This is a genomic window from Geomonas oryzae, from assembly GCF_004117875.1.
Lineage (GTDB): Bacteria > Desulfobacterota > Desulfuromonadia > Geobacterales > Geobacteraceae > Geomonas > Geomonas oryzae.
Window position 1 is genome coordinate 741,870 of record NZ_RAHW01000001.1, and the last position, 55,294, is coordinate 797,163.

At 60.6% G+C, this 55,294-nt stretch carries 57 protein-coding genes, 5 tRNA genes and 1 pseudogene (2 of these 63 only partly in view); 39 read left to right on the forward strand and 24 right to left on the reverse strand.

Going from position 1 to position 55,294, the window contains the following annotated elements; translation table 11 throughout:
• Positions 1–172: the 5' portion of a hypothetical protein gene (locus D6Z24_RS03295; protein WP_129125106.1), read on the reverse strand. It extends 8 nt beyond the left edge of the window; 172 of the gene's 180 nt are visible here — the first part of the coding sequence; its start codon is at positions 170–172; the stop codon falls past the left edge of the window.
• A 267-nt stretch (positions 173–439) separates the two neighbouring features.
• On the opposite strand from D6Z24_RS03295, the gene D6Z24_RS03300 reads away from it, so the two are divergent.
• Genes D6Z24_RS03300 through D6Z24_RS03330 form a run of 7 tightly spaced genes read left to right on the forward strand, consistent with a single transcriptional unit; the run spans position 440 to position 5,846 of the window.
• Positions 440–1,288, forward strand: coding sequence for an SCO family protein (locus tag D6Z24_RS03300; protein ID WP_246014551.1), 849 nt, complete (start codon positions 440–442; stop codon positions 1,286–1,288).
• Between the two features lie 31 nt (positions 1,289–1,319).
• The gene (gene ctaD / locus D6Z24_RS03305; RefSeq protein WP_129125107.1) at positions 1,320–2,939 is read left to right on the forward strand and encodes a cytochrome c oxidase subunit I; all 1,620 of its coding nucleotides are present in this window, start codon (positions 1,320–1,322) and stop codon (positions 2,937–2,939) included.
• Positions 2,936–3,535: a cytochrome c oxidase subunit 3 family protein gene (locus tag D6Z24_RS03310; RefSeq protein ID WP_129125108.1), complete on the forward strand. Its 600-nt coding sequence runs from the start codon at positions 2,936–2,938 to the stop codon at positions 3,533–3,535. Before ctaD ends, D6Z24_RS03310 begins: the two co-directional genes overlap by 4 nt.
• Positions 3,536–3,578: 43 nt before the next feature.
• Positions 3,579–3,866, forward strand: coding sequence for a cytochrome C oxidase subunit IV family protein (locus D6Z24_RS03315; RefSeq protein WP_129125109.1), 288 nt, complete (start codon positions 3,579–3,581; stop codon positions 3,864–3,866).
• Between the two features lie 10 nt (positions 3,867–3,876).
• On the forward strand, positions 3,877–4,782 hold the full coding sequence (gene coxB / locus D6Z24_RS03320) for a cytochrome c oxidase subunit II (RefSeq protein WP_129125110.1): 906 nt from the start codon (positions 3,877–3,879) through the stop codon (positions 4,780–4,782).
• A 29-nt stretch (positions 4,783–4,811) separates the two neighbouring features.
• Positions 4,812–5,618 carry a UbiA family prenyltransferase gene (locus D6Z24_RS03325; RefSeq protein ID WP_129125420.1) on the forward strand — a complete coding sequence of 269 codons (807 nt, stop codon included), beginning with the start codon at positions 4,812–4,814 and terminating at the stop codon, positions 5,616–5,618.
• A gap of 36 nt (positions 5,619–5,654) precedes the next feature.
• A complete protein-coding gene (locus D6Z24_RS03330; protein WP_129125111.1) occupies positions 5,655–5,846 on the forward strand; it encodes a hypothetical protein in 192 nt (63 codons plus the stop codon).
• 185 nt (positions 5,847–6,031) lie between these two features.
• Here the strand turns inward: D6Z24_RS03330 and D6Z24_RS03335 are convergent, their stop codons facing one another.
• The 3 genes from D6Z24_RS03335 to D6Z24_RS21590 all read right to left on the reverse strand — a co-directional run bounded on the left by D6Z24_RS03335 (position 6,032) and on the right by D6Z24_RS21590 (position 8,685).
• Entirely contained in the window at positions 6,032–7,231 is a 1,200-nt protein-coding gene (locus D6Z24_RS03335) for a glycine C-acetyltransferase (RefSeq protein WP_129125112.1), read from the reverse strand.
• Between the two features lie 119 nt (positions 7,232–7,350).
• Complete coding sequence (gene tdh / locus D6Z24_RS03340; RefSeq protein ID WP_129125113.1) at positions 7,351–8,394, reverse strand: L-threonine 3-dehydrogenase; 1,044 nt, start codon at positions 8,392–8,394, stop codon at positions 7,351–7,353.
• A 117-nt stretch (positions 8,395–8,511) separates the two neighbouring features.
• Positions 8,512–8,685 (reverse strand): hypothetical protein, encoded by a 174-nt coding sequence (locus tag D6Z24_RS21590; RefSeq protein ID WP_198419499.1) that lies wholly within the window; start codon positions 8,683–8,685, stop codon positions 8,512–8,514.
• Between the two features lie 156 nt (positions 8,686–8,841).
• On the opposite strand from D6Z24_RS21590, the gene D6Z24_RS03345 reads away from it, so the two are divergent.
• The 7 genes from D6Z24_RS03345 to D6Z24_RS03375 all read left to right on the forward strand — a co-directional run bounded on the left by D6Z24_RS03345 (position 8,842) and on the right by D6Z24_RS03375 (position 17,100).
• Positions 8,842–9,021 (forward strand): hypothetical protein, encoded by a 180-nt coding sequence (locus tag D6Z24_RS03345; protein WP_129125114.1) that lies wholly within the window; start codon positions 8,842–8,844, stop codon positions 9,019–9,021.
• A gap of 207 nt (positions 9,022–9,228) precedes the next feature.
• Positions 9,229–12,414: a PAS domain S-box protein gene (locus D6Z24_RS03350; RefSeq protein ID WP_162605063.1), complete on the forward strand. Its 3,186-nt coding sequence runs from the start codon at positions 9,229–9,231 to the stop codon at positions 12,412–12,414.
• 138 nt (positions 12,415–12,552) lie between these two features.
• A complete protein-coding gene (locus D6Z24_RS03355; protein WP_129125116.1) occupies positions 12,553–12,738 on the forward strand; it encodes a type II toxin-antitoxin system HicA family toxin in 186 nt (61 codons plus the stop codon).
• A 3-nt stretch (positions 12,739–12,741) separates the two neighbouring features.
• Positions 12,742–13,158, forward strand: coding sequence for a type II toxin-antitoxin system HicB family antitoxin (locus tag D6Z24_RS03360; RefSeq protein WP_129125117.1), 417 nt, complete (start codon positions 12,742–12,744; stop codon positions 13,156–13,158).
• Positions 13,159–13,378: 220 nt separating this feature from the next.
• Entirely contained in the window at positions 13,379–15,484 is a 2,106-nt protein-coding gene (gene ovoA, locus D6Z24_RS03365; protein WP_129125118.1) for a 5-histidylcysteine sulfoxide synthase, read from the forward strand.
• Positions 15,481–16,635, forward strand: a complete 1,155-nt coding sequence (locus D6Z24_RS03370) for a MalY/PatB family protein (RefSeq protein WP_129125119.1) — start codon at positions 15,481–15,483, stop codon at positions 16,633–16,635. The genes ovoA and D6Z24_RS03370 overlap by 4 nt, the downstream gene beginning before the upstream one ends.
• 3 nt (positions 16,636–16,638) lie before the next feature.
• Complete coding sequence (locus D6Z24_RS03375) at positions 16,639–17,100, forward strand: DsrE family protein (protein WP_129125120.1); 462 nt, start codon at positions 16,639–16,641, stop codon at positions 17,098–17,100.
• A 214-nt stretch (positions 17,101–17,314) separates the two neighbouring features.
• Here the strand turns inward: D6Z24_RS03375 and D6Z24_RS03380 are convergent, their stop codons facing one another.
• Complete coding sequence (locus tag D6Z24_RS03380; RefSeq protein WP_129125121.1) at positions 17,315–18,358, reverse strand: GMP reductase; 1,044 nt, start codon at positions 18,356–18,358, stop codon at positions 17,315–17,317.
• A 157-nt stretch (positions 18,359–18,515) separates the two neighbouring features.
• On the opposite strand from D6Z24_RS03380, the gene D6Z24_RS03385 reads away from it, so the two are divergent.
• Positions 18,516–19,766 carry an MFS transporter gene (locus D6Z24_RS03385; RefSeq protein WP_129125122.1) on the forward strand — a complete coding sequence of 417 codons (1,251 nt, stop codon included), beginning with the start codon at positions 18,516–18,518 and terminating at the stop codon, positions 19,764–19,766.
• A gap of 19 nt (positions 19,767–19,785) precedes the next feature.
• On the opposite strand, the gene D6Z24_RS03390 is transcribed toward D6Z24_RS03385, so the two are convergent.
• Both D6Z24_RS03390 and D6Z24_RS03395 read right to left on the reverse strand, forming a co-directional pair.
• Positions 19,786–20,742: a tRNA-dihydrouridine synthase family protein gene (locus tag D6Z24_RS03390; protein WP_281275008.1), complete on the reverse strand. Its 957-nt coding sequence runs from the start codon at positions 20,740–20,742 to the stop codon at positions 19,786–19,788.
• Between the two features lie 148 nt (positions 20,743–20,890).
• Complete coding sequence (locus tag D6Z24_RS03395; RefSeq protein ID WP_129125124.1) at positions 20,891–21,400, reverse strand: FKBP-type peptidyl-prolyl cis-trans isomerase; 510 nt, start codon at positions 21,398–21,400, stop codon at positions 20,891–20,893.
• Positions 21,401–21,616: 216 nt separating this feature from the next.
• Between D6Z24_RS03395 and D6Z24_RS03400 the strand changes: the two genes are divergently transcribed.
• Positions 21,617–21,823, forward strand: coding sequence for a MerR family transcriptional regulator (locus tag D6Z24_RS03400; RefSeq protein WP_129125125.1), 207 nt, complete (start codon positions 21,617–21,619; stop codon positions 21,821–21,823).
• A 97-nt stretch (positions 21,824–21,920) separates the two neighbouring features.
• Here the strand turns inward: D6Z24_RS03400 and D6Z24_RS03405 are convergent, their stop codons facing one another.
• Positions 21,921–22,379 (reverse strand): hypothetical protein, encoded by a 459-nt coding sequence (locus tag D6Z24_RS03405; protein WP_129125126.1) that lies wholly within the window; start codon positions 22,377–22,379, stop codon positions 21,921–21,923.
• 251 nt (positions 22,380–22,630) lie between these two features.
• Here D6Z24_RS03405 and D6Z24_RS03410 point away from each other — a divergent pair, with 251 nt between their 5' ends.
• The 4 genes from D6Z24_RS03410 (at position 22,631) to D6Z24_RS03425 (ending at position 25,579) form a co-directional block, all read left to right on the forward strand.
• Entirely contained in the window at positions 22,631–23,275 is a 645-nt protein-coding gene (locus D6Z24_RS03410) for a YceH family protein (RefSeq protein ID WP_129125127.1), read from the forward strand.
• Positions 23,276–23,285: 10 nt separating this feature from the next.
• A complete protein-coding gene (locus D6Z24_RS03415; protein ID WP_129125128.1) occupies positions 23,286–23,588 on the forward strand; it encodes a DUF2288 domain-containing protein in 303 nt (100 codons plus the stop codon).
• 11 nt (positions 23,589–23,599) lie between these two features.
• Positions 23,600–24,325 (forward strand): DUF1847 domain-containing protein, encoded by a 726-nt coding sequence (locus tag D6Z24_RS03420; protein ID WP_129125129.1) that lies wholly within the window; start codon positions 23,600–23,602, stop codon positions 24,323–24,325.
• A gap of 435 nt (positions 24,326–24,760) precedes the next feature.
• On the forward strand, positions 24,761–25,579 hold the full coding sequence (locus D6Z24_RS03425; RefSeq protein ID WP_129125130.1) for a flagellin N-terminal helical domain-containing protein: 819 nt from the start codon (positions 24,761–24,763) through the stop codon (positions 25,577–25,579).
• Positions 25,580–25,832: 253 nt separating this feature from the next.
• Here the strand turns inward: D6Z24_RS03425 and thpR are convergent, their stop codons facing one another.
• Positions 25,833–26,372, reverse strand: a complete 540-nt coding sequence (gene thpR, locus D6Z24_RS03430; RefSeq protein ID WP_129125131.1) for an RNA 2',3'-cyclic phosphodiesterase — start codon at positions 26,370–26,372, stop codon at positions 25,833–25,835.
• A 118-nt stretch (positions 26,373–26,490) separates the two neighbouring features.
• On the opposite strand from thpR, the gene serS reads away from it, so the two are divergent.
• From serS to D6Z24_RS03465, 7 genes are all read left to right on the forward strand, one after another.
• Positions 26,491–27,759, forward strand: coding sequence for a serine--tRNA ligase (serS, locus tag D6Z24_RS03435; protein WP_129125132.1), 1,269 nt, complete (start codon positions 26,491–26,493; stop codon positions 27,757–27,759).
• Positions 27,760–27,764: 5 nt separating this feature from the next.
• Positions 27,765–27,850 (forward strand) — tRNA-Ser (locus tag D6Z24_RS03440).
• 40 nt (positions 27,851–27,890) lie between these two features.
• Positions 27,891–27,983, forward strand: a tRNA-Ser gene (locus D6Z24_RS03445).
• 55 nt (positions 27,984–28,038) lie between these two features.
• Positions 28,039–28,515, forward strand: coding sequence for a DUF2155 domain-containing protein (locus D6Z24_RS03450; protein WP_129125133.1), 477 nt, complete (start codon positions 28,039–28,041; stop codon positions 28,513–28,515).
• 8 nt (positions 28,516–28,523) lie between these two features.
• Positions 28,524–28,600 (forward strand) — tRNA-Arg (locus D6Z24_RS03455).
• A 21-nt stretch (positions 28,601–28,621) separates the two neighbouring features.
• Positions 28,622–28,698: transfer RNA gene (locus D6Z24_RS03460), tRNA-Arg, on the forward strand.
• A gap of 796 nt (positions 28,699–29,494) precedes the next feature.
• Positions 29,495–30,007: a hypothetical protein gene (locus tag D6Z24_RS03465; protein ID WP_129125134.1), complete on the forward strand. Its 513-nt coding sequence runs from the start codon at positions 29,495–29,497 to the stop codon at positions 30,005–30,007.
• Positions 30,008–30,227: 220 nt separating this feature from the next.
• On the opposite strand, the gene D6Z24_RS03470 is transcribed toward D6Z24_RS03465, so the two are convergent.
• The 3 genes from D6Z24_RS03470 to D6Z24_RS03480 all read right to left on the reverse strand — a co-directional run bounded on the left by D6Z24_RS03470 (position 30,228) and on the right by D6Z24_RS03480 (position 31,995).
• Positions 30,228–30,848 (reverse strand): biosynthetic peptidoglycan transglycosylase, encoded by a 621-nt coding sequence (locus D6Z24_RS03470; protein ID WP_129125135.1) that lies wholly within the window; start codon positions 30,846–30,848, stop codon positions 30,228–30,230.
• On the reverse strand, positions 30,827–31,321 hold the full coding sequence (locus D6Z24_RS03475; RefSeq protein ID WP_129125136.1) for a hypothetical protein: 495 nt from the start codon (positions 31,319–31,321) through the stop codon (positions 30,827–30,829). Before D6Z24_RS03475 ends, D6Z24_RS03470 begins: the two co-directional genes overlap by 22 nt.
• Positions 31,322–31,413: 92 nt before the next feature.
• Positions 31,414–31,995: a hypothetical protein gene (locus D6Z24_RS03480; RefSeq protein ID WP_129125137.1), complete on the reverse strand. Its 582-nt coding sequence runs from the start codon at positions 31,993–31,995 to the stop codon at positions 31,414–31,416.
• Positions 31,996–32,486: 491 nt separating this feature from the next.
• On the opposite strand from D6Z24_RS03480, the gene D6Z24_RS03485 reads away from it, so the two are divergent.
• Positions 32,487–33,038: a recombinase family protein gene (locus D6Z24_RS03485; protein WP_129125138.1), complete on the forward strand. Its 552-nt coding sequence runs from the start codon at positions 32,487–32,489 to the stop codon at positions 33,036–33,038.
• A gap of 116 nt (positions 33,039–33,154) precedes the next feature.
• On the opposite strand, the gene D6Z24_RS03490 is transcribed toward D6Z24_RS03485, so the two are convergent.
• From D6Z24_RS03490 to D6Z24_RS03515, 7 genes and pseudogenes are all read right to left on the reverse strand, one after another.
• Complete coding sequence (locus D6Z24_RS03490) at positions 33,155–34,774, reverse strand: site-specific integrase (protein ID WP_129125139.1); 1,620 nt, start codon at positions 34,772–34,774, stop codon at positions 33,155–33,157.
• Positions 34,775–34,792: 18 nt separating this feature from the next.
• Positions 34,793–35,023: pseudogene (locus D6Z24_RS22045) on the reverse strand (DUF6538 domain-containing protein); the annotation flags it as partial.
• A gap of 34 nt (positions 35,024–35,057) precedes the next feature.
• A tRNA-Ala gene (locus D6Z24_RS03495) sits at positions 35,058–35,133 on the reverse strand.
• A gap of 19 nt (positions 35,134–35,152) precedes the next feature.
• Positions 35,153–37,459 carry an ATP-binding protein gene (locus D6Z24_RS03500; RefSeq protein ID WP_129125140.1) on the reverse strand — a complete coding sequence of 769 codons (2,307 nt, stop codon included), beginning with the start codon at positions 37,457–37,459 and terminating at the stop codon, positions 35,153–35,155.
• 34 nt (positions 37,460–37,493) lie between these two features.
• Positions 37,494–37,850, reverse strand: coding sequence for an RNA polymerase-binding protein DksA (gene dksA / locus D6Z24_RS03505; RefSeq protein ID WP_129125141.1), 357 nt, complete (start codon positions 37,848–37,850; stop codon positions 37,494–37,496).
• Between the two features lie 114 nt (positions 37,851–37,964).
• Positions 37,965–39,326 carry a DNA repair protein RadA gene (gene radA, locus D6Z24_RS03510; protein WP_129125142.1) on the reverse strand — a complete coding sequence of 454 codons (1,362 nt, stop codon included), beginning with the start codon at positions 39,324–39,326 and terminating at the stop codon, positions 37,965–37,967.
• A 206-nt stretch (positions 39,327–39,532) separates the two neighbouring features.
• Positions 39,533–40,069, reverse strand: coding sequence for a HEAT repeat domain-containing protein (locus D6Z24_RS03515; protein ID WP_246014552.1), 537 nt, complete (start codon positions 40,067–40,069; stop codon positions 39,533–39,535).
• A gap of 141 nt (positions 40,070–40,210) precedes the next feature.
• Here D6Z24_RS03515 and D6Z24_RS03520 point away from each other — a divergent pair, with 141 nt between their 5' ends.
• Entirely contained in the window at positions 40,211–40,525 is a 315-nt protein-coding gene (locus tag D6Z24_RS03520) for a hypothetical protein (RefSeq protein ID WP_129125144.1), read from the forward strand.
• Between the two features lie 77 nt (positions 40,526–40,602).
• Positions 40,603–41,583 (forward strand): beta-ketoacyl-ACP synthase III, encoded by a 981-nt coding sequence (locus D6Z24_RS03525; RefSeq protein ID WP_129125145.1) that lies wholly within the window; start codon positions 40,603–40,605, stop codon positions 41,581–41,583.
• Positions 41,584–41,758: 175 nt separating this feature from the next.
• Here D6Z24_RS03525 and D6Z24_RS03530 read toward each other — a convergent pair whose 3' ends face one another.
• The 4 genes from D6Z24_RS03530 to D6Z24_RS03545 form a co-directional block, all read right to left on the reverse strand.
• Entirely contained in the window at positions 41,759–42,838 is a 1,080-nt protein-coding gene (locus D6Z24_RS03530; RefSeq protein WP_129125146.1) for a methyltransferase domain-containing protein, read from the reverse strand.
• 3 nt (positions 42,839–42,841) lie between these two features.
• Entirely contained in the window at positions 42,842–44,185 is a 1,344-nt protein-coding gene (locus tag D6Z24_RS03535; RefSeq protein ID WP_129125147.1) for an MATE family efflux transporter, read from the reverse strand.
• 64 nt (positions 44,186–44,249) lie between these two features.
• Complete coding sequence (locus D6Z24_RS21920; RefSeq protein ID WP_281275009.1) at positions 44,250–44,504, reverse strand: GSU3128 family (seleno)protein; 255 nt, start codon at positions 44,502–44,504, stop codon at positions 44,250–44,252.
• Positions 44,505–45,029: 525 nt separating this feature from the next.
• Positions 45,030–45,395 (reverse strand): hypothetical protein, encoded by a 366-nt coding sequence (locus tag D6Z24_RS03545; RefSeq protein WP_129125149.1) that lies wholly within the window; start codon positions 45,393–45,395, stop codon positions 45,030–45,032.
• A 278-nt stretch (positions 45,396–45,673) separates the two neighbouring features.
• On the opposite strand from D6Z24_RS03545, the gene D6Z24_RS03550 reads away from it, so the two are divergent.
• Genes D6Z24_RS03550 through chrA form a run of 3 tightly spaced genes read left to right on the forward strand, consistent with a single transcriptional unit; the run spans position 45,674 to position 48,430 of the window.
• Positions 45,674–47,005 (forward strand): ATP-binding protein, encoded by a 1,332-nt coding sequence (locus D6Z24_RS03550; protein ID WP_129125150.1) that lies wholly within the window; start codon positions 45,674–45,676, stop codon positions 47,003–47,005.
• 1 nt (position 47,006) lies between these two features.
• Entirely contained in the window at positions 47,007–47,273 is a 267-nt protein-coding gene (locus tag D6Z24_RS03555; protein ID WP_198419500.1) for a DUF1259 domain-containing protein, read from the forward strand.
• Positions 47,270–48,430: a chromate efflux transporter gene (chrA, locus tag D6Z24_RS03560; RefSeq protein ID WP_129125151.1), complete on the forward strand. Its 1,161-nt coding sequence runs from the start codon at positions 47,270–47,272 to the stop codon at positions 48,428–48,430. The genes D6Z24_RS03555 and chrA overlap by 4 nt, the downstream gene beginning before the upstream one ends.
• A gap of 129 nt (positions 48,431–48,559) precedes the next feature.
• On the opposite strand, the gene D6Z24_RS03565 is transcribed toward chrA, so the two are convergent.
• The gene (locus D6Z24_RS03565; protein ID WP_129125152.1) at positions 48,560–49,000 is read right to left on the reverse strand and encodes a single-stranded DNA-binding protein; all 441 of its coding nucleotides are present in this window, start codon (positions 48,998–49,000) and stop codon (positions 48,560–48,562) included.
• Positions 49,001–49,110: 110 nt separating this feature from the next.
• On the opposite strand from D6Z24_RS03565, the gene D6Z24_RS03570 reads away from it, so the two are divergent.
• The 6 genes from D6Z24_RS03570 to D6Z24_RS03595 all read left to right on the forward strand — a co-directional run.
• A complete protein-coding gene (locus D6Z24_RS03570; RefSeq protein ID WP_129125153.1) occupies positions 49,111–49,806 on the forward strand; it encodes a lysophospholipid acyltransferase family protein in 696 nt (231 codons plus the stop codon).
• Positions 49,807–49,989, forward strand: a complete 183-nt coding sequence (locus D6Z24_RS03575; RefSeq protein WP_129125154.1) for a hypothetical protein — start codon at positions 49,807–49,809, stop codon at positions 49,987–49,989.
• 26 nt (positions 49,990–50,015) lie between these two features.
• Positions 50,016–50,423 carry a hypothetical protein gene (locus D6Z24_RS03580; RefSeq protein ID WP_129125155.1) on the forward strand — a complete coding sequence of 136 codons (408 nt, stop codon included), beginning with the start codon at positions 50,016–50,018 and terminating at the stop codon, positions 50,421–50,423.
• 317 nt (positions 50,424–50,740) lie between these two features.
• A complete protein-coding gene (locus tag D6Z24_RS03585; RefSeq protein ID WP_129125156.1) occupies positions 50,741–52,417 on the forward strand; it encodes a ribonuclease J in 1,677 nt (558 codons plus the stop codon).
• Positions 52,418–52,475: 58 nt separating this feature from the next.
• Complete coding sequence (locus D6Z24_RS03590; protein ID WP_129125157.1) at positions 52,476–54,800, forward strand: DNA translocase FtsK; 2,325 nt, start codon at positions 52,476–52,478, stop codon at positions 54,798–54,800.
• A gap of 46 nt (positions 54,801–54,846) precedes the next feature.
• On the forward strand, positions 54,847–55,294 hold the 5' portion of the coding sequence (locus tag D6Z24_RS03595) for a glycine cleavage system protein R (RefSeq protein ID WP_129125158.1). Its footprint extends 119 nt past the window's final position; only the first 448 of its 567 coding nucleotides appear in the window; its start codon is at positions 54,847–54,849; its stop codon lies off the right edge, out of view.

Here is a 55,294-nt window from a genome sequence, read left to right on the forward strand (position 1 = left end):
AGGAGGTGCGCGTGTCGTCAGTGCCCGGGGAGCGGTCGATTGCACCGGCGACGAACCTGTGGGCGGCGCCGTCCTGCTTCTGACGCGCCTTTTCCGACTGCTCGGCCTGCATCACGAAGCCGCAGGACAGGATGATCACCGCCATGATAAGTTTCGCGGGAAAAGCTTTCATAATCGGCCTCCTTTGGATTTGGGGATATCGGGTGTTGCTCCTCTGGACTGCCTCGACGGGAAAAATATTGGCACAGTCTAATGTAATGGAAAATTAAGTCAAGGTTAATCTTTGTTCCGGCCTGCTCTTCGGGGGGAAGACCTATAGTCGGACACGCGTCAAAAGCCCGTCTGCGGAGAAATTGTTGCGAGTGCGGTGGACAGCAAGAGATCCTCATTTATAATGAGCACTTGTTTTTTTCACATGAGAGATCGGACGGAGTCATAGGTGATCATTACGGCCATAAGGCGCATGGTACTTGTCGGAGCGATGGTGGCGTTGCTGTTCCCCGCCTCTGCCAGGTGCCATGTTGAAGAAGAGACAACTCCGCACGCTGCGCATCAGGGCGCGTCGAAGCAAGAAGAGGGGAACGTGGGGCTTGAGGAGCACCTGGGCAAAAAGCTCCCGCTCGACCTGGTGTTCACCGACGAGAACGGGCGGCAGCGGCGCCTCGCCGAGCTCATCAACGGTCCGACCGTCATCCTCCCCGTCTATTATTCCTGCACCAACGTATGCAACTACCTCCAGGAGGGGCTGGCGCGGGTTCTCCCCGACATCAAGCTCACCCCTGGAAAGGACTACCGGGTCCTTTCACTCAGCTTCGACGAGCGCGAGACGCCGCAGCGGGCGGCGCGCTCCAAGCGCATGTACGAGACGGTGATGAAGGGGAAGTTCCCGGAGGGGAATTGGACCTTTCTGACCGGGGACCCCACGAACATCCGGAAGCTGACCGACGCGGCAGGCTTTCATTTCCAGCGCAAGGGAAACGATTTCGTCCATCCGGTGGTCAGCTTCGTGGTGGCTAAGGACGGCATGATCGTGCGCTACCTCTACGGCACGCAGTTCCTCCCCAAGGACCTGACCCTGGCGCTCATGGAGGCGAAACAGGGGAGGATCGGGACCACCATCAGCAAGATGGTGAGCTACTGCTTCAGCTTCGATCCGGAGAGCAAGAGTTACGCGTTCAACCTGCTTAGGGTGAGCGCGACGGTCATCATCGTCTGCGTGGTCGGCTTCCTGATCTTCCTGATCCTCGGCGGCAAGAAGGCGGACAAAAATAAAGGCAAGGAAACCTAAACTGCGAATCTGCAGGGTTTCGGGGGAATAAATGAGTCAAGAAACGGCAACTGCGGAAGGCGGGTTCTGGAGCGATTCCGGCAAGACCGGGATCGGGTCCTGGATCTTCTCCACTGACCACAAGCGCATAGGGCTTATGTACCTTTACTGCGTGCTGAGCTTCTTCATGGTCGGCGTCCTGTTGGGGGTACTGATCAGGCTCGAGTTGATCGCGCCGGGGCCGACCATCGTCACCGCCCAGACCTACAACGCACTTTTCACGGTACACGGCGTGGTGATGATCTTCCTCTTCATCATCCCGGGGATACCGGCGTCGTTCGGGAACCTCGTCCTGCCGATCCAGTTGGGCGCGCGCGACGTGGCCTTCCCGAGGGTGAACCTCTTTTCGTGGTGGCTCTACGTCATCGGCGCGGTGATCGTCCTGGTCTCGCTTTTCACCGGCGGCGGCGCCCCCGACACGGGATGGACCTTCTACGTCCCCTTTTCGGCCCGGACCACGACGAACGTCTCCCTCGCCGTTTTCGGCGTCTTCATCCTAGGCTTCTCCTCGATCCTCACCGGGATCAACTTCGTGACCACCATTCACAGGATGAGGGCCCCGGGGATGAACTGGACGCGCATCCCGCTATTCACCTGGAGTCTCTACGCGACCGCCTGGGTGCAGATCCTCGCCACCCCCATCATCGCCATCACGCTCCTATTGGTGGTGACCGAGAGGATCCTGGGACTCGGCCTTTTCGATCCCAGCCGCGGCGGCGATCCCATCATGTTCCAGCACATGTTCTGGATCTACTCGCACCCGGCGGTCTACATCATGATCCTTCCCGGCATGGGGGTGATCTCCGACATCATCCCGGTCTTCTCGCGGAAGCCGATCTTCGGGTACAAGATGATCGCCTTTTCGAGTCTCGCCATCGCGGCGGCCGGTTCCGCGGTCTGGGGGCACCACATGTACACCTCGGGGATGAGCGACTTGGGTGTCATGGTCTTCTCCTTCCTCACCTTCCTGGTGGCGATCCCGTCGGCCATCAAGGTCTTCAACTGGGTGTCGACCATGTACAAGGGGTCGATATCGCTGGAGGCGCCCATGCTCTTCGCGCTCTCCTTCATCCTGCTCTTCTCCATCGGCGGGCTCTCCGGCCTGATCCTCGGCGCGGCTTCCACCGATATCCATGTCCACGACACCCACTTCGTGGTCGGGCACTTCCATTACGTCATGTTCGGCGGCACCGGCTTCGCCTTCTTCGCCGCCGCGCATTACTGGCTTCCCAAATACTTCGGCAGGCGGTACGAGGAGAAGCCCGCCATCATCGGCTGGGTGCTCATGTTCATCGGCTTCAACGTCCTGTACTTCACCATGCAGGTGCTCGGGATGGAAGGGATGCCGAGGCGCTACTACGATTACCTCCCCGAGTTCGCCCGCCTGAACCTCGTTGCCACGGTGGGGAGCTGGATCATGGTTGCCGGGATTCTCATCGTGCTCTGGAACCTGTGGCGCGGGCTTTTGAAGGGTGAGCCGTTCACCGGGAACCCGTGGGGGGGCGCAACGCTCGAGTGGAGTATCCCGACCCCGCCGCCGACGGAGAATTTCGAGGAAGATCCCGTGGTGACCCACGGGCCGTACGACTTCAAAGGGGCGGGGGTCCCATGAGCCATCTGGAAAAGGACACTTTCGGAGCCAAACTCGGCATGTGGCTGTTCCTGTTCACGGAGATACTTCTCTTCGGCGGGGTATTCATCCTTTATTCGGTCTACCTGACCAGGTACCCCAGGGAGTTCGGGCTGGGTGGAAAACAGCTCGACCTGGTCTACGGCGCCACCAACACGGTGGTTCTTCTGACCAGCTCGCTTTTCGCGGCGATGTCGGTCACCGCGATCAAGCGCGGCGCGAAAAAGGTGACGCTCGGTCTGCTTGGGGGGACCATCGGCTGCGCCCTCATCTTCCTCTTCATCAAGTACCTCGAGTGGAGCGCCAAGTTCCATCACGGCATCTACCCGAACTCCCCGAAGCTGATTGCGGGGCCTCCGGGGGAATCGGTCTTCTTCGGGCTGTACTACTTAACCACCGGCCTGCACGGTATCCACGTGATCATCGGTTCGGTGCTTATGGCGTGGACCGCGGTGATGGTGCAGAGGGAGGTGCTGCATGCAGGGGATAACGTGACGCTCGAGAACGTGACGCTCTACTGGCACCTGGTCGACCTGGTCTGGATCTTCATCTTCCCGCTCTATTACCTGATCCTTTAACGGCGGGTCGCGGCGTGGGTCGAGATATACCGGAGAAATGAACATGACAAACGAAAGCGCGGAACACATCCTGAGTTACGGGAAACTGGTTACCGTCTGGGTCACCCTGTTGGTGCTGACGGCGGCGACCATCATGGTCACGCGCGTGGAGCTGGGCGTCTGGAAGGTCTGGGCGGCGCTTGCCATCGCGAGCATAAAATCGGGCCTCGTGATCGCCTTCTTCATGCACATGAAATACGAGCCGCGGCTGTTCCGCATCATCCTGTTCGTGGCTCTTTTCACCCTGGCCGGTTTCATCGGGGGAACCTTCTTCGACGTACTCTACCGATAAAGGGGCGAACGTGGAAAATCAACTACTCTCAACGACGCAAGCTGTCGATCCCGTGTTCATGTTCCTCTTCGGCGCCTGCCTGGTGCTGCTCGTCGGGATCACCGCAACCATGATCTTCTTCGTGGTACGTTACCGCCGCTCGAAGAACCCGGAGCCGACCTCGCAGGTATCGGGAAGCCCGCTTCTCGAGGTTGTCTGGACCTTGTTGCCGACTATCCTCGTGATGGGGATGTTCTACTACGGCTGGACCAGCTACCTCTCCTTGAGGACCGTGCCGAAGAACGCCATGCAGGTGAAGGCCGAGGCGCGCATGTGGTCCTGGGACTTCATCTATCAAAACGGCAAGCACAGCCCGAAGCTGGTCGTCCCGGTGGGAAGGGCGGTGCAGGTGAACCTGGAGTCCGAGGACGTGATCCACGGCTTCTACGTCCCGGCCTTCCGCATCAAGCGCGACGTGGTGCCGGGGATGAAGAACCACGTATGGTTCGTCGCGAATTCGCCCGGCTCCTACGACCTCTTCTGTTCGCAGTACTGCGGCACCGGCCATTCCGCCATGATAACGACCGTGGAAGCGGTACCGGCGGACAAGTTCGAGGCGTGGCTGAACGAGAAGGCGGCAGAAGGCGGGGCGGCCAAGGGTAAGGCCCTGCTGGAGAGCCACGGCTGTCTCGGCTGCCACTCACTGGACGGCTCGACGAAGGTGGGGCCGACCTTCAAGGGGCTCTACGGGAGCCAGGTGAAGGTGACGCGCGGCGGTAAGGCGGAGACGGTGAAGGCGGACGAGGCGTACCTGCGCGAGTCGATCCTGAACCCGGGGGCGGCCATAGTTGAAGGCTTCCCCCCGATCATGCCGAAGAGCGACATTCCGGAAGGCGATCTGAAGGTGATGGTCGAGTTCCTGGAAGGAGAGAAGTGACCTTTTCCGCACGAAACACGATAGCCGGGATGAGCCGGTTGTTCAGGCTGCCGTTGGCGCTCATGAACGGGACGGCCGCGCTTGGGGGGTACCTGCTCTGCCGCGAGGCGCGTCCCGGCGTGTCCGGGCTCATGCTCTTTGCCGGCGTGACCCTCATGGCGTGCGCGGCCTCGGCCTTCAATCAGGTCATGGAGCGCGACGTGGACGCCCTCATGCGCCGCACCATGGCGCGCCCGCTTCCGGCGGGAGAGCTCGCACCGCACTGGGGGGCGATGATCGCCGTACTGACCCTTCTGTCGGGTGCCGCCGTCCTTGCCGCCCTTGGCGCAGCACCCCTTCTCCTCGCCCTGGCGACCCTTGCCTGGTACTTGGCCGTCTACACGCCGCTCAAGCGGCGCACCCCCTTCGCACTCTTAGCCGGGGCCTTCTGCGGGGCCCTTCCGCCGCTCATCGGCTGGAGCGCAGCCGGGGGGGCGCTCGGCGATTTCAGGATCGTCCTTTTGTGCGGCATCCTGTACCTCTGGCAGGTCCCCCACTTCTGGATGCTGCAGAAAAGGCACGCCGACGATTACCGGCTGGCCGGGTTTCCGCTGTTCGCGCCGCAGAGTTTCCGCGGTCCCGGGCCGTTTCTCGTGCTCTGGCTTGCCGCCGTCGTCGCGGCGACCCTGATGCTTCCCGCCTTCGGCCTCATCGCCGGCAGCAACGCATCCCTTTGGTGCCTCGCCTTCTGTGTCCCGCTGCTGCTCACGCCGTTTCGGCGTCTCGAGGCGGCAGCTTACGTCGGCATCAACGTTTTCCCGGCGCTGGTCACCCTGGCGCTTTACAGCACGCCCTAGCTTCCCTTGGCGGGGGCTTTCCGAGAAGGAGTTTTCATGGCAGACAAGGAAAAGTGCGAACAGCCTGCGCGTCACAAAGCACACATGTGCAAGCTGAAGAAGGATGGACGGATGGACGAGTATCAGCGGCACGGGGAGCACCCGATCGTCTACTGCAACAAGTGCAAGGTGCAGGCGAACGACCCGCTCGTGGTCTGCAACCCGAGAAGCATCAAGCCCGCGCGCTGACCGACCACACCCCCTGAACGCAAAGGCGCCAAGTCGCAGAGACGCAAAGATTCAACCATCCTTTGCCACTCAACGCCTTGGCGCCGTTAAAACATCAAGTTTTTTGAGCCTTTTCCCTTTTGGTCTTAAGTTTTTATCCCTTTTATCCCCTTCATCCCTGTTAAACGGTTTTCGCCTGTCTTTGTTTATCCCTTGCGTCCGATGACCCCGAGCTCCCGGCCGATTTGGGTGAAAGTCGCGAGGCCGGTTTCCAGGTCCCCCTGGGTATGCGCCGCGCTGATCATCACGCGGATGCGCGCCTTCCCTTGCGGAACGGTCGGAAAACCGATCGGCATAGCGAAGATGCCGGGCTCGGCGGCGAAAAGCCTGCGTGAGAACTCCTGGGCCACGGTCGCCTCGCCGAGCATGACCGGCGTGATGGGGGTGACGCTCGCCCCGATGTCGAAGCCCGCGTTTTGCATCCCCTCCTTGAAGTAGCGCGTGTTGTCCCAGAGCTTTTCAACGAGCGCGCTGCTCTCCTCCAGAAGATCGACGGCGGCAAGGCAGGCGGCGGTGTCCGCCGCGGTCATCGCACTCGAGAAGAGGAAGGGGCGGGCCTTCTGCCTGATCCAGTCGATGACGACCTTCTTCCCCGCGATCACCCCCCCCATGACACCGAACGCCTTGGAGAGTGTGCCGATCTCCAGGTCGAACTTGCCGTTCAGCCCGAAGTGATCCACGATGCCGCGCCCGCCGCGCCCGAGCACCCCCTCGCCGTGCGCATCGTCCACCATGGTGATGATGCCGTGGCGCTCGCAAAGCTCGAAGAGCCGGTCCAGGGGTGCCATGTCGCCGTCCATGGAGAAGACGCCGTCGGTGATGAGGAGCGCGCGCCGGTACTGCCCGATGTTTTCCCGGATCACCCGCTCGCAGTCCTCGAGATCGCAGTGCTCGTAGACCAGGATCTTCGCCGAGGAGAGGCGGCAGCCGTCGATGATGCTCGCGTGGTTCAGCCGGTCCGTGAAGATGACGTCACCCTTGCCGACCATGGGAGGGATGGCGGCCTGGTTGGCGCAGAAGCCGGACTGCACGTAGAGCGCGTCCTCCACCCCCTTGAAAGCTGCCAGACGCGACTCGAGCCTGCGGTGCAGTTCGAGCGTTCCGGCGATGCTCCGTACCGCCGCCGGGCCGACCCCCCACTCTCCCACTGCGTCCTGCGCCGCCTTCTTGAGGCGCGGGTGGTTGGCGAGTCCAAGGTAGTTGTTGGTGCAGAAATTCAGCACCTTCTTGCCGTCCACCACCATCCACGGGCCGCAGGCCGAGCCGATGGTGCGTATGTTGGTCTTTAGCCCCTGCGCTTCCAGGGCGCCCATCTCTTCGTTGATCCAGGCGAATTTGTCGCTCATGTATAGCTCCAGTAAAACCTATAAAGGTGTGAAGCCTCCCCCCGGAGGGGGGAGGTTGGAGGGGGGAAGCGCCTGAGGCTCCCCCTCCCCGACCCTCCCCCTCCGGGGGAGGGAGCTCCCTACTCCTCCACCCAATTGAGGATGACCTTGCCTGCGTTGCCGCTCCCCATCGCCTCGAAGGCGGTCTCGAATTCCGTGTAGGGCATCCGGTGCGTGATCACCGGCGTGATGTCCAGCCCGGTCTTGATCATCGACTCCATCAGGTACCAGGTCTCGTACATCTCGCGGCCGTAGATCCCCTTGATGGTGAGCATGTTGAAGATCACCTGGTTCCAGTCGATGGCGAGGTCGCCGGACGGGATGCCGAGCATGGCGATCTTCCCGCCGTGGCACATGTTGTCGAGCATCTCCTTGAAGGCGGACCCGTTGCCGGACATCTCGAGCCCTACGTCGAACCCCTCCTTCATCCCGAGTTCGCGGCGCACGTCGGCGAGGGTCCTCTCTTTCACGTTCAGCGCGACGGTCGCCCCCATCTTCTTCGCCAGGTCGAGCCGGTAGGGATTCATGTCCGTGGTGACGATGTGGCGCGCCCCGGCGTGGCGGGCGATGGCGGTGGCCATGATGCCGATGGGACCGGCGCCGGTGATGAGGACGTCCTCTCCCAGGACCGGGAAGGCAAGTGTGGTGTGGGTCGCGTTGCCGAAGGGGTCGAAGATGCTCAAGACCTCCATCGGGATGCTCTGGTCGGCGTGCCAGACGTTGGTCACCGGGATGCAGATGTATTCGGCGAAGGCGCCGGTGCGGTTCACCCCGATCCCCTTGGTGTCCTTGCAAAGGTGGCGTCGACCGGCGAGGCAGTTGCGGCACCTGCCGCAGACCAGGTGCCCCTCGCCGGAGACCATGTCACCGATCTTCAGGTCGGCGACGTTGCTGCCGATCGCCGCGACCCTCCCGACGAACTCGTGCCCGATCACCATCGGCACCGGGATGGTCTTTTGCGCCCACGCGTTCCAGTCCCAGATGTGCAGGTCGGTGCCGCAGATCGCCGTCTTGTGCACCTTGATCAGCACGTCGTTGATTCCCACCTCCGGGACCGGGACCTCGTCCATCCACAACCCCGGCTTCGGGTATTTCTTCACGAGCGCGCGCATCGTCTTTTGCATGGTGGGACTCCTTTAATGTGGTGGCCGTTTTCGGCTCATTAATGTTACCAACATCGAAGGCCATGTAAATAGCGCGCGCTGCAAAAGAAGAACGAGGGGGAGCGGGGCTCCGTTCAATCAATACCTGCGTCCGTAATACCCACCGCGGTCATAACGGCCGTCGTAGTCGTAGTACCCTCCGCCATGGTGCCGCCCGTGATAATAGCCGTCGTCCACCGGGACGAGGATGCAACCGGCCAGGAGCGCCGGGAGGACGACCAGTGCCAACAGTATCCTAGTAAGCTTTTTCATCTCAGTTCTCCTCTTTACTGGGACCATTCACCAGTAAAGTCAGGTTAGGAGAAAATTGAGGATGAAATATGGAGCAAATGAGAAAAGATGTGCCTGTTCTGGTTGTGGAGCTGATCTGCTATGATAGGAGGGCCACCAAGCAAAAAGGAGAACGCCATGAGCGAAAACGAAAGCTGCCCCAAACCGAAAGAGCACAAGGCGCACATGTGCCAGTTGAAACACGAGGGAAGGATCGAGGAGATGGACAAACACTCGGCGAAACCGAAGTTCGTCTGCAACAGGTGCAGCGCCAAGGCTGACGGGGAAGATTACCTCTGCAACCCGCGGCCGCTGTAATCCCGTCGTCCCGGCCGCGGCGTCGTCGGTTGCACGGCGGCCGCGGTCTTCCCTCACCGCTCTCCCCTGTTTTTCGTGAGTGCCTCCACACCATTAATGCTTCAAGCCGGCGCCGTAAGCTGCCGATAAATGAGCGTACTATCCCCGGGAAGGGGGACAGGCACCTGCGGAGCCAGTCCCCTTGGGAACGAACACCCAGAGGTCGCGATGCGTAGCAAACTTGCACATCTTATCGGCGTCCGGTGGTGGCTGGGCTGGTGCCTTTTGGCGCTGCTGCTCACCGCGTCGCCGCTTTGCGCCCAGTCCACGGTGCCCCACCTGCTGGTCATCAACTCCTACAACTACGGGTACGACTGGTCCGACGACGAAATGCGCGGGCTGCGGGCGACGCTGCTCAAGAAGCTGCCCCGCATGGAGATGCTGGTCGAGCACCTCGATACCAAGAAGTTCCCTGACAAGCGGCACTTCCCGGAACTCGCCAACCTTTTTTCCATAAAGCATCGCGGCATCAGGTTCGACGTGGTGGTTGCTCTCGACAACGCCGCCCTCGAGTTTGCCCTGCGCTACCGGGAGCGCCTCTTCCCCGACGTCCCCCTGGTGTTCTGCGGCATCAACGACTACGAGCCGGAGATGGTCGCCGGACAGTCGAAAGTCACCGGAGTGGCGGAGTACCACGACATGATCGGGACGGTTGCCCTGGCGCTGCGCCTGCATCCCGGGACAAAAGAGGTGGTCGTAGTAAGCGACTACTCCGATACCGGCCGCGCCATGCGCCACGAACTGGTCTCGTCGTCTGCGAAGTTTCCCAACACCACCTTCCGCTTCCTGGGCGACCTGCCGTTGGAACAGGCGGCCCAGCAGTTGAAGGGGCTTTCCCCCGACGCGCTCGTTTTGATGCTCTCCTACACCATGGACAAGAGCACCGGGCGTTCCTTCACCCAGGCCGAGGCCGCGCGCATAGTAACCGCGGTGAGCCCGGTGCCGGTCTACGCCGTGCATGCCGCGCAGCTGGGATACGGCGTGGTCGGCGGCATGATGATGGAGGGGAGGAGCCAGGGGGAGAAGGCGGCTGAGCTTGCGGTGAGGGTCCTTTCGGGTGAAAACCCGTCGACCATCCCGGTCATCACCGGCTCACTTTCCCGTCCCATGTTCGACGACACCGTGCTGCGCCGCTGGGACATCGACCGGCGCAAGCTCCCTCCGGGGTCGCTTCTCATCAACGAGCCGGTCTCCTTCTACGCGGTCAACAAGACGGCCTTCTGGACCGGTGCGATCTTCGCTCTCTTCGTGGTTTCCGCGCTCGCGGCCCTCTATTTCAACAACGAGCGGAGAAGGCGGCTCGAGCGCGAGCTGCAGTTCACCGAGGAGCGGTTCCGGCTCCTGTTCAACAGCGCAGGCGACGCCATCTACATCCACGACTTCGATTTTCGTATCCTGGAGGTGAACCAGTCGGCCTGCGACCGGATGGGTTACAGCCACGACGAGTTCATGGAACTCACCCTGAACGAGATCAACGCACCGCATCAGGGCGAGAAGCTCCCGGAGCGCCTGGCCGCGCTAAAGCAGGAAGGACGCGCCCTGTACGAGTCGGAGCACCGGACCAAGGACGGCGCGGCGGTCCCCATCGAGGTGAGCAGCCGGCTCATCGATTACCTGGGACGCCCCGCGATCTTAAGCGTCGTGCGCGACATCTCCAAGCGAAAACTCGTGGAGCGCCGCGAGAGCACCAGGCTCAAGATCCTGGAGCTGATGGCGACCGGGGCGAGTCTGGAAGAACTTCTGGTCTGCATCGTCGGCTTCGTGGAACAGGAGAGCCCGGGCGCCCTCTGCTCGGTGCTTCTCGCCAACGAAGAGGGGACGCAGCTCATGCACGGCGCGGCACCGAGTCTCCCGGCCGAGTACAACCGGGCGGTGAACGGGATCAGGATCAGGGAGGGGATGGGATCGTGCGGGACCGCGGCATTTCTGAAGCGGCGGGTGATCGTCGATGACCTGGAGACCCATCCCTATTGGAAGGGATTCCAGCCTGCGTTTGACGCGGGGCTCAAGGCCTGCTGGTCGGAGCCGGTGCTGTCGGTGGACGGGGAGCTCCTCGGCACCTTCGCTGTCTACTACCGGAGCTGCCGCAGCCCCGGCGATGCCGAGCTTGCGCTCATCGAGTCGGCGGCGCACATGGCGAGCATCGCCATCGGCCGGGTGCGCAGCGATGAGAGCCGCTTCCGGCTCGAAGAACAGATGAGGCAGATGCAGAAAATCGAGGCGATCGGGCAGTTGGCGGGGGGGCTCGCCCACGACTTCAACAACCTGCTCACCCCGATCTTCGTCTACGCCGACATCGCCAGGAAGAGCATGGCGGCCGACGATCCCAACTGCAAGAAGCTGGAAGGGATCCTCTCCTCGGCGCACAAGGCGGCCGACCTGACGAAGAAGCTTTTATCGTTCGGGCGCAAGCAGCGGCTCAACATGGAGGTCATCGAACTGAACGAGGTGATCCGGGCGCTGCTCGATCTGATGCAGCGCACCATCAGGGCGAACATCGAGATCAGAACCAACCTGACCGACTTCGGCGCCTGGATCTTCGCGGACCGGGGGCAGGTGGAGCAGGTCCTGATCAACTTTGCCGTGAACGCCCAGGACGCCATAAAAGGGAACGGGACCATCGTGATCGAGACCGGGAACGTGCTCCTGGACGACGAGTTCGTGAGGGTGAACCCGGGGACCAAGCCGGGTCCCCACGTTCTCCTTTCCTTCACCGACAACGGCTGCGGGATGAGGGAGGAAGTGCTGCAGCACATCTTCGAACCTTTCTACACCACGAAGCCGGTGGGCGAGGGGACGGGGCTCGGGCTCGCCACGGTCTACGGCATCGTAAAGCAGCACAACGGTTGCATCAAAGTGAAGAGCAGGGCGGGGCAGGGCTCCTCGTTCCTGGTCTACTTCCCCGCCTGCGCCGCCGAGGCGGCTGCTGGGGTGCCGGCCGTGGAGGCTGCCCGGAAGGTCGAAAGTAAGGACAACCGCGCCACCATCCTCGTCGTCGACGACAACGAGGCGATCCGCGAGATGGCCGTGGAGCTCCTGCAAGCGTCGGGGTACCGGGTTTTGGTTGCCGAGACGCCTTCTAGGGCGCAACAGATAGCCGGCCAGCCGGGAACTGCCATCGACCTGCTGGTAACCGACGTGGTCATGCCGGAGATGAGCGGTCCCGAGCTTTACGAGCGTCTTACGGCGGGCATCCCTGACCTGCCGGTACTGTACATCTCCGGCTACACCTTCGACGTCGAGGTGCACAACCCGCAACAGCACGATCGCGTCAGTTTCATCCCGAAGCCCTTCACCTCGGAGCAGTTCCTTGCCGGCATCGAGAATGCCGTCACGGATGCCGCCCGCCGCTAATCCCGTCGCATCGCGGACACCTCCAGAGCGATTACGTGTCGAAGCTGTAACAGAAAAGGCGTCACCGCGGACCGGTGACGCCTTTTACAATTTAAAAGCCGCCGTTGACATGCACCTTATAAGTTGTATATCATCCGGATGACCGGAAAACAGCTTAAAAAGCTGCTGCTTGAATCGGGATGGCAACTGGACCGCATTTCGGGCAGCCACCACATCATGATAAAGGAAGACCGACGCTCGATCCCCGTTCCGGTCCACGGCAACGCGGATTTGCCCAAGGGACTGGTGCACGCGATTCTGAGGCAGGCGGGGATAAAGGGGTAGACGATGCTTTCATACGCGGCCCGCATAAAGAAGGATACCGACGGCTATCTGGTGACGTTCCCAGACTTCGAGAACGTGATCACGTACGGCCTGACGACAGAAGAAGCATTGCTGAACGCCGAAGAGGCGCTTAACGGTTGCCTTGAATCCGACTTCGAACGCAATTTCAAGATCCCCGAGCCGTCACGCATCGTCGGCAAGAACGTGTATCAGGTTCCCGTGGCGCCGCACATCGCCGTTGCCATCATGCTGAGGACACTGCGGGCGGGCCGCTCCCAGATGGAGATCGCCAGGCAGTTGAACATCGCCTACCAGGTGTACCAGCGTCTGGAAAATCCCCGCAAGGCGAACCCCACCATAAAGACGCTGGAGAAAATCGCGAAGGTCTTCGGCAGGCGCGTGGAGCTCGGTTTCGTCTGATCGCGCCTTGCCGGTTCACTCTCCTCTTTTTTCAGAAGCTGTTCGTGCCTGACTCCGCCAACGTTCGGCATCCCGCCTCGATCTTACCCCGACCTGTCGGCCACTCTTTGCGCCCCTTCACCTGCCTGTGTCATGCCTGAGGGGAAAGTTCTGGTACTATTCTAACGGTAACTTTCTTCTCAAAGAAATACGGCTATGACCATAAACTGCGAGGGCTGAGATGGATCTGAAGAAAACACACTCGGTTGTACTGAACGACGGGGACCCGGAACAAAAGCGGGCGGAGATCCTTGAGTATTTCCACGCGACCTTTTCCATTGACGAACTCCTCTATGACACGCTCAACGACGACGGCGCCTTCTATCTGAGGCCGGACCGGCTGCGTCACCCGCTCATTTTCTATTTCGGACACACCGCGACCTTCTTCATCAACAAACTCGTCATCGCGCGCGTCATCGAGAAGCGCATCAACCCGCGCTTCGAGGCGCTCTTCGCCGTCGGCGTCGACGAGATGTCCTGGGACGACCTGAACGAGGCGCACTACGACTGGCCGACCCGCGACGAGGTGAAGGCGTACCGCGACCAGGTGCGCGAACTCGTGGCGGGGCTCATCGCCACCTTGCCGCTCACCCTCCCCGTCACCTGGGAAAGCCCCTTCTGGGCCATCATGATGGGAATCGAGCACGAACGCATCCACCTGGAGACCTCCTCGGTGCTTATCCGCCAGCTCCCCTTCGACCGGGTGCGCCGGCTCGACTTCTGGGATATCTGCCGCGACGCCGGCGAGGCGCCGGTGAACGAGCTTATCCCGGTGCCGGGCGGAAAGGTGGTGCTGGGGAAAGAGGAGGGGCACCCGCTCTACGGCTGGGACAACGAGTACGGGCGCCACGAGGCGGAGGTCGGCGGCTTCGCCGCCTCGAAATACCTGGTCTCCAACCGGGAGTTCCTCGCCTTCGTCGAGGGGGGAGGGTACGGCGAGGAGCGCTGGTGGACCGAGGAGGGGTGGCGCTGGCGCACCTTCCGTAACGCCGGGCATCCGCTTTTCTGGGTGAAGCGCGGGGAGGGGTGGGGACTGCGCACCATGGCAGAGGAGATCGACCTCCCCTGGAACTGGCCCGTCGAGGTGAACTACCTGGAGGCGAAGGCGTTTTGCAACTGGCTCGCGGCAAAGACCGGCAAGGCGATCCGCCTGCCGAGCGAGGACGAGTGGTATCGCATGTACGATCTGGCGGGGATCGAAGACCCGCAGGGGTGGGGCGAGGCGCCGGGCAACATCAGTCTCGCATACTGGGCCTCTTCCTGCCCGGTGGACCGCTTCCGTTTCGACGCGTTCTACGATATCATCGGCAACGTCTGGCAGTGGACCGAGACCCCCATCTACGCCTTCCACGGCTTCAGGATCCATCCCTGGTACGACGATTTCTCGACGCCGACTTTCGACACGCGCCACAACCTGATCAAGGGAGGTTCCTGGATCTCCACCGGCAACGAGGCGACCCGCGAGTCGCGCTACGCCTTCCGGCGCCACTTCTTCCAGCATGCGGGCTTCCGCTACGTGGAGAGCGCGCACGCAATCGAGCTGCACGAAGCCCCCTACGAGACGGACACGCTGGCGGCCCAGTACTGCGACGCCCACTACGGGGCGGAGCACTTCGGGGTGCCCAACTTCCCTAAAGCCTGCGCCGAGATCTGCCTGGAGTTTGCCTCGGGGCGCACGACGGGCCACGCCCTTGATCTCGGCTGCGCCGTGGGGCGCGCGAGTTTCGAGCTCGCGCGCGGCTTCGGCCACGTGACAGGGATCGACTTCTCCAGCCGTTTCTTCAGGCTCGCGGCCCGGATGCAGGAGGAGGGGTACCTGCGTTACGCGCTGCCGGAGGAGGGGGACATCGTCTCCTACCATGAGCTTGGCCTGGAGGAACTGGGGCTTGCCGGGGTGCGGGACCGGGTGATCTTCTTCCAGGGGGATGCCTGCAACCTCCCCGATAAGTTCACCGGCTACGACCTCGTGCTGGCGGCCAACGTTTTGGACCGTCTCTACTCGCCGCGCCGCTTCCTCGCGGGAATCCGCAGCAGGCTTAACCCGGGCGGCCTCCTGGTCCTCGCCTCCCCTTACACTTGGCTCGAGGAGTACACGAAGAAGGAGGAGTGGCTCGGGGGGTACCGCGAGGCCGGTGAGCCGGTTTGGACCCTGGACGGGCTCAAGGCCGAGCTCGAGCCGCATTTCCGGATGCTGGGCGAGCCGCGCGACGTCCCCTTCGTGATACGGGAGACACGCAGGAAGTTCCAGCACAGCATCGCACAACTAACCGTATGGGAGCTTAAATGACGGGTAACTTCGATTTCGACGAGATCATCGACCGGCGCGGCACCGCGAGCGAGAAGTGGGACAAGTACGAGGGGCGGGACATCATCCCGCTCTGGGTGGCGGACGTGGATTTCCGCTCGCCTCCGCCGGTCATCGAGGCGCTGCACGAGCGGGTGAGCCACGGCGTCTTCGGCTATACCGCTCCCCCGGCGGGGCTCGCGGCTGCGGTGATCGACTCGCTTGAGGCGGAGTACAACTGGCAGGTCCAAAAGGAGTGGATCACCTGGCTGCCGGGTCTCGTCACCGGCCTTAACGTCTCCTGCCGCGCCGTGGGGGAGCCGGGTGACGACGTGGTCACCTTCACCCCGGTCTATCCCCCCTTCATGTCGGCCCCGCCCCTCTCGGGAAGAAACGTGATCAAAGTGCCGCTTGTCTGCGAGGACGGGCGCTGGGGCCTCGACCTGGCCGCCCTCGAGGCGGCGGTCACCCCGAGGACGCGCCAGCTCCTTCTGTGCAGCCCGCACAACCCGGTGGGACGGGTCTGGAGCCGTGACGAGCTGGCGGCGCTGGATGCCTTCGCCGCGCGCCACGGTATGGTGATCTGCAGCGACGAGATCCACGCCGGGCTGGTCCTCGAGCCCGGGGTCGCCCACATCCCCATCGCCACCCTTTCCCCGGAGACGAGCCGGCGCACCATCACGCTCATGGCGCCGAGCAAGACCTACAACGTCCCGGGGCTTGGCTGCTCCTTCGCCGTGATCTCGGACGACACCCTCCGTCGCGCCTTCAGGAAGGCGATGGGGCGCATCGTCCCGCACGTGAACCTCCTGGGTTACACCGCGGCCGAGGCGGCCTACCGGCACGGCGAGCCGTGGCGCCGGGAACTGGTCGATTACCTGCGCGAGAACCGCGATCTCGTGGAACGGGAGATGACCGCACTGGGCCTACCGGTGGCGCGAGTGGAGGCCACCTACCTTTCCTGGATCGACGTGAGGTCCACCGGCATCGAGGATCCCGTGGTCTTCTTCGAGGATGCTGGCGTCGGGCTCTCCGGGGGGAGCGACTTCGGGCTTCCCGGATACGTGAGGCTGAACTTCGGTTGCCGTCGGGAACTCTTGCGGGAGGCGCTCAGGCGCATGAGGGTGGCCCTTCAGGGGGTGCCCGGGAGGTGACGTATGCTGAAACGGTTGCTGCCGCTTTTGTTTTTGCTGCTGTTCGCGGGAGTGTCGCAGGCGGCGCCCAAGCCTGACGACCACGAGGCGCTTTCCGGGCTTACGAGCGCGCGGGTCATCTTCGATGTCCGGGTTCCGGACCTGGAGAGGCTCGTTTTCAACCTGGAGCTCCTTGCCGAGACGCTGGAAGGGATGACGGCCCAGGGGGTGCGTCCGGAGATGGTGGTTTCCTTCCGCGGACCGGGTGTGAAACTGCTGATGTCCTCCGTGATCGACAAGGAGGCGCTGGAGCTGATCAGGGGGCTGAAGAAAAAGGGGGTGCGTTTCGAGGTCTGCGCGGTGGCTGTGCGGGTCTTCAAGGCCGACCCATCGCAGTTGATCCCGGAGGTGAAGCTGGTGGGGAACGGGCTCACTTCGCTGATCGGCTACCAGAACAAGGGGTACGCGGTGATCACCCTCAATTGATGCGGGTTCGGTCCCCCAGGTCCCCTCTCCCCCCGGGAGAGGGTGCCCGGAGGGCGGGTGAGGGCGTTGCCTCGAAGTGAGTAATAGCAGCTGCCGACGCCTTCACCCTGGCCCTCTCCCGAAGGGAGAGGGGAGGTGGTTGCATCGTTCCCACGGAGGACCGTAGGAACGATCTCTAAAGGCGCCGCCGAATTCCCGCATGAACCTATCCGAGTTACCCGAAGATCCTGTTTTCCTGTTCCTGCACCCGGATGAAGGTCGTCCGCTTGGTAAGCTCCTTGAGCGCCCCAGCACCGACGTAGGTGCAGGCGGAACGCACCCCGCCCAGTATGTCGCGCACCGTCTCGTCGATCGGTCCCCGGTAGGGGACTTCCACCGTCTTCCCCTCGGATGCCCGGTAATGGGCGACGCCGCCGGAATGCTTGTCCATCGCAGTCGCCGAACTCATGCCGTAGAAAAGCTTGAACTGCCGCCCTCCGCGCTCCACCACCTGGCCGCCGCTCTCGTCGTGGCCTGCGAACATCCCGCCGAGCATCACGAAATCGGCCCCTCCCCCGAACGCCTTGGCGACGTCGCCGGGGCAGGTGCAGCCGCCGTCCGAGATGATCCTCCCCCCCAGACCGTGCGCCGCGTCGGCGCACTCGATCACCGCGGAGAGCTGCGGATATCCGACGCCCGCCTTGACCCGCGTGGTGCAGACCGAGCCGGGGCCGATGCCGACCTTCACGATGTCGGCCCCCGAGAGGAGGAACTCCTCGACCATCTCGCCGGTGACCACGTTGCCCGCCACGATGGTCTTGTCCTGGAAGGCGTCGCGCACCCGCTGCACGAACTCAACGAAGCTCTCGGCATAGCCGTTGGCGACGTCGATGCAGATGAACTGCAGCTTCGGATGGTTTGCGATGATGGTGGAGAACTTGTCGAAATCGGCATCCGAGGTGCCGGTGCTCACCATGATGCGGTTGTAGATGTCGTCGCCGTGGTTGTGGTTCTCGAGCCAGGCGTCCCACTGGGCGATGGTGTAGTGCTTGTGCAGCGCGGTCAGCATCCCGTGTTCCGCCAGCCGGTCCGCCACCTCGAAGGTGCCGGTGGTGTCCATGTTGGCGGCGATGACCGGGACCCCGGTCCAGTCGTATTTGCTGTGCAGGAACCTGAAGTGCCGCTGCAGATCGACCTGCGACCTGCTTTTCAGGTTCGAGCGCTTCGGTCTGATCAGCACGTCGCTGAATCCAAGTTTTACGTCGCTCTCGAGAAACATCTGGACGCCTCCGGTACTGTGTTAGATTCACCCCGTCCTGTGTCGGAGCAGTTAAGAGAGTACAGTAAAAAGGGTCGAGCACAAGGAACGTGTGATTTCGCCGGGTTGGTTGAGTTTGGCGGGGGCGTGTGATAGAGTGCCGCCGGGGGGACTACGCATGCTCGATCACCGTCAGCGCCGTCAGCGCTGGATCATCTTTGGCATTCTTGCACTGATCTACATCCTCGTTTACTTCTACCGCGTCTCGCTCGCGGTGGTTGCCAAGGACGTCGCGCGTGACCTCAGGCTGACACCCGCCGAGCTAGGTTCCCTCTCAAGCATCCTCTTCTATGTCTATGCCGCGGCCCAGATTCCGCTGGGACCTATGATCGACCGGCTGGGGAGCCGCGTTGTGATCAGCGGCTGCGGCGTGCTGACCGCCGTCGGCGGGATCCTCTTCTCGCAGGCGTCCGGCATGGGACAGGCGCTCGTCGCGCGCATACTCATCGGGCTCGGGACCGCGTCGGTGCTCATGGCGACTTTCAGCCTCTTCAGCCACTGGTTCACCAAGCAGGAGTTCGGCAAGGCGTCGGGCCTCATGGTCGCGGTGGGGAACATGGGGAACCTGGCTGGAACGGCGCCGCTTGCCCTGGCGGTTTCCTGGATCGGCTGGCGCAACTCGTTTCTGACCGTCGGCGTGATGCAGGCGGTAGCGACGCTGCTCGTTTTCCTGGTGGTAAAGGACCGCCCGACGACTGTTGGAGAGGGGGCGGCGAGCGAGCCTGCGCCCGCCGCGATGGGGATGCTGGAGGCGTGGAAGCGGATCACGAGCAACTGGGACTTCTGGCTCCTGGCCGGGCTCGCCTTCGCCTGGTACGGCTGCTATCTCGCGGTGCAGGGGCTTTGGGGCGGTCCCTACCTGATGGAGGTGTTGAAGCTTACACGGGAAGAGACGGGGCGGATGCTCATGTGCACCTCGATCGGCTTCATCTGCGGCAGCCTCGTCATCGACAGCATCGCCCGGAAGCTGGTCCGTTCCTACAAGAAGACCTTTCTCGGCGGACAGATCATCCTGCTCATCCTGATGACGGCCTTCCAGGGGCCGCTCGACCATCTCTCCATGCCGCTTCTGGCCGTATTCTTCCTCTGCCTCGGGCTTGCCGTTTCGAGCGGCGTCATGATCTACCCCATCAACCGTTCCATGTTCCCGGTCTCCATCGTCGGCACCGCCCTCACCTCGATCAACCTGTTCGTGCTGCTAGGTGCGGCGTCCGTGCAGCAGATCATGGGGGGGATCATCGATGCGGTCGGGAAGACGACGCCGGAAGCGACGGCGCAGGCCTTCCACTCGGCATTCCTTTTCCCGGTCGGCGTTCAGGCGCTGGCCGCGGCCATGTTCTTCTTCGCAAGGGATTACTGGGAAAAATAAATAAAAGGCAGGGGGAGGGTTAACCGGCGAGGGCTTCCATGGCGGCCCGGAAGGCGTTCAGGTTCTTGGCGCGGGTGAGCTGCTTCAGCTCGCGTTCGAGTTCCGGGTCCTCCACCTGGGAGACGACCCCCTTGATCTTCCCGAGCACCTGCATGTCGCCGCAGAAGAGCGCGCAATAGCGGGGCAGGAGGTCGCTCAGGAAGCGGTGCAGCATGGCGCGCCGCTCCGCGTGGTCCGGCTCGGCTGCGGCACGACCGCGCAGCCTCTCGAAGAGCATCGGCTCACCGACGCCGCCGCGTCCTAGCATGAGCCCGGCGGCACCGGTCTCCTGTAGAAGCCTAAGGCCGAAAGCGGTGCTCCTGATGTCGCCGTTGGCGATGACCGGGATGGAAGTCTCCCTGATCACCTCGGCGGTGATGGCGTGGTCGGCCAGCCCCTCGTACGCCTGGCGCACCGTGCGCGGATGCAGCACGAGGAAGTCGACGCGCGCCCTTTCGAAGAGCGGAAGAAGCGAGAAGATCTGCCGGGGATCTTCGTAGCCCGCGCGGATCTTCACCGAGAAGGAGCCGTGGATGGTCTCCCGCAGCGCCGGGATGATCTCCTCTAGAAGCTCCGGGCGCTTCAGCATCCCCCCACCGGTCAGCCCGCTGGTCATGCGGCCGTACGGGCATCCCATGTTCAGGTTGATGTGCACCGCCCCCGCGTTCTGCGCCGTCCTGGCTGCGGCGACCAGCGCGTCGCGCCCGTGCCCGATCAGCTGCACCACGAGCGGCACGCCGTTTTCCTCAGGGGCTATCTCGCGCAGGTCCCCCGGCATGAGGAGCTTTTTCTCGGACTGGGAGTTCACCCGCATGAATTCCGTCCACACCACGTCCGGGCGCACCCAGGTGGTGAACGCCTCGCGCAGGGCGCGGTTGGTGAGCCCCTGCATCGGCGCGAGCATGAGCGGCTTTTCCCCGGCGTTCCAGGGGAGCACGTGCTTCGTTTGCGGTTGGGAGGTTGGAATGCTTGCTTCTGACGTCGGCATGTTCATCGAGGGGGTATCTTACGAGGGACCGGAAGGGGGACTTCCCGATCGCTTGCGCGACGGTTGATCCCCCTCCCGGTCTTCCTTCTTCTGGTATCTAAGCTATTTCGAGCAGTTCGATTTCGTAGGTGATGTCCTCGCCGGCCAGCGGGTGGTTCGCGTCGACCACGATGGCGCTCTCGTTCACCTCGACCACGACCACCTCTACCGGTTCGTCGTCCTCACCGGTGAGCTCCAGCTCCATGCCTACTTCCGGGACGATGTCGCCGGTCAGCTGCTCGCGGCTGATGGCGAAGACCTCGTCCTCGTCGTACTCGCCGAAAGCGTCGGCAGCCGGGATCACGATGGTTTTCTTCTCGCCGGGAGCCATGCCTACCAGGGCCTCCTCGATCTGCGGGAAGAAGTCCTCGTTGCCGATGGTGATGGAGAGCGGACCGGTCTCGTGGCAGCCGCAGCCGTCGTCGTCGCAACCGCAGTCATCATCGCAGCCGCAGTCGTCGTCTTCGCAGCAGCCGGCTTCCTTGATGGTGGTGTCGAAGACGGAACCGTCTTCCAGGCTTGCGGTGTAATTGATGAGAACTTTGTCGCCTTTTTTTGCAAATGCCATTTAATTTGTTCCTTCTGTGGGGTTGATATCTAGCCCGTGGCTGTTCAGGGGGATGTTACGTGGGACGCCCCCCGCTCGTCCAGTAAAATCTCTCGCGGCCTCCTTTTTTCTCGAATGTCCCGCACTCGGCGTCACTCGCATGAAGGCATACGCGGGGCTTTACAGGGTGATGGGCAATGTGAAATCATTGAATAAAGGGGGGAAGGAGGACCGGCCATGACGGAACCGAGGAAGAAAGTGACGGTTGAAGAGCGCAACTCCAGGTTCAGAGCCCTGGGCGTCGACGATAACCTGCTCGGGCACTGGCATACCCTGTTTGAAAGAGAGAACCCCTCCGGCCATGAGAGCTTCGAAGAGTGGCTGGGGCTGCCCAAGGAACGGACCGCTCAGGTCCCTTCGAAATCCGCGGAATCCAAGAAATAAACCCATCTGCGCGTATCTCCCGGGAGAGCCAAGCCTGCTCCCGGGAGGAAATCGCCGTCCTATGTGTCTCTACTCAATCTCCAACTGTCTGGTTGTATCACTTGCTGAGCTTCTTCACTGCGAAGCTGTAGCACTGCAGGTAGGTGAGTATGGTGAGCAGGAAGCTGTAAATGATGATGCTCAGGATGAAGGGATCCGCAGGCGCGGCCAGCGAGAAGATGAAGTAGAAGCCCAGGGTGGAGATCTTGGTGATGTCGGCCCAGCGTTTCTTTTTGGCGAACTCCTTGGCCTCCCGGTCGCTCAGTTCCCTGTCGATCAGCGAGAAATCGCGCTCGGCCTCCTTGGCCGCAAAGCGGTAGATCGGGTAGAAAAGCAGGAGCTCGATCACGAACGCGGCTACCACGCCGTTCATGAACCGATACCCTCTCCCCACGGCAAGCAGATGGTGCTGGAACTTCACCGCGGTGTACACCAGCAGCGCGATAAGCCCGAACTGCGCCACGGCGAATATCTTTACGGTCTTGTTGATCTTCTTCTGGTCCAGGATAGCCGGCATTTCGTCTCCTTTGGTAGGTGTTGCCTGCTGCAGCCTCAGCTTGCAATAACATAACAAATAAAATCCTGTTTTACAAGTTTCCAGTCTGACGGGCACGCGACCATCTTTTTGCATTGAACCGCCACGTGGAATCTAGTAAGTTGTAGCGACTTCGCGCCGCGGGGGCGTCTGCGGACAGGCGTATCCTGTTCTATTGGCGACTTTGTGGAGCCCGTGCTCCCCGTCGAGATGGCGCAATAGGAGGAGCTTTAATGGATGTGACGCTGAACGGAATCGAACTGCGGGTGCTGGGTTCCCTTATCGAGAAAGAGCTCACCACCCCGGAATACTACCCCCTCTCCCTGAACGCACTGGTGAACGCCTGCAACCAGAAGTCGAACCGCGACCCGGTGCTGAACCTCGACGAGGCCGAGGTGACCGGCGCCCTCGACTCGCTCCGTTTCAAGCAGTTCGCCCTCCTCTCGGGCACCGGCGGGCGCGTCGCGAAGTACCGTCACACCCTGGTGGAGAAGTTCCGCTTCTCCCCGGCGGAGCTCTCCGTGCTGTGCGAGCTGATGCTGCGCGGGCCGCAGACCGTCGGGGAGCTGAGGACCCGTGGCGAGCGGATGCATCCCTTCGCGGACCTGGCCGAGGTGGAAAGCGTGCTGCAGGATCTCATGGACCGGACCCCTTCCCTGGTGGTTCGCCTGCCGCGCCAGCCCGGCCGCAAGGAGTCGCGCTACTGTCAGCTCTTCGCCGGAGAGCCCGATCTCAGCGAAGCGGCGGCGCCGGAAGCCCCGCGTAGCGGCGGGGGCGACGACAGGATCGCCAAACTGGAACAGGAGGTGGCCGATCTGCGCGAGGAAGTGGCGGCCCTGCGCCTGGCCATGGATGAATTCAGGAAATCTTTCGAATAGGAGTGCTGTCATGACTGTTTCCAAGGAAGAGCTCGCCACGAAGGTGGACATCACCGACTGGCTGTCGCTCAGGGCCCACCTGGAGCGGGGCGGCGTCATCATCGTGGACCCGCTGCTGGAGCTTGCCGAGGTGGGAGGCACGTTGGCTGCCGATGATGTGAAGACGGTCGAGCGCTGGCTTTCCTCCGCGCTGCTCACCAAGCCGTCTCTCGAGCAGATCCGCATGTGGGACGCGGAGCAGGGGAAGACCTTCAACTGCCTGATCATTTCTCCCTATGTTTTGATCCAGGAACCGGCCCCGGCAAAGGGGTAGAAGGAGGCGGCATGGAAAACGAGCAAGGAGCCGGAGTCACCTGTTCGCACTGCAGCGCGGTCTGGCACAAAAAAGGCACCACCAACTGCTGGAGCGGCGACCCGGCGGTAGCCCCGCCGCGCCCGGGGAACTGCCCCGCCGGGACGCACGGCGAGGTGATCGCCGAGGCGCTCGAGCTGATGAAAGGGGAAGGGGAGGACGCGAAGATGGCCTTCGTTGCCGCGCGCGTCGAGGGGCTTTGCTACCAGCCCATCCCCGGGAGCGACGCGGTGAACGCACGCTGGACCCGCGTCGAGGACACCATCGCCTTCGCGAAGCTCATGGGGTATCAGAAGATCGGCATCGCCACCTGCATCGGGCTTCTGGAGGAGTGCGAACGCCTGGTCGCCATCCTGAAGGCGCAGGGGGTCACGCCGTACAGCGTCTGCTGCAAGGCGGGGAGCATCGACAAGAATGATCTGGGGCTCGCCGAGAGCGACAAGGTGCGTCCGGGTACCTTCGAGCCGGCGTGCAACCCGATCGCCCAGGCCGAGATTTGCAACGGGCTTGGGACCGACATGAACATCATCGTAGGGCTCTGCGTCGGGCACGACATGCTCTTCAACAAGTATTCGAAGGCCCCGGTGACCACCCTGGTCGTCAAAGACCGCGTCACCGGCCACAACCCCGCCGCCGTCCTCTACGGCCAGAATTTCTACTATAAGAGACTGCAGAAGGGGCCGATGGTGGTGGAGTAGGCGGCCCGAAAGGACCAAGCAGCAAAGCCCGTTCATCCTGACGATGGACGGGCTTTTTAATTTTTGACGCGCCACGCGTGGGGGCATCGGGCGTTGTGCCGGTTTTTTGACAGGGAAGGGCTGTGGGCCGTTTCAGACATGATCCGGCGTGTCGTTCCCGCTCCGAAGAAGCCGATTGCGTTAAAGAAAACACATCGTTCACCCCGGCGAATTCCCCTCCCTTTGGTGGTGTGCGTGATCGTCGTGCACGCCTCAAGAGACTGAAATTTTACATGTTTTACCGTTTGCACCCCGCGCCACGTGACCCGTGACCTCTCTTCCGTCGGAAAGTTTTCCCATCTGACGGCATGCATGGTGAAAGGAGCCTCCCCCATATCGGCCGCACCAAAAAACCCGGCAAGAAAGCCGGGAACCAAACCAGAAGGGGGAAACACCATGTCAACCAGCGAAATCTCTTTAACGGCGGGAATGAGGACCAACCTACTCAACCTGCAATCGACCAGCAAGCTCCTGAACAGAACGCAGGAGAGGCTTTCCTCGGGCAAGCAGGTGAATAGCGCACTCGACAACCCGACCAACTACTTTGCGGCGCAGAACGCCAGTCAGCGCGCCAGCGACTTGGCCGACCGCAAGGACGGCATGGCGGAGGCGGTGCAGACCGTTTCTGCCGCCAACGCCGGCATCACCGCCATCACCGGCCTGATCAACGCAGCAAAAGGTATCGCGCAATCCGCACTTTCCACCAGCGACACCACGACCAGGTCCACGTTGGGAGCCCAGTATTCAACAATCCAGTCCCAGATCGACAACATCTCCTCGGACTCCGGGTACCGCGGCCTCAACCTGCTGAGCTCAACCAACACCCTGACCGTCAACTTCAACGAGAACGCAAGCTCCAGCCTCAACGTAGTCGGCTTCCTCGCCAACTCCACCGGTCTGAGCCTCGGTGGCGTCACCAGCAACTGGCAGACCAACGCCAACATCACTACCGACCAGGCGAAGATGGACACCGCGATCTCAACCCTCAGGACCAACACCCAGACCCTGGCTGCGAACCTGAACGTCATCACCATCCGTCAGAATTTCACGGACTCGATGATCAACACGCTGCAGACCGGCGCCGACAACCTGACACTGGCCGATATGAACCAGGAAGGTGCCAACATGCTGATGTTGCAGACCCGTCAGAGCCTGGGTACCACCTCGCTTTCCATGTCTTCACAGGCGGCGCAGTCGGTCCTCAAACTCTTCTAAACCTCAACCCGTTCCGGAGGGGGCTTCCCCTCCGGAACGACCTTTCATCCCCCGCCAGCCTCGCCCTCTAATCCCTTCGCAAGCAGCTTTTCTTTTGCCCATTACACGTGGTTCTTTGCCAGGTCCTCGGGCCTTTTTTCGGATATTTAAGCGTTCAGGACCAGACGCGGGGAGAGGGGTAGCGGAAGATCGACGCCAACCAGGTTTTCTGACGGTATTTTGACGGCGGGCTCCCCTTGTCGAGGTGCCGGCGTCAGGATCGGGAGCGGAAAGTCCGCTCCCTGCGATGCGTCGCCCCTTTCGGGCTCAGGACACTCGAGAAGAGGATGAAGTCTTCGACGGTGAAAGGCGGAAAGCTGAGTTGGCGATGTTTGACCTCGAAAAGCTTCACCGCGGCGGAAGCGTTTTCCTTAATGCGGGCGATCGTTATGTGTGGTGAAAAACGTCGCTCCTCCGGTACGATGCCGGCTCCGGCTACGGCCGTTTCTATTCGCTGCTGCAGTTCGAGAAGGGGGCGCGATTCCTCAAGGCCGATCCAGAGCACCCTCGGATGCCCGTGGGGAGGGAAGTGCCCGACCCCCTGCACGGTAAGCGGAAAAGGCGCAAAGGCGATCGCGGCCAAGGCTTCCTTGAGTCCGGCCGCCTCTTTTGGCTGCACGTCGCCCAGAAAGCGCAGGGTGAGATGTATCTGGTCCGTCGGCACCCAGCGCATACCCGGCAGATCACAGCAAAAAGATGAGAGAGTCTCCTTTATCTCATCGGGAAGTTCTATCGCTATGAAAAGCCTGGCCACGGTTCCTCCTGTCAGCGCGAAGCTCTGTTTGCAGTAGGCGCAAAAAAATGGTTGACTAACCAGGGCGAGAATGCTAGACAGTATAGCTTTGGTGATCTGAAAGTAAAGGCGCCCACCCATGCTTGACGCTAGATACTTACGTGAAAATCTGGATACTGTCGAAGCACGTCTCAAGACCAGAGGCGAGGGGATCAGTCTTGTCCGCTTCAAGGAGCTGGACGAGCGTCGTCGCGAACTCCTGCTGCAGGGTGAAACGCTCAAGGCGCTGCGCAACAAGGTTACCGAAGAGATAGCCCGCCTCCAGGACAAGAGCCAGGCCGGGGATAAAAAGGCGCAGATGCGCGAGGTCTCCCAGCAGATCAAGGGGATCGACGAAGAACTGAAGGGCGTGGAAGAGGAACTGCAATCCTTCCTCCTTACCGTCCCGAACATACCGAATGAGACGACCCCGGTGGGTAAGTCCGAGGAAGAGAACGTGGTGGTCCGCCTTGAAGGTGAGATCCCGAGCTACTCTTTCGAGCCCAAACCGCACTGGGAACTGGGTGAGAGCCTCGGCATACTGGATTTCGAGCGCGGCGCAAAGCTCACAGGCGCGCGTTTCACCCTTTATAAAGGGGCCGGTGCAAGGCTCGAAAGGGCGCTCATCAACTTCATGCTGGACCTGCATACCGGCGAGCACAATTATATTGAAATGCTCCCGCCCTTTATGGTAAACAGGGACAGCATGACCGGTACGGGCCAACTGCCCAAGTTTGAGGAAGATCTCTTCCATCTGGAAGGGGTCGATTTTTTTCTCATCCCCACGGCTGAGGTTCCGGTTACCAACATCCATCGCGGCGAGATTCTCAAAGGATCCGACCTGCCGATTTCATACTGCGCCTACACCCCCTGCTTCCGTAAGGAGGCCGGTTCGTACGGCAAAGACACCCGCGGCTTGATCAGGCAGCACCAGTTCAACAAGGTCGAGCTGGTCAAGTTCACCTCCCCCGAGGAATCCTACCAGGAGTTGCAGAAGCTGCTCGGCCACGCCGAGGAGGTGCTGCGCAGGTTGCAGATACCTTACCGGGTCGTGGAGCTGTGCACGGGTGACATCGGTTTCTCCGCCGCCAAGACCTTCGACATCGAGGTTTGGCTGCCGGGGCAGAACTGCTACCGTGAGATCTCCTCCTGTAGCTGTTTCGAAGATTTTCAGGCGCGTCGGGCAGGCATTCGTTTCCGCCCGGACGAGAAGGCGAAGCCGGAATTTGTCCACACGCTGAACGGCTCGGGTCTCGCAGTCGGAAGGACCGTAGTGGCGGTGCTGGAAAACTACCAGCAGGCCGACGGTTCGGTGCTGATCCCCGAGGCGCTCAGGCCCTACATGGGCGGAGCGGAGCGCATCAGCTAGGCTTTGGAGGAATGGCCGAGTGGTTGAAGGCGGCGGTCTTGAAAACCGTTGAACGAAAGTTCCGTGGGTTCGAATCCTACTTCCTCCGCCAATAGGTTTTAGCAGTACGAAATAGCAGTACGGTTTGAAACGGAGAGCTGGCCGAGTAGGTCGAAGGCGCACGCCTGCTAAGCGTGTATACTGGGAAACCGGTATCGAGGGTTCGAATCCCTCGCTCTCCGCCACTTTTTTTTGCAGCACGCAGTGCCTTGAAGGTTGTTGCAGTCAGCGGAGGTTTTGGTGAAGGTGTTGCTGAAACTGCTGGTTTTATCCCTGGTAGCATTATCTTTCGCGACAGGATGCAACGATAAGGGGAAGCAGAAACCGGAAGCAAACAGACCGAGCCCGGCAAAGGCTCCCTCGGTTGTTGTGGTTCCGGATCAGGTGAAAGGCAAATGGAAGGCGGTCCAGATCAGGGTCGCCGACAAGAACGCCCACCTGAAGAAGGTTTACACCCTGAACATAGGCTCCGACTTCAAGCTTCCCGGATCGGATCTGACGCTCAAGGTGGAAACGTTCCTGCCGCACTTCGTGATGGAAGGCACCACCCTCACTTCCCAGTCGAACGACCTGGTGAACCCGGCGGCACAGCTGGTGATCCGGGAGAACGGGAAGGAGATTTACAAGGGGTGGCTGTTTTCGCTGTACCCCACCGCGCATGCCTACCAGCATCCGCAGTACGGTTTCACCCTGGTCGACTACATGCCGGCCAGTTGATAAAGAATGCGCTCGTAGCTCAGCTGGATAGAGCAACGGACTACGAATCCGTAGGTCGGGAGTTCGAATCTCTCCGAGCGCGCCATAAAACGCAGCACAGCAGTTTGCGCCCGTAGCTCAGCTGGATAGAGCACAAGACTACGAATCTTGGGGCCAGGAGTTCGAATCTCTTCGGGCGCGCCATCAAAGCAAAGGGTCAGGTGATTTCACCTGACCCTTTGTTCGTTTATAAACAGCAATCATGTGTCTGTACATCTCGGGGGTGAACGCTGCTAGCACGGCTTCGGACAAGCTATCAACCCGGGGTCGTCTGTCTCGTCGTATGGCATTCGGCACCTCCTTTGTAAAATTTTAATCTTACAAGGGGTATACCAGGCGAACCGCAAGCAAAAAGTTTTGAACTGGTGTAAGCGCGGGCAAGGAGCCATTACAAAAACAGGCACCTGCGATATGTCGCAAGTGCCTGTTCCTATTGGTGGAGATGATCGGGTGTAAACCGTAAAATCTTGCAACGGCTTGAATTACGGTGATTTACCCTTGTCTCCAGACTCTTTGGAATTGGTGCTTTCTGTAGTTAGACTGTACCAAAAACGGGCACAGTGGACAACCAATTTAAGTCTACTGCGCCCGTTTTGCATAACTGGTGGTGTTTTATTGTAGGAGGTGGTGGCGGTAAAAAAACAAACATAAAACATGGCCAATCGGGGGTATATAAGCAGTTACCAGTTTGGGACGGGAAACGCTGGGACGCCCAGTAGTAAAGACGGTTAAACAACATTTTTAAGTTCATAAATAATTTTGTTGAGTTCTGGGTATAAAAGAAATGGAAGGGAAAATTTCGCTGAGTACCGGTACCATGCAATTGACGGTGGAGCATGGGCACCAAAGGCGAAGCACCGTTAACTGCTCCAGTGCTTTAAACTGCGGTAGCAAATGCCATCGCCAGATTAAAACTATACCCAAAATTCAAGGAACTGAAATGATAACTAACCAATTGTATGAAGAAACGTTCTCTGAATGGCTATGTGAATATGATTTTGAATTGTTTGCAACCATCAGCTTAGGAGCAGAATACGATCCATACATGTTAGAATCAAAGCTCAAACACACACTAAAAAAAGTAACTAAAGTTCCATACCAATGCGGTTTCTATGGCGTATACTCTGAGTACAACACACCTCATGTACATCTGTTATTGACATCATCAGGTGATCCTCTTGATATCAAATTGATAGAACAACGACTTGCATGGGCCTTTAAGAGAAAACAGCATGACGAAAAGGATAAGGAGATATTTGAGTATCAGGAGGATAGGGGACTTGGTCCCGTTGAAGGACATTACCCCAATTCAGTGAATGTCAAACGGATATATGATATCAATGGACTATCAATGTATCTGTGCCAGCAGTATCCAGAAATGCATCGGCATACAGACAACGAAATTTTTGGTAACCTGAAGGCATTGAATAAGAAAAGGATACATGGCTGTTAAGATATTAGGTAAAATATTTCCTCTGTAACAAAAATGCCGTACCCCCTTATATTTTTGCAGGGATACTGCGTTCCTGTGAAAGCCAACTTTTTACTGAAATTTGGCATTCAACGAGTATGGCTTTGACCTGCCGGGTTTTAGGGCAGGTCGTAAGCCTTGTTGAAAACGTAGTTAGTTCCTCATTTTAGAATCTTCAATACCCACATGAAAGCTGCTTCCCTCAGGCTCGCATATTACTCAGAATGCGCACCCGGCGATCAATTTTCATTTGCCAAGTCGCCGAAGGCACAAGTGGGCGTGGATACTTGAGTTGTGCAACAAACTTCAATGCTTGTCCATCACTTACTTTGGTAAGATCACTACCGAATTGCCGCTTCAAACCTTTAAGGCCTATGCATCCAGAGCCGAAAAATGCAATTGACATGTATGCGGATGCAATTGCGGGCTTTGGCCTACGGTTCGACAGCGATATGGCGAGCATCTGTTCCCTGATTTTCCTCGAAATAGTGCACTCGTATCTAGCCGTTACGACGCGCACAAATTGTTGTTCAATAGTGCTCGCCCCCTGAATATTACCTTTGGATATACGTTCCTTGAGTGCTCGAAGCATTGCGATTGGGTCAATGCCGGGGTGCAAATTGCTACGATGATCTTCCGCAGTAATTAAGGCCTCAACGAAAACCGGTGGCACGCTCATGCCATGTATATCAATGACCTCTAAACAACGGTGTAGGTCAATTTCAAGAGATTCTATCTTGAGATGCTCGGCAACTTTTGACATCACTATATGAGGAAGTGACATTGCATAGATGATATATTTTAAAATTCTTTGCGTCTCCATTTTGCACTGCCATCTTGATTGGCCACCATTGAGCTGAACGTGCCGGACATTTCTTCGTTTGAATCTAGAATTAGTTCATAAAAATTGGTAGACTCGCGACCGTGTCCATTTTCGACAATGTGCAAAAAAATACGATCCTTAGCGAAGTAATTTTTCTCTATGTACCCTGTAGCCTCTCCTCTAGTACGGTTCTTTCCAACGAAATCACGTTCTCCCGTTGACGAGTTTTCGTAGATTTTTTCAACTGTTCCCTCGATTCGATTTCCCTCCCGCCATAACATCGCCACGTACCGCAAAACCATATTCTCGTATGGCTTATATGCAGTGTGAACTGTGCAAATCTCGAAGTGCCAGCGACCGGTTACTTTGGGTAGAGGAAAAATTTTTTCACGTAACCAGAAGAAAAGAAGCGTGAGGAAAATGCCCCCTATCATCGTGGCAAGGGTGTCGGAACAAAATGAATTAAAGTTCAAGTACATACTCCTTAATTATTGGGGCATTCAACGGGCCGGGCCTTGACCCGCGCCGGGCATTTTCCAGCCCCGGTCGGCGTCCAAGGCCCTAGTTAGGTGTTCGGTCCAATAAATCGCACTCCGCTGGGAGTTTTGCCCTCTTTGTGTTGCTTCATGATGTAGTCAAAATATAGTGCTTCCATTGAAGTTCCTATTTTCCTAATTTGAATGGAGATTCTCTCTAGCTCACCCTCTTCATACATCTCAGACTGGTGAACTAAACCTTTTCTACCAATGCATGTCTTGAACCTTGGCCCGCTTGACCACACTGAGTGTGTGATTTGGTTACGAATATCCTCTGCTTTATCTGCTTTTTTCAATACACAATTAAGATCATCAACCCTGTGAAATCCTTTCTCAGTAGCTAGTGCCGATAAAGTGGCCAGTAGGTTAGAAAATGATGATTTGACAGTGAGTATATTCACAAGATTTTGGTCATCAGCCATATTGGCAAGAATGGCAATAAAATCGCGAATTATCATTTCGAGTCGCTGGAAGGTTACGATTATCTTTCCAATTGCCTGAAAAGTTTGAGCTGGTATATCGGTCCCAACAGGTTTATGTGTCGCATACAGCGATTCAAATAACGATTCGAATCTTTCATCTTCTAAAAATTTTCGAGTTTCGTCATTCATATTCACCCACCTAACTCCTAATTGAGCGGTTCACGCGTGCGCGTGAACTGGTGATCCACCCAAAAAAGGATGATTAGTCTGTGCACATTAGATAGCCAGTATTGATATCTTCCCGTAAATCCCCGTTTTGGTAACGCCGAAACTTATTAACGGCACCTTAGAACAAAGATCGCATCAGGGCAAGCGGAAATCCGTGTTCGAGGCCGTAATTGGGGATCCGGTCATGGCAGCCAGGTCGAATATCAACTTTTGGATCAAAGTTGGGATCCACTTCCCCTCAACGTAAGGCAGCCTGCCCTTCCACCTCGGCGGGGCCAGATTGAAAACGTTGCCCACGGAAAAGCCGGAAGAGCCGATATTAAATCTATCAATAGCCCAAGGGCTATTGATAGGGGTGCAGGTGCGCGAAATATCCTATCACTGAAGTGGCAAAGCGTTATTTGATATGGTATTATCTCTACATCAAAGATTTAATTGAGAGGGGGGGTGCCATGTCGTTAATAGGTTACGCTAGGACGAGCACGACAGATCAGCATATCCAGCCGCAGGTGGACACATTAAAAGTTGAAGGGTGCAATAAGATATTCAGCGAGCAGCGAAGTGCTGTAGACCCGAATCGCCCAGAATTGGCGAGGATGCTGGAATACTGCAGAGAAGGCGATACCGTCGTATGCACAAAACTAGATCGGATCGGTAGGAGTACGAAGGACGTCCTTGATATAGTGAATACCCTTACAGCGAAGGGGGTCGCATTCAGGTGCCTGAACATCAACCTCGACACATCCACCCCAACTGGCAAATTAATGCTCACCATGTTGGCCGCAATTGCAACTTTTGAACGTGAACTCATGCTTGAGAGGCAGCGGGAAGGAATCCGTGCAGCGAAGGCCGCAGGAAAATATAAAGGCCGTAAGGCAACGGCAAGGGCAAAAGAGGGGGAGGTTGTTGCACTGCTGTCGCAAGGGATGACAAAGCAAGCAGTGGCGGACCGGCTGGGAATCGGGATCGCCAGCGTGTATCGGATCGTGAAAACGGCAAGGTAATTGAGAGGCAAAAGAAACTAAACAGAAACTTCCACCCGTGGCTAGCGGCGGGGGGCCTACGGCATGAACTGTTTGGTCGCTGAACCCTTCGGGAGTCACAGCAAAAGGCGGCGATTTTATTTAAGCCGCGCTTTCAGGCAGGAAAAATCCACACCATAATTGAGCTTCTTCAGCAAGGCGTACTGCACCTTCAGGCTGTGCCTGTCACCATAGTTTTTCTCTCCCCAGGTCATGTCGTGATCCAGGTTGATGCCGATCAGTGCCCTGTCGATATTATCGAGATGGCCCACTATACTTTTCAAGACGCTCAGGTTGTGCAAAGACATCTCGCTGTTGGCCTTAAACCAACTGATGAAGGAGTGGCGGGTGCTGTGGAAGGATTTGTCCGCAGCGGAGCTGATGAACTTAGGCTCGAAGGTCTCGTTGTACCACTTCCCGAGAAACTGGCTCCACTTACCCTTAAACGGTTTCAGGTTGGAGAAGAGCAACGTGCTGCCAGCAGCCTGTTGCTTAGAAACGTAGTCAACAAAACCAAGGCTGATAAGTGTGGGGTGGATAGGGCAGTGGCGGCTCTTCCTCCCCTTCGTGCGTAGTAGTGCTTCAGGTTCGTGACGAAAATGGAAGTGCCATAGCCCCTCTGCATTTTTGATATCCGCGACGTGGAGCTGGCAGATCTCACTGATCCTGGCACCAGAAAGAAGGCCGATTAAAGGGACCCAGAACCGTTCGGGTTGAACAAGGGGGCGCTGCTTCATCAGCCCCGCTATAAGCTTGACGATCTCGTCGGAAGTGTATGCCGACTTCGGTTTTCTATCTGATTCTGTTTCGGGCAAACGTCTGCCCTTCAGGGGGTTGTGCGTAAGCCCCCAGACCTTGGGTGTTTCCAGCGCATACTCAAACCAGGCGCACAGCTGGATCAACATGTCATTGAGCTGTGCACGTTGCAGACCCTTGAAGCCGGGTTGCATGGACCACAAAGGGGAAAAGGGTTTCCCCCTGTAGGGGCTGGTGATCTGGTTTTTCCCTCTTGGGTATTTCTGCAGGTTTTCGATGAAATCTGCTGCAGCACCATCCTCCTCGAAAGCAACGATCTCACAGTCGCCGAGAATATCGAGAAACACGGAAAAGAAGCCTTCGTACTTAGCAAGGGTGCTCGGAGCCCAGCTTTTGACCGCCAGGCGGTCTTTTTTGTAGGACTCCCACAGGTCACAGAGTTTCTTCTTAGGTTTCGCCTGCTCGACCCTTATAGCAACAGCGGCTTCGATGGAAGGGGTCCTTCTGCCTTGGACACGTTCCATTTCAGCACGGTAACTCTCGATCAACCCTAAAATGACGGCGGAGCAAATTTGTGCGAATGCGACGGTAGGAGGGGAGTGCCAAGCATCGTCGTTTTCATTGAACCATTCAGCGCAAGGCATTTCGACCTTCCCCTCCGCAACGCGTGCAGCAAGAAGGCGCGTTTCCTGGCTGAACATGCTAGTCGCAAGTTCATCTTCGAGGCGACGGATGGACTGGGCATAGTGGTCAACGACATAGTTGACATCGTTCATCGACTTTGGGTAGCTGAAAGACTTCTCTGTTATCAGCAAGTCCCTGTTCGGATCGATCCCTAACGGTACGCCGTCGCTGAAAAAATCGAAGGCATCACGGTATTGCTTCCTGTGACGGTCAACCCGCCCAGTGAAGTCAGCCACCAGCTTTGCGGTTATCTGTTCAAGTTCCCTGTCAGTCAGCATCCCAATCCTCAGTCTGCAGAAAGCGGTTTCTGCTTCACGCACAAGCCCGGCAGCTACAGCTTTTGCCTCCTGCCTGTCTCGTGTCCTCAGACTTTTCTTCAGTTCCTTCTGACCGACGCGTTCCCGCAAGTCTAGTGGGACCCAGATCCGAAGATAATATGTTTTCGCTCGGCGAAATAGCAAAAGGCTCCTCCCGACTGTACCAAAAACTGGACCAATCGAAAAGAGCCTTTTATTAGCGTAGTGCAATCATGTTGTAAGTCAACAAGTTGCACACCGTTTTTGGTGGAGATGATCGGGATCGAACCGACGACCTATGCGTTGCGAACGCATCGCTCTCCCAGCTGAGCTACACCCCCATTATTGCGATGAGACTAATTACCAGTGCTTGGGCAGGACGATGCGGAACTCTACACCCTGGCCGGGCTGGTTCGTGATCTGGATCTTGCCGCCGTGGTTCGTGATGATCCGGTTGGCGATGGGTAGCCCAAGTCCGGTGCCGCTCTCCTTGGTGGTGAAAAACGGCGTGAAGATGCTGTTCAACTGCTCGAGCGGGATGCCACCGCCGGTATCGGCGATCTTTACCGCGACGGCTTCCTTGCCGTCTAGCTCGCAGGAAAGCACCTGCACCATCAACTCTCCGCCGCTGCCCATGGCGTCGAGGGAGTTCAGGATGATGTTGATGAACACCTGCTTCAGCTGCTGGCTGTCGCCCAAAAGTACTTGGTGCTGGCGCGGGAATTTCGTGGTGATGCGGATCTGCTTCTCTTCAAGGGGGGGCGTGACCACGGCCAGCGACTCCTTGACGACATCGACCATGTTGCAGCGGGTATAACAGAGGGTCGTCTTCTTGGAAAAGAGCAGGATCTCGGAAAGGATTCCCTCCAGGCGGACCACCTCGCGCACAATCAGGTCGGCATGTCCCCATTCCGTGCTTTCCTTCGGGAGTTTACGCGCGAGTCGCCCGGCGAAGCCGCCGATGGAGACGAGCGGCCCCTTGAGTTCATGGGCGATACCGGCGGCCATCTCGCCTATGGCGGCCAGACGCTCCTTCTGGAGCAGGCTCTCCTGCGCCTCGCTCAACTGGCGGTTGGCATCCTCGATCTTGTTGTAGAGCATCGAGTTTTCGATCGCCATGCCTGCTTGGTTGGTGAAAAGCTGCAGGAAGCGGAGGTGCTCCTGGGCGATCGGAGACTGGGTGAGCGCGTTGTCGACGAGCACCACGCCGACGGTCTGGCCGTGGGCGATGAGAGGCGAGGCGGCGAGGGCGGTGCGCGGCGCGGTGGCGGGATCGGCGCCGATCACGGCTTCGTCGGGGATGTAGATCAGGCGTTTTTCCAGGACGGCCTGGGAGGCGATGTTGAGGGTGCCGTCCAACTGGAGTCGCTTCCCCTGCACCTTGCGGCAAAAGTCGGAGTCGCGCTGTGCCGCCATCTCATCCTCTGTGATGTCCCAGCGGCTGGAGAGGATGTCCTCGCCTCCTCCTTGCGGGATCGAGAGGGGGGGGGAGGTCTCGGTGGTGACGCCGAGCATGCCGACCAGCGAACCGGAACGCTCGTTCGTCAGAAAGAGCATGGCGCGGTCGAAGAACGGGGTCGGCCCGGAGGTGAGCGCGGTTAGTGTTAGGTGAATCAGCTTGTTCAGCTTGATGGTGGAAAGCATGGTGTTGCTGAGCCGGTAAAGCAGCGAGAGCTCCTTCAGCTTCTTCTCGTTCTCGCTGTCGAGGCTCGCCACCCTTTCCTTGCAGATGGCTTCGGCAAGGGTGCCGGAGAGAAGACGGGCGACCGTCTCCGCTGCATCGACCTGCTCGGGTGAGAGGAGGTCGGGGCCGCCGAAGAGGGTGATGGCACCCATGGTGCTGCCGTTGCTGCCCAAGGGGGCGCTCAGTGCACGGTAAACTGCTCCGGCTGGCACAACCTGATCGGTGCGTGTTGCACCGGCAGCGAGGGCGCAGGCGGAAAGCTTTTGCTCCGCGTCGAGAAGCGCCTCGAGATCCTGTCGGAAGCCGCTTTGGCAGCTCTTGAAAACCCTCCCCCGGCTCCTGCCGTTCGGGGTCAGGCGGATCACGGCGAGCCCTGCGAGCCCGGAGCCGGTGCAGAGCCTCGCGATCCTTGGGAGCAGGGTGCCGGCGGCGGAGGGGGATCCCAGTAGATGCCCCAGGCCGGAGAGGAGCGCCATGGTGCGTCCTGATGCCTGCGTCTGTTCAGCGGCAGCGAGGGCGGCGAGGGTCAGGCTGAAAACCGGGAGCAACTTTCTACAAAGGGCGAGGCTTTCAGGGGAAAGGGAGGCGTCCGCGCTGCCGAGCACGAGCACGCCGACCAGTCGGTCGTCGCCATCAAGAACGGGAAGGGAATGGTAGCCTGTCGCTTCGGCGCCGCCGCGTTCTTCAGGATGCAGCTCGCTGTGGGTGCAGAAGACGTCGAACCGCTGTGACGCGGCGCGGCCGGCGCAGCCGATATCGAAAGGAATGGCGCAACGCTGCGCAATGCCGGAGGCACCGGCCAGGTAACGCTGGGTGAGTATCGGTTCCGTGGGGTCGGGGACGAAAAGTGAGGCGGAGGCAAGGCCGAAGGTGCGGGCCGCCAATCGGAGCAAGCTGCCGATCCGGGCCTGGTGGGAGCGACCGGAAGACTGGGCAATGACCAACGCTTGCTCCAGCAGGTTGTCTACCTTCCGGGCAGCCATGCGAACTCCGAGAGACAAACGGTGAATTGGAGATCTAGCGGAATCTTTCTTTCTTTTCCTGCTCCATCTTGCAGTCGATGCAGAGGGTGGTCACCGGGCGGGCCTTCAGGCGCGCTTCGCTGATGTCCTCTTCACAGACCTCGCAGATCCCGAAGGTGCCGTTGTCGATACGGTTTAGCGCCTCCTGGATCTTGTTGATGAGCTTGCGCTCGCGGTCACGGATGCGCAGTTCGAAAGTGCGGTCCGACTCCTGGGTGGCGCGGTCGGTCGGGTCGGGGAAGTTGGTCGTGTCGGAGTTCATCTCCATAACGGTCCGGCCAGCTTCTTCCAGGAGCGATCGTTTCTCTTCCTGCAGGATTCCTCTGAAGTACTCGAGCTTTTCCGAATTCATGACACCTACCCTTTCTAATCAATACGACATTAAAGAGGATTTTTCAAAATTAGTAAAGTGAAATTTTCCTCTTAACCAAAGATCCGGGAGACGAAACGGGCTCCCGGAGCCGCCTCAGATGGCGTCGAGGGCTTCGGAGAGCGAGGTGACTCCCACCACCTTCATTCCCGGTATCTCCTTCTTGGGGGCGTTACCCTTCGGCACGATGGCGCGGGTAAAGCCGTGTTTCACCCCTTCCTTGAGTCTCGATTCCCCGTTCGAGACCGGCCTTATCTCGCCCGAAAGCCCGACCTCTCCGAAGACGAGGAGATCCTGCGGCAGGACGGAGTTCCTGAAGCTGGAGACGATGGCGAGGGCTACCGCCAGGTCGGCGCTGGTTTCCAGCACCCGGATACCGCCGACGACGTTGACGAAGACGTCCTGGTCCGCCAATACGAGGCCGCCGTGCTTGTTGATGACGGCGAGGACCATGGCGATGCGGTTCTGGTCGAGTCCGATCCCGAGGCGCCTGGGCGAGCCGTATTGAGCGGATACCACGAGCGACTGGATCTCCACCAGAAGCGGCCTCGTCCCTTCCCAAAGGACGCTGATGAGGCTCCCGGGTGCGGCGTTCTCGGTGCGCGAGAGGAAGATCGCGGAGGGGTTCTTCACCTCCCGCAGCCCCTTCTCGGTCATGGCGAAGACGCCGAGCTCGTTCACCGGGCCGAAGCGGTTCTTGGTGGTGCGCATGAGCCGGTAGCGCGCGTCCTCGGTCGAGGAGAGCATCACCTGGGTGTCCACCATGTGGGAGAGCGTCATCGGACCGGCGAGGGCCTGGTCTTTGGTGACGTGCCCCACCATGATGAGGACCACTCCGGAAGTCTTGGCAAAGCAGGTGAAGGCGGCGGCCGATTCCCTTACCTGGGAGACGCCGCCCGGTGCCGCGTCTACCGCGGCCGATTGCATCACCTGGATCGAATCGATCACCACCACCGCCGGCCGTTCGCTCTCGGCGGCTTCCAGCACCCGTTCCACCGAGCTTTCCGCGAGCATCTTGACCCGGTCGAGGGGAAGCTGCAGCCTCCTGGCCCGCCCGGCGATCTGTTGCAGGGATTCCTCGCCGGAGACGTAGAGGACCTCTCTGCTCTCCGCAGCGTGACACATGGTCTGCAGCAGGATGGTGCTTTTCCCCGCGCCGGGGTCGCCGCCGATCAGGATGACCGAGCCGGGGACGAAGCCTCCCCCGAGCACCCGGTCGAACTCTTCGCTGCCGCTTGAGAAGCGATGCTCATCGGTGAGTTGCACGTCTTTGAGGAGGGTGACCGGCGAGGTGGTTCCGGCGAAACCGTCGCGTCGCCCGGGACGTGGTTCCGGCCCCAGGCGTACTTCCTTGATGGTGCTCCAGGCGTCGCAGGCGGAGCAGTGCCCCTGCCATTTGGGGTAGGTCGCACCGCAGTCGGAGCAGACGAACCCGGTCTTTACCTTTACTTTTGCCATATCACTCCAGACGCGCAGCGGCGGGCCGAAAAACTACGTAATACTAAGCTTTTTGCCAAAAGGTGTCAACAACGGCGCGTTTACCTGCGCGGCGCGGTATGCGTTTGACAAGCTTTCCTCGGCTAAGATAGAATCTGTCGCTCGTTTCCGGTCGTATGCGCCCTGAACGAAAGAGAACTGCGTGGGAGGGGAGACGGTGCGGGGGGCTAGGGGAGCTGCGCCAGCGCGGTGGCCGCTGCGGCGCGGGTTTTGTCGTGGGGGGAGCCGAGCAGCCTGGTGATGGCTTCGGCCAGCGTGGCGTCACCGATGCGCCCCAAGGTGAGGGCTGCCTCGGCGTCGAGGAAGCCGTCGTTCGCCTCCAGAAACGGCACGAGCTTCGGGATGAGCGAGCGATCCCGGTAGCGGGAGAGCGCGGCGATGGCAAGGGCGCGCACCGGGGTGGAAGGGTCCTCAAGCTTTTCGACCAGCGTGGGAAGCGCCTCGGGGCGCGCCAGTTCGCCGAGAACGCTGACCGCGGCGCACCGGATGTCCTCCTCCGGCCTTGCGGCGCAGTAGTTCAGTATCTGCAGCACGCGGTCGTCGGGGATACGCCCCAAAGCGTAGATGGCGGTGACCTTGGTGGCCCGGTCGCCCCGCTTCAGGCGGTCGAAGACCTCCTCGAGGCTCTCCGCCGCTTCCAGCGCTTCCAGTGCCCGCGAAGCTGCCTGACGTACCTCGGTATCGGGGTCCTTGAGCAGCGGCATGATCGCGTCGCGTCTTTTGATGCGTTCGGCTCGGTCCATAGCGACGAAAATTAACAAAAATCCGTCGGCTGTACAACACAAAACGACAGATTACTTAACAAGGGTTCACCGTTCAAGGTGGCCGACAAGGAGAACGAACCGATGACGAACCGGATCAAATCCGTTGCACTTTCCGCCCTGGTGCTTCCCGGGCTGGGACAACTCTACCGTGGAAGCCGCGTCAAGGGAGGGGTGCTGATCCTGCTGGACAACATCTTCATCCTCGGCGCGCTGTTCGTAGCACTCAGAAGCGCAGGCAAGCTCATGGTGGCCGGCCGGGAAGGGGGACTCACGCCGGAGCAGGTGGTCGCGGCGATCCAGGTGGATGCCCCTTACGTAAAATACCTTTTGGGCGGTTTCATGATCGTTTGGGCCTACGGCGTCGTGGATGCCGCTTTTTATAAAGGGAACAATTGACAAACAATATTTTATTATGAGATAAACGTGAGCGCTTCCTGCTGTGTCCACGCGGGAGGCCAGGAGGCGCTCTCTACATGATACGTTCGGAAATTCTGGGGACCGGCGGCTACGTTCCGGCGCGGGTTGTCCCCAACTCCTATTTCAACTACCTCGTGGATGACGCGGATCACTGGATCCATTCCCGCACCGGCATCCGTGAACGGCGTTTCTCGGCAGCTGAAGAGGCCACCTCTGACCTCGCCACCAGCGCCGCCCTCCTCGCCCTCGAAAACGGGGACGTAGACCCTCTCGACATCGACTGCATCATCGTCGCCACCTCCACCCCCGACATGATCCTCCCCGCCACGGCCTGCATGGTGCAGAAGAACATCGGCGCCGCGAGGGCCTTCGCCTTCGATATGAACGCGGTCTGCAGCAGCTACATCTACGGCATGGAGATGGCGGACAACCTGATCCGGTCCGGGAAGTACAAGAAGGTGCTCCTGATCGGGGCCGACACCTATTCGAAGATCCTCGACTTTGACGACCGCGGGACCGCGCCTCTTTTCGGCGACGGCGCGGGTGCGGTGATCCTTGGAGCCGGGGTTTCCGGCAAGGGAATCCTGCACAGCGTGATGCAGAGTGACGGCTGCGGTTGGGAGCTGATTCAGGTCCCCTCTTCGGGGTCGAGAAAGCCGGTGAGCGCCGAGAGCATCGCGGCAAAGGAAAACACCTTCAAGATGGCGGGTAAAAGCGTCTTCACCTTCGCGGTCGACGTCATCCCGCGCATCATCACCGATCTCGCCGAGCGCGGCGGTGTCCGTCCCGAGGATATCGACCACATCATCCCGCACCAGGCGAACGTGCGCATCATCGACTTCATCTCCAAGAAGACCGGGATCCCCAAGGAGAAGTTCCTGCTCAACCTGGACCGCTACGGCAACACGGCGGCGGGGTCGGTGGGACTTGCCCTGGACGAGAATCGCAGAAACGGGAAGATCAAGCCGGGCGAACTGGTGCTCATGATGGGCTTCGGCGGCGGGCTTTCCTGGGGAGGGGTGCTGCTGAGGGCGTAAAAGCCTGCTCTGCACTGGGTTCAATAATGAAGGGGATGGGGCTTGATGCTCCGTCCCCTTTTTATTTCCTGATGATCGATGACTTCCGCTAGTACCCCTCTCCCTCCGGGAGAGGGTGCCCAAAGGGCGGGTGAGGGCGTTGCCGCGGAGGGAGAAATTGCCGCTGCCGGCGCCCTCACCCCTGCCCCTCTCCCGGGGGGAGAGGGGGATCCGCTTTTTTCCCGGCGATCCCTTCGGGGACCTCGACCGGGGTGAGGCCGTGGGCCCGCATCAGGGCGATGAGGTCCGCATCGGGAACGCGCTGACGCCAGCCGGCGTGGAAACGGTCGGCGGCGAGCAGCAATCCGCCGGGAGCAACCCGCGCGGACAGCCCGGCGAAGGCGGAGGCGAGCTCATCAGGATCGTGCAGCAGGGGACCGCCCAGAAGACCGTTGCAAAGGACCAGGTCGTATGGCTCGCGCGCAGGCGGGGCGTCGACGCGGTCCAGGTAGAACTCCATTGCCGGGGCGTTGGCACCCGGCGCAAGGAGCGACCCCGCGCGGTTACGGTACTCGCGCTCGCGTCCGGAAGCGTGCGGGAAGTACATGTGCGCGCCGGCGAAGAGCTCGATCGGCTCCAGCGTGGAGCCGTGCACGGCGCTTCCCAATCCCATTCCAGCCTCTAAAAGCAGTTGCGCCACCTGGTAGGTCCCTTCGCCGCTGCCGCAGGCGGCGTCCAGCACGCGGATGCCGTCTGCACGGCGCGACCGTTTCATCCACATCGAAATCCACGAGAGCTGACGCGGATAGCGGTCGAAGCCGCCGCCGAAATGCTGCGGAAGCATGAGCGCGAAAAGAAACGCGGTGCGTGCGGTGTCGCCGCCGGCGAGCCGGCGCAGGGACGGCGCCGGATCGGCGCAGGTAAGCTGCGGCGAGAGTCTCTGCAGCAGGTCGAGCCAGCTCGCGGAACTCTCAAGGTAGGTGCCGGAGAGCAAAGGGGCGAAACGGCAGCCGCGCCGCAGCACCTCTTCGAACAGGGCGCGCGGATCAGCGAGCGGGAAGAGCGCCTCGGTCATGCTGCGCATCTCTGGGGTGATCTCGAGGCCGGGTGCCCAAAGGGGCAGGGGATAGCTCGCCGCGTAGCTCAGGAAGCGTTCTTTTAGGCGCGCGATGCGCCGTTCGAGCCGGTCGTCGAGGAGGGAGCCGGGCGTAAGAAGCCGCCCCAGGCGCTCCCGGATCTCCTGTGGCTCCGTCGTGGGGACGAATGAGAGCCGCATCGGCTAGATGATCACCTGGTGCAGATCGCGGCGCTGGTAGCGCCACCAGAAAGCACCGGCCCGGACGAACCAGTCGACGACGAAGACGCTCCAGACCGCGTAAAGCGAGAGTTTGAGGGGGACGGCGGCGATGTAGGAAAAAAGCACCCGGACCCCCCACATGGAGGCCAGGGTGATCAGGAAGACGAAGTGCGTGTCGCCGGTGCCGCGCAGGCTGCCGGCGTAGACGAAGGAGAGGGCGAGCGGCACCTGCGCGAAGGCGACCAGCCGCAGGAAGACGCTCCCTTTCTCGATTACGTCCGGGTCGCTGGTGAAGAGGGCGATCAACTGGTGCGGCAGGAAGAAAAAGAGCAGCGCCATGAAGGCCATGACCAGGACTGCCAGCCTGAGCGCCTCGGTGTGGCTCATGTGGGCGCGTCTCAGTTTCCTCGCCCCGAGCGCCTGCCCCATGAGGGTTGCCGCCGCGATGCCCATCCCGGCGCCGGGCATGAAGGAGAGCGACTCGATGGAAAGACCGATCTGGTGCGCGGCATACGCGGCGGTACCAAAGCCGATGATGAACTTGGAATAGAAGAGCTGGCCGGACTGCTGGGCGATGCGCTCAAGGGCGACCGGGTAGCCTATGCCGAGCACCTTCTTGAGCAGCACCAGGTCCGGTTTCCCGATCTTCAGGTAACCGCCGCGGAACGCCCGGACGAGAAGATAGCAGAAGCCGGCCGCCTCGGAGAGGTTGATGGCGTAGGCCGCGCCGACGACGCCGAAGCGGGGAAAGCCGAAATGGCCGTAGATGAGGGGGTAGGCGATCGCCACGTGCAGGACGTTCACGAGGAGGATCCCCTCCATCGGGGTGCGCGTGTTGCCGGTCCCCTGCATGATCGCGGAGAGGATGTTCAGCCCCGCGGTGAAGCCGAAGTACAGAAAGACGAGGCGGATGTAATCGGAGGCGTAGGAGAGCACCTCGGGCTGCGCCCCCATGAAGACGGCGATCTCTTTGCCGAAGGAGATGCCGAGGAGGCTCGCCGCAACGGCGAGAAGGGCGCAGAAGAGAAGCGACGCGAAGCCGGCTCTCTTCGCCTCGGTGCGCCGTCCCGCACCCCACAGGTGGGCGATCACCACGTTGGTTCCCGTGGAAAGCCCCCAAAAGACCGTCATGGTGACGAAGATGAGGAGCTGTCCGAGACCGGTGGCGGCGATCGCCGCGGCACCGAGCCCCCCCACCATGAAGATGTCCACGATGGAGACCAGGCGCTGGAAAAGCGAAGAGAGAAGCACCGGCATGGAGAGGGCGGCGACGTCGCGACGGATCGAGATGCGCTTGCTGTTTTTGGAAGAGAGAAGACGTTTCAAGACGACGGGCGTTCCTTCAAAAGACAAACGCCGGGACCGTGGTCCCGGCGAGGATGAGCGGAGGTTACAGTTCCTTCAGGGCTTCTTCCTGGCTGCGTACGAAGTTCTTCGCCCGGCCCGAAGGTGCGATGATGCCGTAGGCCATGGCCTCGTTGAGCTCCGCCTCGGTGGCGCCTGCATTTTTCGCGACCGCGAAATGTTTCTTGAGTCAGTCCGGGCAGCCGACCGCTACGGCGCATGCCACGCGGATCAGCTCACGGTACTTCTCCTCGAGGACTTCCTCGTACTCGAAATCGAGAATCTTCTTGCGGATCTTCATGGTCAACCTCCCTGTGCGGTGCTGTGGCGTTGAACGCCTACATAACTAGCACAAACCTCATGGGCTGAAAACCATAACCTGAAAAAAGAAGGGTCACCGGGGATTTTTCGGGGACGGCGGGAAAGTGTAGACGCGAAGCGATGCAGGTGCCCTCGCGCTCCCCCCTTTGCGAAGGGGGGACGGGGGGGATTTGCTTTTTGCTCCCAGTATCACCCCGTTGAACAGGGTTGTGTCGCTTCCCCCGCTGACAAATCGCTACTGGTGCTCGTCATCTGGCGTCTGCTTGCGTGACGCCCCCTGCAAAAGGCCAAGGCTAAATCCCCTCTGTCCCCCCTTCGCAAAGGGGGGGACGCTAGGGCATGTTCTCTGCTAGACAAGTAACACCATTGGCTCTCCGGAATTCCTGGATGAACCTTCGCAAAGGGGGGGACGTCAGGGCATGCTCTCTGCTACGACGAGTAACACTATTGGCTCCCCGGAACTCTCTGAAGAACAAAAAGAGGTGACCGGTGCAGAGGGGGAGGGCTAGCCGCGATTCGCGCCGTCCTCTGCCGCAGCCATGCCGTTACCGGTCAGCTTGCGCACCGCGACCGTCATGCCGCGCACCTTCGCCTCGAAATCGCCGTAGGCGCGGGCGATCTCCCCCTCGGCGCTCGCCACCAGCGCGTTCAGCTTTCTTTCCGCGGCTTCGAGCTCTTTTCGGTACTGCTCCAACTGCTCGTCCACGTCCATCAGCATGTTTTCCAGTTTCCAGCGCCGGTTGGCCGGGGAGAGGGAGTAGTCGTTGAGGATCGCGGTGATGTCGTCCTCGGTGTTCTGCAGGTGCGCTTCCGCTTCCCTTCTTTTCCTGATCGCCTGCCGCATCTTCTCGAACGAAATGATTTTGCCCATACCTTTTCCTTCAGCGCGTGTTTCAACCGGGGTGACGTGCCCCGGTCCTGCCGGCCGCATCGTTTGTGGTCGGCGAGGCCACTGATATCTTATTTTATTTGCTGCGGTCGTGTAAACGCTGAAATAAAAAGGAAAAACTCACGAACCGGCGGGCGGCATCGAGATGGGGCTGCCAAGGGGGGCGGCTTGAAAGTGTCGGGAAATCTGATACTTTATCCCCTTGTGTGCGCGGGTGACCAAGGCGGCCGGCGTCTCGGCCTTTATGAAAGAGGGGAGCGATGAAAGGCAAAGAAGCGAGGGACGTTCTGGAACACGTAACAGACCCGACCAGGCTCGCGGCCTTGCGTGCCGTCGCCCTGCTCGACACACCCGCCGAGGAAGCGTTCGACAGGCTGACGAGGCTCGCGGCCCGCTTCACCGGTGCCCCGGCCGCCCTCGTCTCCCTGATCGATTCGGATCGCCAATTCTTCAAAAGCTGTCTCGGACTTCCCGAGCCGTGGCAGTCACGGCGGGAGACTCCGCTTTCGCATTCCTTCTGTCAGTACAACCGCATCGCCAAGACCCCGCTGGTCATAACGGACGCGCGCGAGCATCCGCTTTTCAAGGACAACCTCGCCGTCCGGGACTTGAATGTGATTGCCTACCTCGGCATCCCCCTCACCAGCGCGGACGGCTACATCCTCGGCTCTTTCTGCGTCCTTGACGGAAAGCCCAGAGAGTGGACCGGAGAGCAGATCTCCGTAGTGGAGGATCTGGCTGCCGCGGTAATGACGGAGATTCAGCTCAGGTCGGAGATCGTGACCCGGCGCCTGGCCGAGCGGCAGACGAAGGAGAGAAACGCCGAGCTTTGTACCGCATACGAGAAGCTGGAGCGGGAAAGTGCGGAGCGGGTGCAGGCTGTGGAGCGGCTCAGGCAGATGGACCGGATGCTGATCCAGCAGGGGCGGCTGGCGGCGATGGGGGAGTTGATCAGCAACATCGCGCACCAGTGGCGCCAGCCGCTGAACGTGCTCGCCCTCCTGGCACAGGACCTCCCCATCACCCTGCGGCTTGGTGAGCTGACCGAGGAGTACCTGGACACGAAGGTGGAGAAGATGATGGATGCCATCGTGAAGATGTCGCAGACCATCGACAAGTTCAGGAGCTTTTTCAACCCGGCTTCCGAGAAGACCGGGTTTTCAGTGCTCGAGGCGGTGGAGAAGACGGTCTCCCTGGTGGACATCAGCCTGCACGAGGTGCAGATAAGGATCGAAGTCACCTCCTCGGGGCAACCGCAGGTCGACGGGTACCCGAACGAGTACGCACAGGTGCTCTTGAACCTTCTCATCAACGCGCGGGACGCCTTCGTGGCGGCGAAGCCGCCCCAGCCGACGATCCGGATCCACGTGGGTGAAGAGAACGGCCGGTCGGTGGTGACTGTCGCCGACAACGCCGGGGGGGTGCCGGAGGAGATCCTCGACAAGGTGTTCGACCCTTACTTCACCACGAAAGGGCCGCAAGGTGCGGGGATCGGTCTTTACATGGCGAAGATGATCATCGAGAGGAACATGGGAGGAACGCTCACCGTCGAGAACGCCGAGGGGGGTGCCAAGTTCCGCGTGGTGGTGTGATTTGCACCACCTTTGGCGACGGGAAGATCGTCTGGAGATGGTAGGGGGCAAGGCTGCCAGCACAGGCGACCTCGTACTGGTGGGGAAAGAGGTGAATCCGGTCATCAAGGTCCTTACTCGACACGGCATCACCGTCACGGCTGTCCACAGCCACATGCTTTTCGAAACGCCCCGCCTCTTTTTCCTGCACTGGTGGGCGTACGACGACCCGGAGAAAGTGGCTCGGGGGCTGCAAGCGGCCCTGGAGAAGGCGGACATAAAGAAATGACGGACGCAAGAGATGAAAATGCGTTGATCCCGGTGGGGTTGTGGGAGCTGGTGCTGTATTTCCTGCGTCTCGGGGCCCTTGGCTTCGGCGGACCCATCGCCCTTGCCGGTTACATGCAGCGTGATCTCGTGGCGCGGCGCTGGGTCTCCGAGCAGGAGTACAAAGAAGGTCTCGCATTTTCGCAGACATGTCCCGGGCCCCTAGCCGCCCAACTGGCCATGTGGATGGGGTTCATCCGTCACGGCGCCACGGGGGCCTCGCTGGTCGGCATAGCGTTCATTCTCCCCCCCTACCTCATGGTGTTGATCGTCGCCTTCCTGTACGTCACCTATCACGGGCTCCCCGTCGTCCAAGCGCTCTTTTACGGCATCGGGCCGGCGGTGATCGCCGTCGTCGCGCTATCGGCCCAGCGCCTGGCGCGGACGCTCGTGGGGAAGGACAAGAGGCTCTGGGTGATTTTCGCGACGCTGGCGGTGATAACTGTTGTCGCGAAGGCGGAAATAGCGTGGCTTTTCGTCGTCTCTGGTGGAATCGGGGTGCTTCTTTACCATCCGCCGCAAAAGTGGCGGCGATACCGGCAGCCCGAAAGCACCCTCCTGGCTTTGCCTGCTGCGGCAGGCAAAGCCCTCTCCCTGTCGCTGCTGGGCTCGCTAGGCGCTTTCTTTGTCAAAGCGGGGGCCTTCACTTTCGGCAGCGGCCTCGCCATAGTTCCTTTCCTGCATCAGGGGGTCGTGCTGCAGCACCACTGGCTGAACGAGCGCCAGTTTCTCGACGCGGTCGCCGTCGGCATCATCACGCCGGGACCGGTGGTGATTACGGCGGCCTTCGTGGGGTATCTCGTTGCCGGGGTCACTGGGTCCGTCATCGCTGCAGCTGCGGTTTTTCTGCCGGTGTACCTGTTCGTCCTCTTCATCGGGCGGTATATCCTGCGGTACCGTGAGCATCCGGCCCTGCAGGGTTTTGTGAAAGGTGCGACCGCGGCGGCAACCGGCGCCATCGCAGGCGCTTCGGTGATACTGGCGGAGAAGTCTGTCATCGATCTGAACACGGCGTTAATAGGGGGGACAGCCCTTCTTGTGCTTTGGCGGTTCAAGACGCCGGAGCTGCTCGTCGTTGCGCTTTCAGCCGTTGCGGGGGTGGTTTTGTACCCTGGTTAGGGACGGCCCCTCGGGGACTGTCGGGGCCGGAAGGCGGCAGGGGGAAGGCGGAAGGGATGTGACGAACTACGAAAAGAGCCGCAACCTACAAGGTTACGGCTCTTTCTTTACGTTTTATGCGTTACTACGCTAGAACGGGATCTCGTCGTCCGGGTTGAAGACCGGCTCTTCGTAGCCGCCGCCCTGGTTGTAATCCTGCTGCGGACGGCCGCCGCCCTGGCGCGGTGCGCCGCCCTCGCCTTTCGCGGAGAGCATCTGCATCTTCTCGCCGACGATCTCGGTGGTGTAGCGGTCCTTGCCGTCCTTGTCGGTCCACTTGCGGGTCTGCAGGCGTCCCTCGATATATACGGTCTTACCCTTGGCGAGGTACTCGCCGGCGATCTCGGCGAGACGCGCCCAGAGGGTGATGTTGTGCCATTCGGTCTTGTCTTCCCAGTTGCCGTCCTTGCCCTTGATCCGGTCGGTGGTGGCCAGGGAGAAGGAGGCTACGGCGGTGCCGCCGGCGGTGTAACGGACCTCAGGGTCCTTGCCCAGGTTGCCTATGAGCATCACCTTGTTCAGACTTGCCATGGGGGTGTTCTCCTTTTGCGTTTTGAATTGGGGAAGTGTATAGAAATCGCGCCCTCATGGCAAGCGATATTGTTTGACTCTCATCGTAAAAAAAAGTAACGTAACCGGTCATGCTGAGAGCTCGTATCTACCTTCTTTTCTTCGTTCCGTACACGTTGTTATGCAGCCTCGCCGCCGTGATAGGCGGCCTGTTCGACGCTTCCGGCCGGGCGGGTCACGCCTGCGCCAGGGTCTGGAGCCTCGGCTCCCTCTGGGCGGCCCGGATCAGTGTCGAAGTGGAGGGGCTGGAAATGGTCCCGACCGAGGGGCCCGTCATCTACATGGGGAACCACCAGGGCAACTTCGACATCCTGGCCCTGACCCGCGCCATCCCGCGTCTGTTCTCCTGGGTCGCCAAGGAGGAGCTCTTCCGGGTGCCGGTCTTCGGCGCCGCGATGCGCCGGGCCGGGTACATCCCGCTTGACCGCAGCGACGGCAGGAAGGCGCTTAAGAGCATGAACCAGGCGGCCAAGCGCATCGCCTCCGGTGCGAGCGTGGTCATCTTCCCGGAGGGGACCCGCACCAAGGACGGCGCGCTCCTTCCCTTCAAGCGCGGCGCCTTCATGCTGGCGGCACGCGCCGGGGTTCCCATCGTCCCATTCACCATCAACGGCAGCAGGGCCATCAACCCGCGCAACCGGATCGAGCTGTGCCCCGGCACCATCAGGGTCAGCTTCGGCGCGCCGATCGAGGTCGCGGGGGTCGCCGAGGCCGAGCTCCTGGAACGGGTGCGCGCGGCGATCGCGGCAAAGCTGGAGGTTGACTAGATGGCGATCGTGTACCTGGTGCCGGCCCTTTTCGGCGTCGCGCTCATCTTCTGGGGACTCCCGGCCGCACACCGGCTGCGCTCCCCCTTGAACGTCCTCGCGGCGGCGGCCGTGCTTCTGGGCGTGGCGCTCCTCCTTCTCGGGACGCTGCTCACCGTGGCCCCGAACTTCTTCCGAGGATGACGCGACAGGGGAGTAACAGGAACGACATGGATAAGGTCAAGACCATAGCAATAAACGTAGCGGCAGTCGTCGCCATATCCCTTGCCCTGCTCTGGGGGAACACCCTCTACCGGCAGTACGTGCAGTTCGACAAGGGGGAGAAGGCGATGCTCTCCGGGGACTTCACCGCCGCGGTGGCCGGGTACGAGGCGGCCATCCACATGTACACCCCGGGGAGCTCCGTGGTGCCGCGCGCCGCGCAGAAACTGTGGGATCTCGGCCAGATGGCCGAGGGGAGGCACGACACGGCGCGGGCGCTCATCGCCTACCGTGCCCTGAGGAGCTCTTTCTACGCGGTGGCAGGCACCTACGCGCCGGGACAGGACTGGATCGCGCGCTGCGATGCCCGCATCGCGGACCTCGTGCTGCTGCAGAAGGGGCGGCCGGGGGCTTAGGGGTATTGACCACGGGGTTTGGTAGCTGAAGCGGCTACCCAGGCAAAATCCCCCCTGTCCCCCCTTCGCCAAGGCTACGGGGGGCAAGCTCCCCCTTCGCAAAGGGGGGGACGCGAGGGCACGGGCATCGCTGCATTACAACATCGCTGTGGCTCCCCGGAATTCTCCGAAGAACCTCGCAAAGAGGGTAGAAGCATCACCTCTTGTGGGGACTTCCGATCAACATCACTCCGCAAAGGCGCGGTCCGGTCGTGAGGCGGCCGGCGAGCGGCAGGCGCGGGGAGCGGGGGGACGACGTCTCCCGGCAAAGGAGCATCTTGGAAGCAACCAGTATCGAGAGTACCGGCCTGAAGTTCGTGGCGCTCGGAGGGCTCGGCGAGATCGGCCTGAACATGGCGGCCTTCGAGTACGGCGAGGACATCGTCATCGTCGACTGCGGCCTTATGTTCCCGGAGCCGTACATGCTGGGGATCGACGTGGTCATCCCGGACATCGGCTACCTAATGGAGCGGGCCGACCGCATCCGGGCCATCCTGCTCACGCACGGTCACGAGGACCACATCGGCGCGCTCCCCTACGTGCTGCGCGACATCAATCCCCCCATCTACGGCACCGCCCTCACCTTGGGCTTCGTGAAGGAGAAGCTCAAGGAGTTCGAGCTGGACCAGAAGGTCGATCTCCGTGTGGTGAAACCGAAGGACGTCATCGAGCTCGGCGACTTCATCGTGGAGTTCATCCGCGTCGCCCATTCCACCGTGGACGGCTGCGCCCTGGCCCTCACCTGCCCGGAAGGGGTGGTAGTCCACACCGGCGACTTCAAGCTCGACCAGACCCCGGTGGACGGAGAGCTCACCGATCTCACCACCTTCGCCCGTTACGGCCAAAGGGGCGTGCTCGCGCTCTTCGCCGACTCCACCAACGTGGAGCGCGAGGGGTACACGCTCTCGGAGCGGGTGGTGGGGGAGGCCTTCGACGAGATCTTCCCGAGCTGCGCGGGGCGCGTCATCGTCGCCGCCTTTTCGAGCAACATCCATCGCGTGCAGCAGGTGGTGGACGCGGCGCGAAAGAGCGGCAGGAAGGTGCTCTTGAACGGCCGCTCCATGATCGCCAACGTGCAGATCGCGCGTGAACTCGGTTACCTGAGGGTCCCCGACGACGTCCTGATGGATCTGAAGGAGCTCCCGAAGCTCCCGAAAGAGCAGGTCTGCATGATCACCACCGGGAGCCAGGGGGAGCCGAGAAGCTCGCTCATCCGGATCGCGATGGACGACCACAAGCAGATCAAGCTGGAGCGGGGCGACACGGTGATCCTCTCCTCGCGCTTCATTCCGGGGAACGAGAAGACCATCTCGGACCTGATGAACCACCTCTACCGTCGCGGCGCCGAGGTGATCCACGAGAAGGTATCCGAGGTGCACGTCTCGGGGCATGCAAGCCAGGAGGAGCTTAAGCTTTTGCACAACCTGGTGCGGCCGCGCTTCTTCGTCCCGGTGCACGGCGAGTACCGCCACCTCGTGAAGCACGCCCAACTGGCCCAGAAGGTCGGCACACCCGAGGAACGCTGCATCCTTGCGGTTAACGGCGACGTGGTTCTTTTCCAGGGGGGCGAGGCGGCCGTCGTGGAGCAGGTGAACACCGGCCGGGTCTTCGTGGACGGCAAGGGGGTCGGCGACGTAGGCAACGTGGTCCTGAAGGACAGGAAGCATCTTTCCGAGGACGGCATGGTGGTGGTCATCGTCGGCATCAACCAGGTGAGCGGCGAGATCATCTACGGCCCGGACATCGTGTCGCGCGGCTTCATCTTCGAGGACGAGAGCCAGCAGTACCTGGACGAGGCGAAGAAGGTGGTGCTGGACACCCTGGCAATGGTGAGTACCGAGGCGCTCACCGATTGGAGCGAGGTGAAGCTCGAGGTCCGCCGCGTGCTGCGCCGTTTCTTCAACAAGACCATAGAGAGGCGGCCGGTGATCCTGCCGCTTGTTTTGGAGATGTAATCCGCCCCCTCCCCAAACCTCCCCCTCCGGGGGAGGGAGTTCAAAACACAGGTAACGCATGACGACTGAAGAGAAGATCGAAAAAAAGGAAAAGGTTGCCAAGGAAGTTAAGGGGATGGCGTTCGGCGCCGCCGGCATCTTCCTCTTCGTCGCGCTCGCCTCGTACCACGGAGAGGACCTCTCCTTCAACAGCGTCTCCACCCTCGCCCAGACCCAAAACCTCGGGGGACGCTTCGGAGCCGAGCTGGCGGACTTCTTCCTGCAGCTCTTCGGGCTTGCCTCCTACATCTTCCCCTGCAACCTGATCTACCTGGCCTACCGCTCCTTCACCTCGGACCCGGTCCGGTGGCGGCGCTACAAGGCCGTAGGCTTCGTCCTGCTGGTGGTCTCGGTCGCGGGGCTTTTCGCCTTCAACCTGCAGTTCACCGAGTTCCTTGGGCAGCGCGTCCCGACCGGCGGCTTCATCGGCTTCCAGAGCTCCGCCCTTTTGAAGCGCGCTTTCGGAACGGTTGGGGCGCTCCTCATCCTCCTCCCGATGCTGGCGGCGAGTGCCATGCTGCTTTCGCGCTTCTCCTTCGTCCTCTTCGCCAACTGGTGGATGACGGCGCTGAAGGAGAGCTGGGAAAAGAGCAAGCAGCGCCGGGCGCTCGCGCGCGAGCTCGCCTCGGAGAAGGAAAAGGACGAAAAGCCGAGGCAGCACGCGGCCCCGGTCATCAAGCCCGCCGTGGTGCCGCCGCCGGTTCCCGCACCGGTGGCCAAAAAGGAAAAGAAAAAGGACGAGAAGAAGAGCGAGCCGGTGCAGGAGGCCTTCGATTTCATCAAGGCTGAAGGGGACTTCAAGACCCCGCCGCTTTCCCTGCTTGATCCTCCGCCCGAGGGGGCGAAGCGCCAGGACAAGGAAACGCTCACCATGAACGCAAGGCTCATGGAGAAGAAGCTGAAGGACTTCGGCGTGGATGGGGAGGTGGTGGAGATCTGCCCCGGCCCGGTCATCACCATGTACGAGTTCTCCCCGGGGCCCGGCATCAAGGTGAGCCGCATCGCCGGTCTGCAGGACGACCTGACCATGGCGCTGCAGGCCCACTCCATCCGCATCGTCGCTCCGATTCCGGGCAAGGGTGTCGTCGGCATCGAGTTGCCGAACCGCGATCGCGAAATGGTGTCGCTCAGGGAGATCTTCGGTTCGGAGCAGTTCCACCGCGGCAAGATGAAGCTCCCGATGGCGCTCGGCAAGGACATCGCCGGGAACCCGCTGGTCACCGACCTCGCCAAGATGCCGCACCTCCTGGTCGCAGGCGCCACCGGTTCGGGTAAATCGGTCGCCATCAACACCATGATCCTGTCGCTTCTCTACACCTCGACACCGACCGACGTGAGGATCATCATGGTCGATCCCAAGATGCTGGAGCTCTCGGTGTACGAGGGGATCCCGCACCTTTTGCTTCCGGTGGTCACCAACCCGAAGAAGGCATCGCTCGCCCTCAAGTGGGCGGTCGAGGAGATGGGGCGGCGCTACCGGCTCATGTCGGACAAGGGGGTCAGGAACATCGACTCCTACAACCGCGAGCTGGAGCGGGAGGAAAGGGAGAAGGCGGAGAACCTGGCGCGCGAGACCGTGGTGGTCGAGGAGCTCGTGGACGAGCTCGAAGAGCACGAGGACCCGGAGGATATGGAGGCGCGCGAGGCGGCGATCCAGGCCTTCCTCGCCAAGGAAGACCAGCTGGAGCACGGCCATCTCCCCTACATCGTGGTCATCGTCGACGAACTCGCCGACCTGATGATGGTTGCCGGGCGCGAGATCGAGGAGTCCATAGCGCGGCTCGCCCAGATGGCCCGTGCCGCCGGCATCCACCTGATCCTCGCGACGCAGCGCCCGTCCGTCGACGTCATCACCGGCCTCATCAAGGCGAACTTCCCGGCGAGGATATCCTTTCAGGTTTCCTCGAAGATCGACTCGCGCACCATCTTGGACGGCAACGGCGCCGAGTCGCTGCTGGGCGCGGGCGACATGCTCTTTCTCCCGCCGGGAACCTCGAAGATGCTCCGCTCGCACGGTGCCTTCGTCTCCGACGCGGAGGTGCAGCGCGTGGTCGAGTTCCTGAAGAAGCAGGGGAAACCTGTTTACGAGAAATCGATCCTGGAGATGAAGGCCTCCGACGAGAAGGGAGGCGGCGACGAGGAGGAGGAGATCGACGAGCGCTACGACGACGCCCTGGCCCTCGTTGCCGAGGCGAAGCAGGCCTCGATCTCCATGATCCAGCGTCGCCTGCGTATCGGCTACAACCGTGCCGCCCGCATCATCGAGAAGATGGAGCAGGAAGGTGTCATCGGCCCCTCCGACGGCACCAGCAAGCCAAGAGAAGTTTTCATCAACAAGATCTAGCCGGGGACCGGCTCCGCAGGTGCCCGTCCCCTTTCAAGGAGGCCCAATGAACCTTTGTCGCAAGCCCAACCTGGCTCATTTCGCCGTCACCATCATCGGCAAGGACCGCACCGGCATCGTCGCGGACACCTCCGAGGTGTTGTACAAGCTCGGCTGCAACGTCGAGGACTCCAGCTGCACCATGCTGGGGGGCGAGTTTGCCATGATCCTGATCGTCGCCCACGAGAAGCCCTTCTCCAAGAAGAAGCTCGAGGAGGAGTTTGCTCTCAAGACCGCGGGGACCGGCCTTTCCGCCTTCGTCCGCGCGCTGAAGGATGATGAGGTCTGCTACCAGGGGCCGGAAGGGGAGCTCTGCCTCATCTCGGTCTACGGCTCGGACAAGACGGGCATCGTCTACCGCGTCACCCGCGAACTTGCCGACCGCGGCGTGAGCATCACCGACCTCAACACGAAGTTGATCGGCAAGCCGACCGACCCGGTTTATGTACTCGTGC

Coding starts and splice junctions, on each gene's coding strand:
- D6Z24_RS03315 (WP_129125109.1), top strand. CDS start 3,579: ATGACAAACGAAAGCGCGGAACACATCCTGAGTTACGGGAAACTGGTT.
- D6Z24_RS03530 (WP_129125146.1), bottom strand. CDS start 42,838: ATGCGGCTCTCATTCGTCCCCACGACGGAGCCACAGGAGATCCGGGAG.
- D6Z24_RS03420 (WP_129125129.1), top strand. CDS start 23,600: ATGGAAAACGAGCAAGGAGCCGGAGTCACCTGTTCGCACTGCAGCGCG.
- D6Z24_RS03550 (WP_129125150.1), top strand. CDS start 45,674: ATGAAAGGCAAAGAAGCGAGGGACGTTCTGGAACACGTAACAGACCCG.
- D6Z24_RS03520 (WP_129125144.1), top strand. CDS start 40,211: ATGACGAACCGGATCAAATCCGTTGCACTTTCCGCCCTGGTGCTTCCC.
- D6Z24_RS03375 (WP_129125120.1), top strand. CDS start 16,639: ATGCTGAAACGGTTGCTGCCGCTTTTGTTTTTGCTGCTGTTCGCGGGA.
- D6Z24_RS03380 (WP_129125121.1), bottom strand. CDS start 18,358: ATGTTTCTCGAGAGCGACGTAAAACTTGGATTCAGCGACGTGCTGATC.
- D6Z24_RS03360 (WP_129125117.1), top strand. CDS start 12,742: ATGCTTTCATACGCGGCCCGCATAAAGAAGGATACCGACGGCTATCTG.
- D6Z24_RS03490 (WP_129125139.1), bottom strand. CDS start 34,774: ATGCTGACTGACAGGGAACTTGAACAGATAACCGCAAAGCTGGTGGCT.
- D6Z24_RS03325 (WP_129125420.1), top strand. CDS start 4,812: ATGAGCCGGTTGTTCAGGCTGCCGTTGGCGCTCATGAACGGGACGGCC.
- D6Z24_RS03545 (WP_129125149.1), bottom strand. CDS start 45,395: ATGGGCAAAATCATTTCGTTCGAGAAGATGCGGCAGGCGATCAGGAAA.
- D6Z24_RS03580 (WP_129125155.1), top strand. CDS start 50,016: ATGGATAAGGTCAAGACCATAGCAATAAACGTAGCGGCAGTCGTCGCC.
- D6Z24_RS03570 (WP_129125153.1), top strand. CDS start 49,111: ATGCTGAGAGCTCGTATCTACCTTCTTTTCTTCGTTCCGTACACGTTG.
- D6Z24_RS03590 (WP_129125157.1), top strand. CDS start 52,476: ATGACGACTGAAGAGAAGATCGAAAAAAAGGAAAAGGTTGCCAAGGAA.
- radA (WP_129125142.1), bottom strand. CDS start 39,326: ATGGCAAAAGTAAAGGTAAAGACCGGGTTCGTCTGCTCCGACTGCGGT.
- D6Z24_RS03355 (WP_129125116.1), top strand. CDS start 12,553: ATGACCGGAAAACAGCTTAAAAAGCTGCTGCTTGAATCGGGATGGCAA.
- D6Z24_RS03405 (WP_129125126.1), bottom strand. CDS start 22,379: ATGCCGGCTATCCTGGACCAGAAGAAGATCAACAAGACCGTAAAGATA.
- chrA (WP_129125151.1), top strand. CDS start 47,270: ATGACGGACGCAAGAGATGAAAATGCGTTGATCCCGGTGGGGTTGTGG.
- D6Z24_RS03410 (WP_129125127.1), top strand. CDS start 22,631: ATGGATGTGACGCTGAACGGAATCGAACTGCGGGTGCTGGGTTCCCTT.
- D6Z24_RS03515 (WP_246014552.1), bottom strand. CDS start 40,069: ATGCCGCTGCTCAAGGACCCCGATACCGAGGTACGTCAGGCAGCTTCG.
- D6Z24_RS03575 (WP_129125154.1), top strand. CDS start 49,807: ATGGCGATCGTGTACCTGGTGCCGGCCCTTTTCGGCGTCGCGCTCATC.
- D6Z24_RS03480 (WP_129125137.1), bottom strand. CDS start 31,995: ATGAATGACGAAACTCGAAAATTTTTAGAAGATGAAAGATTCGAATCG.
- D6Z24_RS03345 (WP_129125114.1), top strand. CDS start 8,842: ATGAGCGAAAACGAAAGCTGCCCCAAACCGAAAGAGCACAAGGCGCAC.
- ovoA (WP_129125118.1), top strand. CDS start 13,379: ATGGATCTGAAGAAAACACACTCGGTTGTACTGAACGACGGGGACCCG.
- D6Z24_RS03525 (WP_129125145.1), top strand. CDS start 40,603: ATGATACGTTCGGAAATTCTGGGGACCGGCGGCTACGTTCCGGCGCGG.
- dksA (WP_129125141.1), bottom strand. CDS start 37,850: ATGAATTCGGAAAAGCTCGAGTACTTCAGAGGAATCCTGCAGGAAGAG.
- ctaD (WP_129125107.1), top strand. CDS start 1,320: ATGAGTCAAGAAACGGCAACTGCGGAAGGCGGGTTCTGGAGCGATTCC.
- tdh (WP_129125113.1), bottom strand. CDS start 8,394: ATGCAAAAGACGATGCGCGCGCTCGTGAAGAAATACCCGAAGCCGGGG.
- serS (WP_129125132.1), top strand. CDS start 26,491: ATGCTTGACGCTAGATACTTACGTGAAAATCTGGATACTGTCGAAGCA.
- D6Z24_RS03310 (WP_129125108.1), top strand. CDS start 2,936: ATGAGCCATCTGGAAAAGGACACTTTCGGAGCCAAACTCGGCATGTGG.
- D6Z24_RS03425 (WP_129125130.1), top strand. CDS start 24,761: ATGTCAACCAGCGAAATCTCTTTAACGGCGGGAATGAGGACCAACCTA.
- D6Z24_RS03335 (WP_129125112.1), bottom strand. CDS start 7,231: ATGAGCGACAAATTCGCCTGGATCAACGAAGAGATGGGCGCCCTGGAA.
- D6Z24_RS03415 (WP_129125128.1), top strand. CDS start 23,286: ATGACTGTTTCCAAGGAAGAGCTCGCCACGAAGGTGGACATCACCGAC.
- D6Z24_RS21590 (WP_198419499.1), bottom strand. CDS start 8,685: ATGAAAAAGCTTACTAGGATACTGTTGGCACTGGTCGTCCTCCCGGCG.
- D6Z24_RS03395 (WP_129125124.1), bottom strand. CDS start 21,400: ATGGCATTTGCAAAAAAAGGCGACAAAGTTCTCATCAATTACACCGCA.
- D6Z24_RS03330 (WP_129125111.1), top strand. CDS start 5,655: ATGGCAGACAAGGAAAAGTGCGAACAGCCTGCGCGTCACAAAGCACAC.
- D6Z24_RS03385 (WP_129125122.1), top strand. CDS start 18,516: ATGCTCGATCACCGTCAGCGCCGTCAGCGCTGGATCATCTTTGGCATT.
- D6Z24_RS03400 (WP_129125125.1), top strand. CDS start 21,617: ATGACGGAACCGAGGAAGAAAGTGACGGTTGAAGAGCGCAACTCCAGG.
- D6Z24_RS03485 (WP_129125138.1), top strand. CDS start 32,487: ATGTCGTTAATAGGTTACGCTAGGACGAGCACGACAGATCAGCATATC.
- D6Z24_RS03500 (WP_129125140.1), bottom strand. CDS start 37,459: ATGGCTGCCCGGAAGGTAGACAACCTGCTGGAGCAAGCGTTGGTCATT.
- D6Z24_RS03470 (WP_129125135.1), bottom strand. CDS start 30,848: ATGGAGACGCAAAGAATTTTAAAATATATCATCTATGCAATGTCACTT.
- D6Z24_RS03350 (WP_162605063.1), top strand. CDS start 9,229: ATGCGTAGCAAACTTGCACATCTTATCGGCGTCCGGTGGTGGCTGGGC.
- D6Z24_RS03370 (WP_129125119.1), top strand. CDS start 15,481: ATGACGGGTAACTTCGATTTCGACGAGATCATCGACCGGCGCGGCACC.
- D6Z24_RS03565 (WP_129125152.1), bottom strand. CDS start 49,000: ATGGCAAGTCTGAACAAGGTGATGCTCATAGGCAACCTGGGCAAGGAC.
- D6Z24_RS03465 (WP_129125134.1), top strand. CDS start 29,495: ATGATAACTAACCAATTGTATGAAGAAACGTTCTCTGAATGGCTATGT.